Genomic DNA, 57671 nt, shown 5'->3' with positions numbered 1-57671 from the left:
AGGCGCCCCCTGTCAAGGAGCGGCGCCGCCCGTCGCCCGCCGGCTCACCCCGATGGCCGTTCGCCGCGCCGTTCGACCGTTCACCGTCCGGCGGGGCCGCCCACCGGACGACCCGGGTGCTTGGGCGCATCGGCGGCGCAGGACGGTTCCGGGGCGGCTCCGCGCAGGTCAGGGTGAGTTCGTCGGACCCGAGCGGGCTCCCCAGCGGACGCCGGCGAACCTCGGAAGGAGCCACTCGTGCCAACCTCCCCCACCCTCCGGCGCACGGATCCCGAGGCGCTGGCCGAACTCCAGCGCGACCACGGGCGGGCTCTGTTCGGTTTCCTGCTCGGCCTCACCGCCGGGGACGCGCAACGTGCCGAGGACCTCGTGCAGGAGACCCTCGTACGGGTCTGGCAGCACCCCGAGGTACTGGCGAGCAGCCACGACTCCATGCGGCCCTGGCTCTTCACCGTCGCCCGGCGACTGGCGATCGACGCGCGCCGGGCCAGGCTGTCGCGGCCTCAGGAGGTGGAGCCGGACGGCCTGGAGCAGGCGCCGGCGCCCGTGGACGCGGTGGCCGGCTCGGTCACGGCGATCGACGTGCGGCGCGCTGTCGGCAGCCTGGGGCCGGAGCACCGCGAGGTCTTGATGCAGGTCTACTTCCAGGACCGGTCGGTGGCCGAGGCCGCGGCGGAACTCGGAATTCCGGCCGGCACCGTCAAATCCCGCACGTACTACGCCCTGCGCGCCCTGAGGAAGGGGCTCCAGGGGTACGGACTCGGCGCCTGAGCGACCCCGACCGGGTGGAGAGCCGTCCATGAACCCGCTCAACGAATGTCTCGAATGCGCATGGATCGGACATGAAGCACATCGAAATCGGCATCAGAGCGTTCAAGTTGAGTAAACATCCCCCGCTCCGCGAGTCGCTCGGTGAAGGCTCAGGGCTGACGACGGGACGCTCGACACGCGGGAGAGGGTGGAACGGTGCAGCCCGAGGGTTTGAACGGCACCAGTGGCGGTGGGCTGGCGGTGCCCATGGCATGGCTCTACGCGGAGTACATCGCGGACGAGCTGCTGCGCACGGGCCGGCTGATCCCGGCCGGAACACAGGAGTTCCGCGCGGGACGCGACACGCTCGCGCTGACCATCTACCTCTCGGACGCCGCCGGCGAACTCTCCGGGATCCGCGTGGTGTCCCAACTCGACGAGTGGATGTCACTGACGGCGTACGGACACCCTTGGCGTGACTGGGTGGAGACCCGCTTCCTGCAACTCGGCGAGGAGGACCGGGCGCACGACGGCGGCGCGAACGCCGACCTGGAGCTGGCCCACGCCGCATGGCGGTGGCTGGACCGCACCGAGCTGTTCGCAACCAACCTCGAACCCGACCGGAGCGAGCCCGAGGAGATGCCCCCGGGGTTGGACGAGAACGCCCGCATCTGGACCCCGGCCTGGCAACTGGGCCTGCCGTTGGGACACTTGGCGATGCACCTGTTCTGAGGTGCGACGGGGAGCGCGCGCCGCGGGGACTACCCCGGGCGGCGCCCCGGGGCCTCCGCGGGATCCGTGACCAGCCCGGTGAAGTCGGCCTCGTTCCGCTCGGCCCGCGTCACGTACCACCGGGCGATCAGCCACATCACCGGGTACACGAGCAGACCGAGCACCACCCAGACCAGCGGCCCCGAGCCCACGTGCGGCAGCAGGAACAGCAGCGGCAGCGTCGCCACCAGGAGCAGGAGAGCGGCCAACGCACCCAGCCCGGAGCGGAGTTGGCTGCGCATCAGGGCGCGTACGTAGGTGGCCCCGAGGGTGGTCTGCTCCGAGATCTCGGATCGCGCCGGCGTGTGTGGCGGCCTGCGGCGGGCGCCGCGCGGCACCCCCGTGACGGTCTCCCGCCGGGGCGGCGGCTGGTGCTCGGCCATGGTGGCGGATTCTACGCAGCCGGTCGCGGCGGGAGAAGGCTATTTCAGGAGCCGGGACAGCCTCCGGTCGGCGAGTGGCTTGCCGCCCGTCTGGCAGGTGGGGCAGTACTGGAGCGAGGAATCGGCGAAGGACACCGAGCGCACCGTGTCGCCGCACACCGGACAGGGCTCCCCCGTCCGGCCGTGCACGCGCAGGCCGCTCTTCTTCTCGGCCTTCAGCCGCCCGGCGGCCACCCCGTGGGCCCGGGCCACCGCCTCGCGCAAGGTGCTCTGGACGGCCTCGTACAGGGAGGTCACCTGCGGCTCGTCGAAGGAGGCGGCCAGTTTGAACGGCGAGACGCGGGCCGCGTGGAGGATCTCGTCGCTGTACGCGTTCCCGATGCCGGCGATGACGCCCTGGTCGCGCAGCACCCCCTTGATCTGCCGCCGCTCCCCCGCCAGCAGCGCGGCGAAGGCGTCCCGGTCGAAGCCCTCGGCCAGCGGGTCCGGCCCGAGCCGGGCGATGCCGGGAACCTCCTGCGGATCGCGGACCACGTACACCGCGAGCCGCTTCTGCGTGCCCGCCTCCGTGAGGTCGAAGCCGCCGCCGCCCTCCAGCAGGAGACGCAGGGCGAGCGGGCCCTTCCCGGGACGCGGCGGCTGCTCGGGCATGGCGTCCTGCCAGCGCAGCCATCCGGCCCGGGCCAGATGGGTGACGAGGTGGAGCTCGCCGACGCGCAGGGCCAGGAACTTCCCGTACCGCGCGGTGGGCCCGATCGAGTGGCCTTCGAGGGCGGTGAGCGGGGGGTCGTACGTCTTGAGCACGCTGACGGCGAGCGGCAGGACGCGTTCGACGACCCGTCCGTCGAGGTGCTCGTCGAGGAACTCCCGCAGAGCCTCGACCTCGGGCAGTTCTGGCATCCTCCCAGCCTGCCGCCGGCTCCCCGACGGCGCGACTCGGCATGCGCTCGGGACTCGGCATGCGCTCCGGACGCCTCGCCTACCCCATGACGAACTCGCACCACACGCACTTGCCGCTCCCCCGCGGCTCCACGCCCCACACGTCCGCGAGCCGGTCCACCAGCATCAGGCCTCGCCCCGACACCCCGGAGTCGCCCGCCTCGCGACGCCTCGGCAGCGCGCTGGAGCGGTCCTCGACCTCCACCCGCAGGCGTCGTTGCGAACCGGCCAGGATCCGCAGCGTCACGATGGCCGGTCCGTCCGTGTGCATCAGGGCGTTGACGATCAACTCGTCCGCGACCAGTTCGATCTCGTCGGACCGGCCCCGGGCCCCCCAGGCCCGAACCGCCGCGCCGATCATGTGGCGGGCGGCGACCAGCGCCTCGGGGTCGCCGGGGGCCACGTGCTGCTGGAGACGTCCGCCGACCTGTGGGGTCTCGTCCGGCTGGCGTCGCAGCAACAGGAGGGCCATGTCGTCGTTGCCACCCCGCTCGTCGACGACCTCGCAGAGCCGGTCGGCCAGCTCCCCCAGGTCGGCCGGTCCTTTGCGGATCAGGGTGGTGAGGAGTCGGATGCCGTCGTCGAGGTCGGCGCCGGGTTCCTCGACGAGCCCGTCGGTGCAGAGCAGAAGCGTTTCCCCGGGATCGAGTTCCACCGTGGTGACGCCGTACTCCAGCCTGCCGAACTCCGCCGACAGCCCGAGCGGCATCCCGCCCTCCACCGGCAGCCGCAGGCAGTCCCCGTCCCGGGTGCGCAGCAGGGGGTCGATGTGGCCGGCCCGGACCAGTTGGAGCACGCCCGTGGCCAGGTCGACCTCGGCGTACAGGCAGGTGGCGAACCGGTCGGTGTCCAGTTCGTGGAGGAAGACGGACGCCCGGGCCATCACCGTGGCCGGCGAGTGCCCCTCGGCCGCGTAGGCGCGCAGCACGATCCGCAGCTGTCCCATGACCGCCGCCGCGTGGGTGTCGTGGCCCTGCACGTCCCCGATGACCGCGCCCACCTTGCCGCCCGGCAGCGGGATGACGTCGTACCAGTCGCCGCCGATGTCCTGGCCCATCCGGGCGGAGCGGTAGCGGACCTCGATGTCGACGCCGGGGACGGACGGGATGCGGCGCGGCAGCATGGCCTGCTGAAGGCCCTCCGCCAGGTCGTGTTCCTGTTCCAGCAACATGGCCCGCTGGAGGCTCTGCGCGATGCTGCTGCCCAGGGCGACCAGCAGATTGCGTTCGTCCTGGGTGAAGCCGTCCTTGTCCTGGTAGAGGAGTCCGATGGCGCCGATCGGGCGGGCCTGGGCGATCAGCGGCAGATACGCGGCGGCCGAGATGTCCATGTACGAGATCTTGGCCCAGAGCTCCGGATAGCCCTCGGCGAATTCCTCCGCGGAGTCGAGGAAGCGCGGTTCGAGCGAGCGGACGACCTCGCTCATCGGGTACGCCTCGTCGATGCGGGTGTAACGGGTGCCCGGCACGAAACTGCCCACGGGCCCTTCGGCCACCAGGTGGATGCGGCCCGCCTCGACGAGGCCCATCACCATGCCCATCGAGCCGAGCCGCTCCAGGCCGTGGGCGTCACCGATGACGTCGATGACGTCCCGAACGGTGCGCGCGTGGGCGAGGGCGGCCGTGGTGCTCTCCACGACGGACGTCTGACGGCGGCGTTCCTCGTCCAGACCGAGGCGCTCGGCCGAGTGGCTGAGCTCCTCGGTCGCGTCGCGGACGATGCCGATGATCCGGTGCGGCCGCCCGTCCGCGCCGCGCATGACCCGGCCCTGCGTGTGCGTCCAGCGCAGCCGGCCGTCGCGGCAGCGGATGCGGAAGTAGGCGCCGTAACTGTCCACCCCGCTCTTGAGGGCACTGGACACGAGGGCGTCGAGCCGGGTCGCCTCCGCTGCCGGAACGCGCGGCGACAGGGACGCGGGGCGTCCGTCGTACGCGGCGGGGTCCGTGTCGAAGACGTCGAGGGCCGCTGCGTCCAGATGCATGAGCCCGGTGACCAGGTCCCAGTCGAAACTGCCCATGCGGTTCAGCGAGAGCGACCGGTCCGGGTGTGCGGGCCAGTCGTCCGGCAGCGATACGGTGGTCGGCACCGATCCACCATGACACACCGGCGGGTCAGGCGCTCTCCAGTTGCCCGCCCGGGTCCGAGGGCTGCTGCCCGACGTCGGGGACGGTGCCCGGGCCGTACGGATCCACCTGGTCCGGCGCCGCGTCCGGTCCGGTCGGCAACCCCGGGTCACCGTTCGGCGACCCCGGGTCGACGGGCATCGGCTCCGTGAAGGGGTCCGGGGGGATGTCCGACGGCTGACCGGGCGGTACGCCGGGCGGGACCTCGGAGGGCACCCCTGCCGCCGGGCCGGACGGTACCTCCTGCGGCTGCCCGCTCGGGACGCCCGGGGGAAGACCGTCGGGAACGTCCGCGGGCGGGCCGGAGGGGCCGTCGGACGGCGCCCCGGGGGGTGCCGACTCCCCGGGGGACGGCTCGGCGGAGGTGACGGGACCGTTCGGGATGCCGTCCGAAGGATCGTAGGGGGGCACCGCCTGCGGAGTCCTGTCCTGGGCTCCGTCGTCGCCGCTCGTCCGCTCGATCCAGGTGTTGTTGGCGATGTTGACAATGGTGAGTCTGCCCAGCACCTGGGCGGTGGGCTCGATGACGATCACCTGGTTCGCCTGGTAGCCGTTCCACGCGTCGCCCTTGAGCACCGGGCTCCCCTTGGGGGCGCGCGGCGCGCCCAGGGGATTGCCGCAGGCGCAGCGCACCCGGGGCATGCCGTGGTTGTCCACGAGGACGGCCGTCCCGGCCTGGAGCACGGACTGGAAGCTCTTCTCGCGGCCGTCGCGCAGGCCGTGGCTGGTCACGCGGGCGTCGGCGCGCAGCACCACCGGGGTGAGGCCGCGCAGGTACTCGGGGAGCCTCGCCTGTTCGATGCCGGAGGCGCGGGCGAAGGCACCGGCCTTGGCATCGTCCCCGGTGAGGAAGCCGACCTGCTGTTCGACGTCGCAGCTGCCGAGCCGCTGGGTTCCGCCGTACAGGCCCGGGGTGGCGGCGTTGACGGTGCGGATGCCCTGGCCGGACGCGTTGGGGAGCGGCGGCTGGACGGGGGCGGACTCGGCGGTGGCGGAGGAGTTGGTGAACGGGTCGGGGCCGGCCGTGCCGACCGGCTGGAGGTGGACCTCCTGGCTCTCGGGGCCGGCCGCCGCGGCCCGGGGCTCCTCGGTCGTGCCGCAGGCCGTGGCGAGCAGCCCGAGCAGGCCGACGAGCGCGAAGAGGGGCGCTCTGGCCGGTGTGTGACGGCGTGGTGTCTGACGGTGTGGATGGTGACGGTGTGTCGGTGCGTGCACGTCGGGCCCGTCGCTCACGTGTTTCTTCCTTTCGCCCCGGTTGCTCCTCCTTGTCTGCCGCATCTCTCCCGGGGCCGCATCTTGAACGCGTTCAAGGAACTCGTGTGGTCACAGCCTCTCCGAGCGCGCATACGCCTCCACTGACCGGCGCGGTCCGCCCCGGCGCCCGATACTGGAGGGGATGGACTGGTTCACGGCGCCCGACTACTGGCTGGGCCGGCTGGTCTTCCAGCGGGCCCTGGCCGGGGTGTACCTCCTCGCCTTCGTCGGGGCGGCCCTGCAGTTCCGGGCGCTGATCGGGGCGCACGGCATGCTGCCCGTGCCGCGACACGTGCGGCACGTGCCCTTCCGGCGCGCCCCGAGCCTGTTCCAACTGCGCTACTCCGACGGCCTGTTCGCCGGATGCGCGTGGACGGGGGCGGTGTTCGCGGCCGCGCTCGCCGCCGGCGTCGGGGACCTGGTGCCGCTGGGGGCGGCGATGGCCATGTGGGCCGTTCCCTGGTTGCTGTACCTGTCGATCGTGAACGTGGGACAGACCTGGTACGCCTTCGGCTGGGAGTCGCTGCTGCTGGAGGTGGGGTTCCTCGCGGTCTTTCTCGGCAACGCCCGGATCGGGCCACCGGTGCTCGTGCTGTGGCTGCTGAGGTGGGTCCTCTTCCGGGTGGAGTTCGGGGCCGGGCTGATCAAGATGCGGGGCGACCCCTGCTGGCGGAAGCTCACCTGTCTCTACCACCACCACGAGACCCAGCCGATGCCCGGGCCGCTGAGCTGGTTCTTCCACCACCTTCCGAAGCCGCTGCACCGCGTGGAGTGCGCGGCGAACCACGTGACCCAGCTCGTGGTCCCGGTACTGCTCTTCACTCCGCAGCCGGTGGCCTCGTACGCCGCCGCGATCGTCGTGGCCACCCAGGCGTGGTTGGTCCTGTCGGGCAATTTCGCGTGGCTGAACTGGATCACGATCACCATCGCGCTGTCGGCGATCGACTTCACGGGGCTCGCGGGCCCGCCGCCGGAGGCCGCCTCGCGCGGGGCGCCGCTCTGGTTCGTGGTGCTGGTGTGCGCGGTGAGCGCCCTGATGCTCTGGCTCAGCCGGCACCCGGTGGCCAACATGGCCTCCCGCCGCCAGGCGATGAACCGCTCCTTCGACTCCCTGCACCTGGTCAACACGTACGGGGCGTTCGGCACGGTGGGGCGCGTCCGGGACGAGGTGGTGGTGGAGGGGAGCGCGGACCGGGTGCCGCGTGAGGACGGCGACTGGCGCGCCTACGAGTTCAGGGGCAAGCCGGGCGCGCCGGGCCGGATGCCCCGCCAGTTCGCCCCGTACCACCTGCGCCTGGACTGGCTGATGTGGTTCGCGGCGCTCTCCCCCGGCTACGCGCGGGACTGGTTCGGGCCGTTCGTCGAGCGCCTGCTGGCCGGTGACCGGGACACGCTGCGGCTGCTGCGGCACAACCCCTTCCCGGACGCCCCTCCGGTGCATGTGCGGGCCAGGCTCTACCGCTACCGGTTCACGACCTGGCGGGAGCTCCGTGAGACGGGCGCGTGGTGGCACCGCACCTTGCTGCGCGAGTACCTGCCGCCCACCCGCCTCGCGGAGACCTCCCGGTCAGAGCCCGAGTAGCGTCGCCTCCTGCTCCGGGGAGATCCCCTTGGCCGAGCGGTCGGGGCGTAGCGGGGCGTCGCCTTCGAGGGATCGGAGCCAGGCCCAGGTGTCGGCGGCGGTCTCGGCGACGGGGCGGCACACGAGCCCCGCCTCCACCGCCTTGGTCACGTCGCCGCTCATGTACGCGTGCAGTTCGCCGCCCTCGGGAAGCCAGATCGGCAGTTCGGTCCACGGCTGGACGCCCGCCGCCTCGATCGCGGCCGGGTCGATCCAGCGCAGCTCGGCGTTCCCGCCGGTGGCGGCGAGGCACGCTTCCAGGAGCTCCTCCATCGTGGCGTGGCCGACCGGGGAGACCAGGTTGTAGGGGCCGCCGCGCCCGGCCTCGGCGGCGTCCAGGGTCCAGGCCGCGAGGTCGCGCACATCGATGTACTGGAGCCGGTGCCCACGTGGTCCGGGGGCCACCATCGGACCACCGCGGGCGGCGCGGTTGAGCCACCAGGGCAGTCGGCCGACGTTCTCGTACGGGCCGATGATCAGGCCGGCGCGCACCAGCAGGGCGCGGTCGCCGAAGGCGTCGAGGGCGGCGAGTTCGCCGCCGCGCTTGTCCTCGGCGTAGGCGATGGATTCGGCGTCGGCCGAGCCCTCGATCAGCGGGCCGTCCTCGTCGAGGCCGGCCGGGGCCGGGTAGGCGTACACCGAGCGGCTGGATATGTAGACGTACCGCCCGACGCGGTCGGCCAGCAGGCGGGCGACGTCGCGCACGGCGGTGGGCGCGCCGCTCCACGTGTCGACGACGAGGTCCCACTCACCGTCGGCGAGGCCGGCCAGGCCCTCGACGGAGGTGCGGTCCCCGTGCACGGCGCGGACCCCGGGCGGGGGTGCGTGGTGCCCGCGGTGGAAGACGGTCACCTCCCAGCCCCGGGCGAGGGCGTCCTCGGTGATCGCGCGTCCGACGAATTCGGTGCCACCCAGCATCAGTAGTTTCATGGAATGAGCCTGCCCGGCGGGTGGCCGGCGCGGAACCCGTGATCGCTCTCGGCGATGACGCCCAGGGCGTACGCGAATCGGGAACTCCGGTCGCACGGACCGGTGTCGGAGTCGCGGCGGGGCCCTGTCGGGGCCGAGGGGCGCATGCCTCGCCCCCGTCGCCGTGGTGTGGCGCGGGGGCGCAGGTCGGGGGCCCAGGAGGGGCCGGCGGCTCTAGTCGATGCCGGGGAGGATGTGCGGTTCGGCCAGGTCGTCCTCGTAACCCGCCAGCCGGATGGGGGCGGAACGCGCCCACACTTCGAGGCTTCCGAGTTCGTCGGACCGGGTCTTCCCCTTCACCGCTCGGACGGTTCGCTCCAGCGATGGGTCGGGCTTGGTCATTTCAGTCACCGCGAACTCCCTTGTGTCGCGTAACCCAGCGGGCTGATCGCGCGCCGGAGATAGGGAAATAAAGGTTTTCCGGACGCGGTGGCGCCTTGGTGGAGCGGGGCCCGGGTGAGGCCTCCATGCCGATCAGAGTACACATATGAGCGGGGTCCCGCTCGATGGAACGGTAAAATCCACTCCGGATCACTTGTTTTCGCCCCGAGTTCAGTACGTCGGACGCCGGCGGTTCACCGGAGTGGGCTGTACGACGTACGAGAAGGCGCGCAGTGGGGGTCGGTTGAGCCTGCCGGGGTGCCGGCGGCAATCCCGACCGTAACGGCGACCGGGTCCACCCGCGCGAGTTCCACCACCGACACGACGGCCGTGTCCCGACGGAGCGGGACGACCCGCGCGGGCCGCAGGGGGCAGGACGGGACGCGCCGGGGGCATGAGGGGCGGGGCGGGGCGTTGGGCCGAGCGGGTGACGGCCGAGCGGCGGCCCGCGTCATCGGGACGGACACGTACGAGGCAGCCGGCGGGAGGCACCACGCGCTCGCGGCCTCACCCGAAAGGAGGACGCGGGGACCCCGCGCCCGGCAGAGCCGCACGCGCGCCCCGGCACTCCGGGGCCGCGCCCCGGGGAGGAAACACCGCTCGCCCGGCCGGAGTCGGCACGGGCGAGCGGGTGAGGAGGGGAAGGCCTACCAGTTGGCGGGGGCGTAGTCCTTGAGGAAGACGCCGAACAGGTCCTCGCCCGCCTCGCCGCGCACGATCGGGTCGTACACGCGGGCCGCGCCGTCCACCAGGTCGAGCGGGGCGTGGAAGCCCTCCTCGGCGAGCCGGACCTTGTCCGGGTGGGGCCGCTCGTCGGTGATCCAGCCGGTGTCCACCGCGGTCATCAGGATCTGGTCCTTCTGGAACATCTCCTGCGCGCTGGTCCGCGTCAGCATGTTCAGCGCGGCCTTGGCCATGTTGGTGTGCGGGTGGCCGGCGCCCTTGTAGCCGCGGCTGAACACGCCCTCCATCGCGGAGACGTTGACGACGTACCTGCGGCCGGCCTCGGCGGCGGCCATCGCCGGCCGGAGCCTGCTGATCAGGATGAACGGCGCCGTGGAGTTGCACAGCTGCACTTCGAGCAGCTCGATCGGGTCCACCTCGGACACCGTCTGGATCCAGCTGTTGGTGTCGTGCAGGTCGGGGACCAGGCCACCGGCGTCGATGGCCGTGCCGGCGGCGATCCGCTCCAGGGAGGCGGAGCCGGAGACCAGCGCCAGCTCGGTGACGTCCTGCGCGCTGAGCTTCTCGCCCTTGCCGGTGGGCAGGGCGGCGACCCGGTCGACGGTGCCGCTGCCGAAGGTGCCGATGACCTCGGAGGTGGGCAGCTCGCCGGCCGGGAGCGGGGCGTTCTCGGCGGCGACGAGTTCGCTGTAGGCGCCCGGGGAGCGGCGCACGGTCTGCGCGGCGTTGTTGATCAGGATGTCGAGCGGGCCCTCGGCGGCGACCGAGTCGGCGAGCGCGACGACCTGGGCCGGGTCGCGCAGGTCGATGCCGACGATCTTCAGGCGGTGCAGCCACTCGGAGCTGTCGGGCATGGCCTTGAAGCGGCGGATCGCGTCGCTCGGGAAGCGGGTGGTGATGGTGGTGTGCGCGCCGTCGCGCAGCAGCCGCAGCGCGATGTACATGCCGATCTTGGCGCGGCCACCGGTGAGCAGGGCGCGGCGGCCGGTCAGGTCGGTGCGGGCGTCGCGGCGGGCGCGGTTGAAGGCGGCGCAGCCCTGGCAGAGCTGGTGGTAGAAGGCGTCGACCTCGACGTAGCGGGTCTTGCAGATGTAGCAGGAGCGCGGACGCTGGAGTATTCCGGCGATCGGACCCTTGGTGGCGGCGGTCAGGGCGTTGCCCTGGGTCTCGTCGTCGATGCGCTCGGCGGAGCCGGTCGCGGTCGCCTCGGTGACGGCCTTGTCGTTGGCGGTCTTGGCGGCGCGGCGGTCCTGGCGGCGACGCTGCTTGACCGTGCGGTAGAGGCCGGCGGTGGCACGGCGTACGGTGATGGCGTCGGGGTGGTCGACGTCGAGCTTGTCGAGCTCACCGAGCACGTTGAGGACGAGGGCCAGCCGCTCGGGGTCGATGCCCGGCCCGTATGCGTGGTTGTCTTCGGTCACCGTCATGGCCGCTGCCGTTCCTTGATCACTCGTCCGCGTCCGCCTGCTGCGGAGGTCCCAAAAGGGCCACTGTACGGAGGCGACGCGCCCGGGGACAAACCCGTGCCCGGGCACCTCACGCACCGCGAGTGGCCCGTCACGGTGGGGAGGGGTTCGACGTTGATCGACGGCGTGGCCGGAATCCGTCTGTCCGGCCGTCCCGTAGTACCACCGGAGTATGCCGAGAGGATGACTCGAAGCCCTCCGGAGGCTCCTCTGGGGGGAGGAATAGGGCACCCGGGTCGGGCATTGTGGAATTCATGAGTGCCTTCGCGGTGTCCGTTCTGCTCTGCCTGGTGTCCGCCGTCGCGTACGCGGGCGGCGCCATCGTCCAGGAGCAGGTGGCGGCGGGCTCGCCGAACCGGTCCTACGCGCCCCTGCGCCGGGCCGGTTGGTGGTTCGCGGTCGGGCTGAACGCGCTCGGCGCGCTGTTGCACGTGGTGGCGTTGGCGTACGGACCGCTCAGCCTGGTGCAGCCGCTCGGAGCCCTGACCATCGTCTTCGCGCTCCCGATGGCGGCCGTCCTCGTCCATCGCCGGGCGGGCGCGGCGGCGTGGCGCGGAGCGGTGCTCGCCACGGTCGGCCTGGCGGGGCTGTTGGCCCTGACCGGCGGCGAGGGCCGGGCGGAGCAGGCGTTGACGCACGGGGGTCGAACCCTGCTGCTGGCGGTCGCGGGTGCGTCCATGGCGGTGCTGTTCCTGACGGCGCGCCGCACGCGCCGGGCGGTGCGGCGCAGTGTGCTGCTGGCCGCGGCGGCCGGTACGGCCTTCGGCATGGCCTCGGTGTTCACGAAGTCGGTGGCGGAGGGCTTCTCCCTGGACGCACCGACCGCGATGTGGCCCGACCTGGCGGCCATCGCCACGCTGGCGGCGGGCGGGCTGCTGTTGTCGCAGGCCGCCTACCGGGGGGCGGGGCTGACGGCGCCGCTGGCGACGGTGACCGTGGTCAACCCGGTGGTCGCGGCGGCCGTGGGAATCTCGGTGTTCGACGAGGGCTTCCGCTACGGGTCGCCGGGCGCGCTGGCGGCGGCGGTGTGCGCCGCGGTGGCGGCGGCCGGCCTCGTCCTGCTCATGGCCGTGCCGCCGCACGTGCGCGGGTCAGATGCTGACGCCGTGCCCGCGGAGGTACCGCAGCGGGTCGATGTCGGAGCCGTAGCCGGGTCCGGTGCGCATCTCGAAGTGCAGGTGGGGACCGCTGCTGTTGCCGGTCGAGCCGGAGCGGCCGATCCGCTGGCCGCCGGAGACCTGCTGTCCGCCCCTGACCCCGAGTGCCGACAGGTGCGCGTACTGGGAGTACCGGCCGTCGGCGTGCCGGATCACGACCTCGTACCCGTAGGCCCCGGACCAGCCGGCCGAGACCACGGTGCCGGAACCGACCGCCTTGACGCTGGTACCGGTGGGCACCGGGAAGTCGACGCCCGTGTGGTAGCCGCTGGACCAGGAGGAGCCCGCGACGCGGTAGGCGGTGCCGAGTCCGGCGTCGACGGGCGCGAAGAAGCCGCCCGAGGAGGTCTGCTGCTTCGCTGAGGCCGCCTCGGTCTTCGGGGCGGGCTTGCTCTGCTCCGGCGTGGGCTTCGGCTTCGCCTTCGGGGCGGGCTTGCTCTGCTCGGGCTTCGGCGCGGCCGGGGCCACCGGCTTGACCGGCTTCGCGGTGCGCGGCGGCTTCTCCGGATTCCGCGCCGGCGGTGCGGCCGTGATCCGCAGGGTGAGGCGCTGGCCGGGCAGGATCAGGTTCGGGTCGGCTCCGACGGTGGCCCGGTTGGTCTCGTACAGCGCCTGCCAGCCGCCCTCGACGTGCTGGTCGGTGGCGATGGCCGACAGGGAGTCCCCGGGGGCGACGACGTACGGGTTCGGGAGCACGGAGGTGCCGGTCGGACGCGGCGCGGTCTTCGGCGTCGCGGCCCCGTCCTGCGGGAGCTTGGCGGTGACCTGCACCTTCACGGGCTGGGGCGCGGGGGTCCGGGCCTTCGCCGGCTGCGGCTTCGTGGACTGCGGGTGCGGGGTGACGGCGGGCGCCGGGCCGCTGCGGCTGAGTCCGGCGGCCGGTCCGCACGAGGGCCAGGCCTGCGGCCCCTGCCCCTTGAGGACCTTCTCCGCGACGGCGATCTGCTGGGCCTTGGTGGCCAGGTCGGCGCGGGGGGCGTAGGCGGTCCCGCCGAAGGCCCGCCAGGTGCTCTGGCTGAACTGGAGCCCGCCGTAGTACCCGTTGCCGGTGTTGATCTGCCAGTTGTTGGTCGATTCGCAGGTGGCGACCTTGTTCCAGGTCTCCACCGAGGCGGCATGGGCGGACCCGGCTCCGACGAGAGGGAGCGCGATCCCGGCGCCACCGGCGGTGACGACGAGCGAGGCCCGGTTGATGCTGCTCGGCTGGTACCGGCGGTGCCGGCCCCGTACGCCCATGGGAGCCCCCTTGGAGACATCAGGAAGGGCACAAGGTAGCGGCGACACGAGTCGCCCGGCAAGTATCACAACCAGCCTGCCTCAAGGTGAAGTTGAGAATCAGTGCACAACGGACGAGCTCTCACATCCCGGTCGATGTAGCGTCGGGGTTCCCCGCACATCGAGGCACGCAGGAGCGCACGCATGAGCAGCAGCACCGCCCAGATCGGTGTCACCGGGCTCGCGGTGATGGGCAGCAACCTGGCCCGGAACTTCGCCCGCAACGGATTCACCGTCGCCGTCCACAACCGCACCGCCGCGAAGACCCATGCCCTGGTGGAGGAGTTCGGGCACGAGGGCTCCTTCGTCGCGGCCGAGTCCGCGAAGGAGTTCGTCGACGCGCTGGAACGACCCCGCCGCCTGATCGTCATGGTGAAGGCCGGCGAGCCCACCGATGCCGTGATCCGCGAGTTCGCCGAGCTCCTGGAGGAGGGCGACGTGATCATCGACGGCGGCAACGCCCACTTCGAGGACACGCGCCGCCGCGAACGCGAGCTGCGCGAGCAGGGCATCCACTTCGTGGGCGCCGGCATCTCGGGCGGCGAGGAGGGCGCGCTGCTCGGCCCGAGCATCATGCCGGGCGGCCCGGCCGAGTCGTACACCTCCCTCGGCCCGCTGCTGGAGAAGATCTCGGCGAAGGCCGCCGACGGCACCCCCTGCGTCTCGCACATCGGCCCCGACGGCGCCGGGCACTTCGTGAAGATGGTGCACAACGGCATCGAGTACGCCGACATGCAGCTCATCGCCGAGGCCTACCACCTGCTGCGCGAGGTCGCCGGCTACTCCCCCGCGAAGATCGCGGAGACCTTCCGGACCTGGAACACGGGCCGGTTGGACTCGTACCTCATCGAGATCACGGCAGAGGTCCTCGCGCACACCGACGCCGCGACCGGACGGCCGTTCGTGGACGTCGTGGCCGACGCCGCCGAGCAGAAGGGCACGGGGCGCTGGACCGTACAGATCGCCCTCGACCTGGGCGTGCCGGTCTCGGGGATCGCCGAGGCGGTCTTCGCCCGCGCCGTGTCCGGTCACGGTGACCTGCGCAAGGCCTCGCGCGACCTGGCGGGCCCCTCGGCCACGCCGCTCTCCGGGGCCGCCGCCGACGCCTTCGCGGCCCAGGTCGAGCAGGCCCTGTACGCCTCGAAGATCGTCTCGTACACGCAGGGCTTCCACCAGATCCAGGCGGGCAGCGCCGAGTACGACTGGAACGTGGACCTGGGCGCGGTGGCCTCGCTGTGGCGCGGCGGCTGCATCATCCGGGCGGCGTTCCTGGACCGGATCCGTGCCGCGTACGACGCCGAGCCCGCGCTGCCGAGCCTGCTCGCGAACCCGGAGTTCGCCCAGGAGATCGGCGCGGCGCAGGACGACTGGCGGGAGGTGCTGGTCGCGGCGGTCCGCCAGGGCATCCCGGCGCCGGCGTTCGCGGCCTCGCTGGCGTACTACGACGCCCTGCGGGCGGAGCGGCTGCCCGCCGCCCTGACCCAGGGCCAGCGGGACTTCTTCGGGGCGCACACCTACCGGCGCACCGACCGGGAGGGCTCGTTCCACACCCTCTGGAGCGGCGACCGCTCCGAGGTCCGCACGGACTGACGCACCGCTGACGGGAGACCGTCCACCCCCCACTGCCGCACGGCGCGCGGGCCGACGCGCACCGGACCCCGAGCGGGCCCGAGGCGGCCCGGACCCCGGTCGAGCGGACCTCGACCGGGCCGGGTTCGGGTCTCAGGCCCCGATCGAGCCGAGCGGGCCGGGCTGCGGCACGGGGGCCGGTCCGGGCGGCGCCGGGATCGGGTCGGGCTCGGGCACCGGTCCGGGTACGGGCGGCGCCGGCCGCGGCGTGGGCGGCTCGGGGTCCGGGAAGGGGCGGGGCCCCGGCGTCGGATCGGGTCCCGGCACCGGGGGCTGCGGGTCGGGGCCGGGGACCGGAGGCTGGGTCTGCTCTTCGATTCGCACCATGTGTCCCACCTTCCCCGGAACCCCTGCGGTACGCCCCCCGGAGGACGGCCGACCGGCGGACGCACGTACCGACTGACGGCCGAGCGCGGCGGCCAGGCCCCGGGCGGGGCCCGTCAGGACCGGGATCAGGGTCGTGGCCGATGCCGCGGCGCCGGCCATCGAGCCCTGGGCGAGGAGGATGACGTCCGTGTCCGTGACGGCGTCGATCGCCTCGGCCACCAGGGCGAGGGAGCCGGCTTCGTCACCGGCCGCGAACCGGTCCCAGGCTCCGGCGACCACCCGTGTCCGAACCGACACCTCGCGCGTCCCCGCCTCCTCGGCCAGCAGCCCCGCGGTCGGAGCCAGCGTGGACTCCAACGAGGCCAGTACGGTGATCCGGCCGCCGATCCGGACCGCCTCGGCGGCCATCGGCCGGTCCACCCGGAACAACGCGACCCCCAGCGGCCCGGCCTGCGCCTCCACGACCGCACCGATCGTCGAACAGGTGACCAGCACGGGGCCGGAGCACCCGCCGAGCAGTTCCCGGACCGCCGGCGCCACCGCCTCCGGGCCCTCCGCGCGGGCCCGGTCCAGCAACTCCGGCACCACCAGGTGCCGTAGGACGGCGCCCGGGTGATCCCGATCGCGCAGCGCGTCGAAGACCGGGACGTGCGTCGCGGACGTGTGCAGCAGCGTCAAGGCCGCGTGGGCCGCCGCGGAGGCGTCCGTCACCACAGGTCGGAATCCGAGGCGAGCTGCGCCTCGGCCGCCGCCACGACCTCCGCCGGGGCCACGGGCGCCAGGTCGGGGTGTTTGGCGGCCCAACTCGCGGCATACGGGCAGAGCGGCACCACGGGCACCCCCTCGGCCGCGGCGATCGTGTGGAAGGTCTCCACCAGACGCCCCGCGATGCCCCGCCCTTCGTGCCCGGGCTCGACGATCGTGTGGACCGCCACCAGGGCGTGGGGTTCCTCCGCGAGGACGAAGTAGGCGATGAAGCCGACCGCGACCCCTTCCTCGACGGCGAGCAACCGCCCGGCCTCTCGGTCGTCCTCGAACACGATCGTCGGCTCGTCCGCCATGGTTCCCGACTCCCGACCTCGTCAGACGGCAACCGCGTGGGGGCTGCGCTCCTGATCCGTTCCCGGTACGGGCGCGGAGGGATCCGCACCCAGCTCGATGATGCGGTTGTCCGCGTCCACGTGCACGACGCGGGGCTTCAGCACCCGGGCCTCGGCGTCCTCGACCTGCGCGTAGCTGATGAGGATGACCAGGTCCCCGGGGTGCACGAGGTGGGCGGCGGCGCCGTTGATCCCGATGACACCGGACCCGCGCTCGCCCTCGATGACGTACGTCTCCAACCGCGCGCCGTTGGTGATGTCCACGATGTGGACCAACTCCCCGGGCAGCAGGTCGGCCGCGTCCAACAGGTCGGCGTCGACGGTGACGGACCCGACGTAGTGCAGGTCGGCCTGGGTCACGGTGGCCCGGTGGATCTTGGACTTGAACATGGTACGAAGCATGGAGAAACTCCCTGATTGTCTGCTCCCTGCCTGCTTCACGCAGGTCAAGGGCGGTCTCCGGAGAGTACAACGACTCGCGGATCCGGTCACCCGTGCCGGGTCCGATCACTCGGGGCTCGTGCCGACCGGTTGCCCGCTCTTCTGACGCGTCGTGAGGCGAACCGCGAGGGAGCCGGGTCGGCTCTCCCCGCGGCCGGGACGACGACGCCGGACCGGGTGAGGACCGTCGGCGGCCTCCACGGCCGGCGTCGCCGTGACGGGCCTACCCTTCAGCCGCGGTCCTGCCCGCCAGGGCATCGAGGAGCGCGACGGCCTCACGACGGCTCAACAGCTCGTGGAAACCCTGGTTGCGGAAGGTCCGCAGGCATGCGTGGCAGCTGCTCTCCGGTCCGCACTCACAGGCGCCGACTCGGGCGAGTGCGGCGGCGACGACCGGTTCGAGACGATCCCCGATACGGACCACGTTCCCCGCGCCGCCCGGTGTGGTGTCGAAGAGCAGCAGCGACGGCATGCCGTCGATCCCCGTGTGGACCGTGCCGTCGATGTCGTCACGGCTGATCTCCAGATGGGTGGCCGCGCCTTCCAACAGGGCGTAGACGCCGGAACGAAGGCGTTCCTGCGGTGCCGACAGGGCGGTGAGCGGGTCAAGGTGAATCTGGAGGAAATCGGTCTGGTAGCGGTGCGCGAGGGAGACGACCCGCAGCGGGCCGGTGCAGTCGGTGTCCTTCAGCAGATGCGGATGGCCCGCACGGCGGTTCCCCGCCCGAGCGTGCGGACGGCCCCAGCCGCACCAGTCGCAGATCTCGTAGCCTGCGCCGCCCGGCCCATCCGAGACGACGACCATCTCGCCCCGTGCTCCCGCCGACCAGGCCGTGGTGTGACCGGAGGTGAAGGCCGTCGTCCCGTCCCGCACGTCGGCGGTGTCGGTGCACATGTGGACGTCGCCGTGCCAGGACCGGCGCGGCGGGACCTGCCCTGGCCTGCGCTGAGCCCCGCGCGCGGCGACGAAACCGTAGACGGGTTCGATGTAGCGACGCGGTGCGGTGGTGGACGGCGCGCCGCAGGCGGTGCAGGTGGGGTCCAGGGGCTCGGTTGCGTCCGTGTAGCGCCCGCACGTGCCACACACGGCGTAGTGGCGGCTCACCAGTTCGCGGTCGGGCAGGCGGTAGACGCCGGCGGAGGACCACAACCGGCCGCCCGCCACGATCTCCGCACCTGGCGCGTACTCATGGACGGCGGCACTCAGATCACGGGTGAGTTCGAGCTGCCCGGCGACGGGACCGCCGTCCTGCGGGATGCGCAGTTCGACGGTGTCCACGGGGAATCCGTACTTGGGCAGCACGTTGCGGTTGGCGAGGACACCCAGCAGGTCGCGTTTCGTCAGGTTGTGGATGACCTTCTGATACATCTCCGCCTGCCGGTACTGGCGGGTGGCAACCGCTTGGTCGCGGCGTTCGCTGTAGGCGGTGACGTCCTGATCGAGGATCTGCTGCGCGGCCCGCAGGAGACGGTCCAGTTCGTCGACCCAGGCGTCCGATTCCACACCGATCTCGTCCTGGACGCTCTCGGGAAGAACCCGGCGCAGCGAAGCGGTGACGCCTTCCGGGGCGGGCGTCAGCCAGTCTCGTACCGCGTGGGCGGCGATCTCACCGGTGGTGTCGTCGGGCAGGAAGAACTCGCCTGCCGTACGCCAGATGCGGCCCCGTTCCTCCTTCATGGCGCGGAAGAAGCCGGCGAGGGCGATGGAGTGGGCGTGGCGGCGGTCGATCCGGACGTTGTCGACGGGGACGATCGGGGCTCGGACCTCCCCGGCGATCATTCGCTGGGGTTCCGCGTACCGCGCGAGGTCGTGGGGGCGGCGCTGGGCATAGGTGAGGACGAGGGCGGCGGAGTCCGCGCGCCGCCCGGCGCGTCCGGCCCGCTGCACGTAGTTGGCGGTGGACGGGGGCATGTTGCGCAGGACGACGGCCTGCAGGTCACCGACGTCGACGCCGAGTTCGAAAGTGGTCGAACAGGAAAGGGCGTTGATCTGTCCGCGGACGAACTCGCCCTGGATCTCGGCGGCCTTCTCGCCGGTCCACTGCGCGGTGTGTTCCTGGGCCCGCAGCGGGACGGGGTCGAAGGTGAGGTAAAGGCGGCGGAGGTGGCCGTCCGCCTCGGTGGTGGGCTTGTACTCGTCGAGACGGCCGGTGCAGCGCAGCGTGGGGCACACTCCCCGTACGGACACGGGGACGACGCGGCGGCAGCGGTCGCAGGCGTGGAGGGGGTCGCTTTCCGTGGTGACGGGCCGCAGTCGCAGCCATGCGTGGTCGAGCCGGCGGACCACGCCGATTCCGGCCTGACCCTCCCCCGGCAGCCAGTCGGCGAGATATCCGGTGGTGAGGTCGCTCCACAGGCGACTCAGTGTCTCCAGCGCCGCGCCGCGCCGGTCACCCGCGTGGCCGAGTGCGTCGAGCACCCGCTCCAGGTAGTCGACGCGGCGGTTGGAGACGCCGGCCGCGCTGGGCAACCAGCTGATCACCTTGCGCGTGGCGTCGGAGCCCTTGGAGCGGACCCAGACCGGCCCGCGGCGCGGGGCGAACGCCTCGTCGCCCGCGTCCACTTCCTCGGGCATGGTGAGGGCGCCCTGGTTGCGTACGGTGCGCAGCAGTTCCTGAACCAGCTGCCAGGCCTCGTCATCCGTCAGGCCGAGGGAGGTCAGGACCGAAGGGGGCTGCCAGAAGGGCTCGCGGTCGAGATCGACACGGAGCAGGCCGAGGCCTTCGAGTGACTGGCGGTCGTCGAGGCTGAGTACTTCTTGCATGACCCACAGGGCGACCTCGCGCTGTTTGGCCTGCCGGGAGTCGTTGCGGCGGAACACTCCGGCTCGGTCGGCGGCGCGGACCGCGTGTGCCACGAGATCGTCGATGTGCAGCGGCTCGTCGGGGCCGGGGCAGCCCTTCAGGGCTGCCTGCATCATCAGGCGCCGGTGCTGGATGCGGGTGTAGGAGTCCTCGAGGTAGGGGGCGAAGTACGCGGCGGCCTGCCGGCTGTCGCTGAAGAACAGGAGTTTGCGGCCTTGTCCCGGCAGCATGGCGGCGGGACCGTCGGGCGCCGGGGGCAGCGCCTGGTAGAGGGTGGTGCCGAGGACCGAGGCCGCGGCCTCGTTGCCCGTCTCGAAGAGGCGGATCATGCCGTGGCCGTGGGCGCCGCAGGCGAGGCAGGAGGCCGGGGTTCCCTCATGGGTGTCGAGTTGGTGGACGCGGCGGAGTTCGGTGCCCTGGCATCCGTGCGTCGTGCAGGCCGTCGTTCCGGCGGTGTGCACCGTCGCGCAGCGGGTGCACAGCCGGCGCTCGCTGAGACCGCCTTTGGCACCCTCGCCGAGGGTTTCGTCGTCCTCGTCGAAGCCCGCGCCCGATGCGTCCCCGTCCAGGAGCAGCCAGGTGTGGGGTTTGTCAGGGGACTTTCGGTGCACGAGACGAGGTCGTCCACCCGGCCCGTCAAGGGTGCCGTGCAGGTGTACGGCACCGCAGCGACGGCATGCGCCCAGTTCGAAGGAGGGGCGTGCGCAGTGCGGGCACCTCTCGTGGCGGGCCAGGTCGAGGTGGGGGCCGGCCGGGTCGAGGCAGGTGAAGGCGCCTTCGGTGGCGCGCGCGAAGAGGTGGTATCGGGCGGAGAGCACGGGGGCGCCGTCGGTGTCGGTCAGTCGGCCGGCGAGCCGGATGAGCGCGGTGACGGCGGCCGGCCCCGCCGGGTCGTCCGGGAAGACGGTGTGTGCGATCTCGCTCACGGGCCGGGGCCCATCGGCGAGGGCGCGGCGCAGGGCGGCTGTCCCGGCTTCGGCGGCGAGGGCTGCCGCCGGGGTGGTGGTGGCCAGTCCGTTCATGCGCGCGGCCGACACGATCTCGGGCCCGGGTATGGCCGTGGCGGCCAGGCGCAGGTACTCGGTGGTCGGCAGCGGCCCCCAGTGCGGGCCGTCGGGTGCGCCCACCTGGGTCGCCGTGACGAGGTCCTGTGCGGCCGGATCGTCGGCGTCCCAGTGGAAGGGAACGTCGAAGAGGGCCTGGGCGAAGGCGGTGACGGCGGCCGGGTTCTCCTCCGCGCCGACGGTGGCGCTGGTGGCGATGGCCTGGATGTCGTGGCCTCGGCCCACCCGGTCCTTCAGCCGGCGCAGCAGCATGGCCAGTTCGGCGCCGCGTGCCCCGTCGTAGACGTGGGCCTCGTCGACGACGATGAACCTCCAGCCGCCCGCGTGCTCCCCTTCGAAGAGGTCCATGTCCTGGGGACGGAGCAGCAGGTACTCGAGCATGGCGTAGTTGGTGAGCAGGATGTGGGGCGGCTTGGCGCGCATCTCGCGGCGGCTGAGCAGTTCGTTGGGCAGGCGCGGCTCGCCGGGGTTGAGCTGTTCGAAGGTGTCGGCGGCGCGGCGCGGGTCGTCCTTCGTGTCGCCGGTGTAGCGGCCGAACGTGATGTCGGGGACCGCGGCCAGCAGTCGGCGCAGACGTTTCATCTGGTCGTTGGCCAGTGCGTTCATCGGGTACAGCAGCAGGGCGCGGACGCCGGGGCCGAGGGCGCCGCGGGCGTGTTCGGCGACGAGGGTGTTGAGGATGGGGAGCAGGAAGCTTTCGGTCTTGCCCGAGCCCGTGCCGGTGGCGACGACCAGGTTGCGTCCGGCCACGGCCTTGCGCAGGGCCTGCTCCTGGTGGCGGTACAGGGGGCGGTCGGCGGGCAGGGCGGGTCCCGTCAACTGCCGGAACGCCGGATCCAGTACCCCCTCGCCGATGAGCTCGTCGAGGGTGGCGCCCGGGGCGTAGGCGGGGGTGGCCTCCAGCAGAGGCCCCTTGGTGAGCAGTGGGCTGGTGTCGATGGCGTGGGCGAGGGCCTCGGCGAGGCGGGGTTCACGCAGGGGCAGCAGGGAGCGCAGATAGCGACGGTAGGTGTCGCTGATCAGTGCGGACGTGGCAAGCGGGTCGAGGCTGTGCAACGGGCTGGCTCCAGGGCTGCGGCGGGCGGGAAGGGTGTGGTGGTGCGGCACGGCTGCCGCCGGCCGGTGCGGCTTGGTCCGCGCCGGCCGGGACGGCTGTCTCCGGCCGGGCTCAGCCGATGGCTCGCACGGCCTCCGCGGTGACCAGGCATTCCGCGAGGGCGAGGTCGACGGCGGTGAGCTCGGGCGCGTGGGCGGCGACGGACGTCCACAACGGCCTGAGTCCCCGCTCCAGTTTGGCGGCCCGCGCGTCTCCCGCGGCGGCCAGCCGTGCGATCAGGGCACACCCGAGGGAGAATTGGGGCACTCGCATCCAGGCCTCCTGGGGGCCGTGCAACGGGCCGGGTCCGCGGTCGCGGAACGTCCGCGCCAAGAGGTGGTGTCCGTCGTCGAGGAAGATCGCGACCGCGTCCAGCCAGTCGCCGCATTCCTCGCGCACGGCGTAGGACTGGAGGGTGCGCCGGTCGCGGAACGCCCGCCAGGCGGCGTCGGCTCGGGTGTCGGTGTCCAGGAGGCCGCGCGGCACGACACGTGCGGTGCGCCACACGGCCTGTTGCTGAATCTCGGGGAGCTCGTCCAGAGCGCGGGCGTGAGCGTCGAACCGGCCCACGGTACGGCTCGGATCCTCGTGGCCGGCCAGGAGCCGGGGACCACTGTCACCCAGGAACTGCCCGACCTCACTGAGGAGTTCCGCCTCATCCGGGTACAGTTCTCCCGCCTCGTACGCCGGGTCGTCGGACAGGTACGGCAGCAACGGTGCCGTGAGAAGCAGCGCGCACAGCGGAGCCCGCCGCCACACGGGACGTACGGCGGCCGGGTTCGTGACCTCCCGGATCCGCAGGGCGGCCAGGCCGCTGCCCACCAGGGCGGCGGCGAGCTCGCCGGAGCGCAGAGCGGAGTCGGCCGCCCCCACGAGAGCGTCGGGGCCGGCGTCCCCCAGGGCGTGCAGGCACTCGGCTTGTGCGGTCTCCTTCGCCCCGCACGCCCGCAGGTCCCGGCCGCGGGCGGCGACGATCCAGTGGTAGGGGATGGCGTCGGTGCCTCGGGGCAGCGTTTCCCGGCCGCCGAGGTACTCCGTCGTCGTGGCCGCGGCAGAGCCGTCCGTGACCGCGGACGGCCGGCGGAGACGGCGCAGCACAAGGGTGTCGCGGTCGCGCAGGCGGGGCCAGGTGGGTGCGACGCCGGACGTGCGGGTTCCCGCGCGCAGGGTCACCACGAGCGGGCCGACCGACTGCCAGGCGGCGGGCAGCGGGATGTGGCCGCTCTCGTCGACCCGAACGGTCAGCGGCTGCTGCCACGGGGCGAGGACCGGGTGGAGCCGGGCGGTCAGTTCCCCCGGGTGGCGCAGCCCCCTCAGCAGTAGGCCGGTGCCGTCCGGTACGACGTCTTCCGCGATGGACTGCGTGCGGACGGTTCCGACGTGGACGCTCTGTCCCGCGACCGCAAGCCGCAGCTCGGCCTTGCCACAGTCACGGATGGTGTCCGTCAACGCGGCGAGGGCATAGCGCAGGTCGCCCTTGCGGGTCCGGGTGCGGCGTTCCGGCCGCAGAGTGTGCAGGGTCGCGCCCTCGACGACCAGCGTCAGTTCGGGAGTCACCGCCACGGCCTGCTCCGGCAGGCGTACGGTCAAGGCGCTGTCCCGTGCCAGGTCGACCGCGTCGATGTCGAGCGGCCTGACGGACCAGGAGAGCGGGCGGCCGTCGAGCTCCAGGCGGACTTCGGAGTGCGGGACGAGGGCTTGGACCTGGTACGCGCTTGCTCCGTCACTCAGTACGAGCCTTCTGGAGATCTCGTGCGGGGCCAACCGGACGGCGCTCTCGGAGGCGGTGACGGGTCGGTCGGTGCGGAGGTCGAGCCGCGCGGGCGCGAGTCCGCCGTGCGGGGCGAGCAGGCGCCATTCGGCGGAGGGCGTGACCTCGACGCCCTCGGCGAGGAAGGCGTTGAGCCGGCGCCGGCCGCGCCGGCGACCAGGGCTGTGGACGAGGAGTTCGTACGGGCCGAGCAGCGGGCCGGGCACGTTCTGCCAGGGGTCCACCAGGGTGCCGGGGGTGCCGGTGAGGGAGGCCAGGGGCTCCTGGTGACCAGGGCGGCGCACCTCGACCTGCCAGTGGTGCGCCTCGGGCTCGCCCGGCAGGCGTCGCAGTCGCAGCGCGGGCGGGCGGTGCCACACCGGCGCTCCGTCCTCGCTGGTGAGCCAGGTGAGTGTCGCGCCGCCCTCCCAACCGAGCGACCGTCCGACGGCCACGTCCAACCAGCCCTCCGGGGCGGCTTGGGAGGTACGCAGGCGCCTGACTCCCGATAAGCGGACCTTGCTCAGGGTCCAGCCGCTCCAGCCGTACGGGGTGGGCAGTTCCACGGCGGCGACCCGAGTTCCCTCCGATTCCAGGGTGCCCACGTGCAGCAGGTGGACATCGGCCGCGGGCAGTGGCTCGTCCAGGGGAATCAGGTGGCCGTCGGCAGCGAAAGCGAGCAGGGCGGTGTGTGGGTCGACGACGACCGACACGTGGGCGGCTCCCGCCGGGTCGGTGGCCTCGATGCGCCGGACCGGGCCGGGCAGAACCCAGTGGGGCGGGGACGCGGTGAACGACTCGCCGTCCGCGGCCAGTTGCCAGGCGCACGCCTCCTGGTTGCCGGGCAGGGTCAGCAGGACGCTGCCCGTGTCGAGCCCGAGGCGGAGTTCCGGCGCGGCTGTCGCGGCCCAGGGTTCGGGATCGCCCGCGGAAGTGGCGGGAGTGTGCGTCGGATCCGCGGCGGTCCACGGGTGCCAGGTCCAGCCCAGTGAGCGTGCCGCCTCCTGCGCGGCCTCGATCCAACGTGCGTCGTGCGTCGGTGCGCTCGGGACGCCGCGAGGACGGTCGAGTGCGGGACGAGCCGCGATCACGCGCTCCCGCGCGTCGGACAGCAACCGTGCGAGACCGGGCGAATGCCCCTGCTCGCCGAGTGCGACGGCGTGGACCGTGCAGGCGGGCCAGCGTGCGAACACGAGGTCCGGCGGCAGATCCGACTGGTCGGCGAGCAGCGCGTGGGCCACCAGCGCTTCAACGACGAGAGCGATCCGCCGGACGACCGGGTCCGTCTCGCCGACGGCCGTCGGCTCTCCCGCCTCGCGCCACGCCCGTTCGCAGTCGTCCAGCAACCGCGCGGGATCCACCAGCATGTTCCCCTCCCCCACCGGTATGTACTTCCTTGCAGTACATACCGGTTGATGTTTACCTTTCTACCATTCCTTGATGCCGGGACCACAGGGAATGCGCGACCGCGGTGGAACGCGACCGACGGATGTGACGCGTTGTCAGTGGCGGGTGGTTGCATGGGAGCGAGCTGGTTTCCGCACTGCTGTTCAGCACATCGGGGGGCACGACCATGACGACGGATGTCGAGACCGGAAGCCCGTCCGCGTTGCACGCGGACCTTCTGGCGGCAGCGGGTCCGGAGCGCGTACTGACTCTGATGGCGCTGCGGCGACTGCTGGTCGGCACGGACAAGGCCGTGCTCGTCGAGGCGTTGAGCCGGGTCACACGGGAAGGCGTCACGCTTCCGGCCAACGTGGCAGCCGCGTTCGGCGTGCCGGCCGGCGGGCCTGTGGCGTCTCCCGACCCCGACCGCCCGGCGGCTCGGCGGACTGCGCACGAGACGCCGCCCGCCACCCGACTCCCCGGCATACCCACCCAGAAGGCGCCAGGCCCTCGCTTCACCATCGAGTTGGGTCCGGACAGCCGGCTGGACCTGACCGCGCTGACGACACGATCGTTGGACCCGGACTGGCCTCCCTCCGCATCGGCGCCGGAGCCCCCGCCGCGGGCCGCCTCCGACGCCGCCGAATCGGCCTTCGAGGACTCCACCGCGGGCCGACCCGTATTCAACTCGCTGACGTACTACCGCAAGGTGATCGGCAAGTACCCGCTGCTCTCCCGGCCGCAGGAGGTGGAACTGGCCCGGGCCATCGAGGCGGGACTTCTGGCGCGCGAGCGGCTGGACACCACCGGCGGGACGATCTCCCCGAAGTCGCGACGCGAGCTTGAACAGGTCGCCCTGCTCGGCGAGCAGGCGTTCGGCGCGTTCGCCGACGCGAACCTGCGACTGGTGGTGAGCATCGCCGTCAGATACAGCGGGCGCGGGCTGGACCTCATGGACCTGATCCAGGAGGGCAACGTCGGCATGGTTCACGCGATCGAGATGTTCGACCATGGCAAGGGCTTCAAATTCTCGACCTACGCCGTGCAGTGGATCCAGCAGGCGATCCGGCGGGCCATCGCCGACCAGAGTCGCACGGTCAGGCTTCCGGTGTACGCGCACGACATGGTGGTCGCTCTCCACAAGGCCGCGCGAGAGCTGGGACACCAGGCTCCGGTCGACGCCCTCCCCGCGGTGGCCGCGCGTGCGGGGATATCACCGGACAAGGCGGCCGAACTCCTGTCACACCTGCGCCACACCGTCCCGCTCGAGGAGCTGACCGAGGCGATCGGTGACGACGCCCTGCACGCGGAGGCGGACCGAAGCATCCGCGGGCCGCACTGGGCCGAACCCGAAGCCGACTACCGGAACCTGTCTCCGGAGGAGGTCCGTGTTCTCCTCGACTGTCTCAGCGAACGAGAGCGGCGGTTGATGACCCTGCGCCACGGGCTGGACGGAGGGGTCGAATTGACCCTCGACGCCATAGGCCGGACTCTCGGAGTCACGAGAGAACGCGTGCGCCAGCTCGAATCCAGGGCCGTGGCAAAGCTGCTTGGGCGCATCGGGGAGCACCTTCCTCCTCCGGCCGTCGTCCCACCGCCCCCGGTGGTCGAGTCGAGCACCGCCTCCGCGGATGCACCCGCGGACCTCGCCGACGGACTTCACGTGACCCGGAAGGTCCACACCGGCGGCCAGATCATGGTGAACCGGCAGACGATCCACGTGGGCATGCAGTACTGCGGCGTGACCGTCACGGTACTGCTGGAGGACGAATGGTTCCGGGTCCTCTTCGAAGGGCGCCCGATCGCGGCGGCCCTCCGAAGCGACGATGCCCGACCCCGGAAGGTCCACGACGTGGCCGACTGAACCGCGGACCGCGCCTGCCTCCCGGTGTGGCGCCGGATGACGATGGCGTGGACGACGTGAACCTGGAGGATCCGTGTGGCGTGAGTTCGTGGAGCGGTACGAGGGCGCCGAGCTGAATGCCCCTGCCTCCGAGCGGGAACTACGTGATCTGGAAGCTGCGTTGGGGCAGTCGCTTCCGAGAGCGCTGCGTGAACTGCTCCTCGTGTCCGACGGTGTCGTGGATGCGGACGGGACGGATGTCGTCTGGAGCGCGGAGCACATCGGCCTGACCAACGCGGAGTTCCGGGGCAGCGCGGACTTCCGGATGCTGTACATGCCGTTCGACGCGCTCGTGTTCTTCGGGGACAACGGCGGCGGAGACCAGTTCGCCGCGGTGCGCACCCCCGAGCGCGATGACGTGTTCGTCTGGGACCACGAGAACGACAGCCGCACCTGGGTGGCGGCGCGTCTGGAGACGTACCTCCGTGGCGCGCTGTCCCGCCCCGGTGAGGACTGGTACCGCTGACGCCCCCGATCGGGGGGCGGGCGCCCCGCGTCGGGCCGAGGGGGCGGTCGGGTGGGTCAGCCGGTCGGGGGGACGAACTCGGGCTGGTCCAGGAGGCGGAGCCAGCTGCCGTCCGGTTGGCGGCGGACGACCTGCGCGCGGGCGCCCGCCCCGTCCTTCGGCGGGGTGGAGGTGAGGGCGATGTCCGCGCTGATCAGCGTCGGCAGCGGCTGCTCCGGTTCGAAGCGGGGGCCGCCGGCCAGCACCTTCTCCCACAGTGCGCGGATCGCCTCCCGGCCCACGGTCCGGGAGCCCGGCGGATAGGCCATCACCGCGTCCTCCTCGTAGAGAGCGGCGACCCCGGCCGCGTCACCGGCGTTGGATCGTTCGACGAACAGACGGGTGATGTCCTCGGGGCGCATGGCCTTCTCGTACTCCGGCGTGTGCTTCGACATGACGTCCTCACTCCTCGATGCCTGATGCGCTCGACGAGGGTGCTCGACTGGGGCGCTCGACGGTCAAGCGCTCGGTGTCGAACCTCGACACCTTCCAGCCTGGCCGAAGCCGATCCAGTAGTCCAACAGCTGGTTCTACTAAGAGCTAGAATTGACAGTCATGGAACTGAGGCAGTTGGAATACTTCGTCGCGGTCGCCGATGAGCGGAACTTCACCCGGGCGGCCGAGCGGGTGCACATCAGCCAGTCGGGCGTCAGCGCGCAGATCCGCCGGCTGGAGCGCGAGCTCGGCGCCGAACTGTTCGACCGGTCGGCCCGCACGACCACCCTCACGGACGCGGGCAGGGCCGCTCTCGATCACGCCCGGGCCGCGCTGTCCGCCGCGGCGGCCGTCAGCCAGGCGGTGGGCGAGGTGACCGAGCTGATCCGGGGCCGGCTCACCGTCGGGATGGTCATCGGCTGCACCGTCACACCCCTGTTCGACGCGCTCGCCGCGTTCCACCGGGCGCATCCCGGGGTGGAGATCTCCCTGCGGGAGGAGAACTCCGACCGGCTGATCGACGGGGTGCGCGACGGCACTCTCGACATGGCTCTCGTCGGGTCGTCCACCGCCACCCACGACGGGCTGGACACCTTCACCATCATCAGCGAGCGGCTCGTGGCGGCCGTGCCCTTCGATCACCCCCTGGCCCGGCGGGACCGGGTCACCTTGCGCGACCTGGGTGCTCATCCGATCGTGTGCATGCCCCGGGGCACGGGTCTGCGCACGGTGTTCGACCAGGCGTGCGCCGCGCGGGACGTCCGGATCGGGATCGCGTTGCAGGCCGGGGCCGCCGACGCCATCGTCGACCTCGCCGTCCGCGGCCTCGGCGTCGCCATCCTCAGCGAGTCGATGGCCGCCGGCCACGCCGACCGGCTCACCGCCCGCACGATCGACGACGTCACATCGCCCGCCCTGCTCGCGCTGGCCTGGAAGACCCCGCACGGCCCCGCGACCCGCGAACTGCTCGCGCACGCCCGCCGCGCGTTCCTTCGGTCCGACGCCGGCCGGGAACCACCCGGCGGGGACCCCGTCCGGTGATCGCCGCCGGGAGGCCAAGTCGATCGACGACGCCCTGGACCTGTTCGAGATCCTGACGGCCGCCAGGCCGGCAGCCGCGACGGTCTGCTCCCCCCGCGGCCCCGAGGCCACCACGGCATGGTTGTGGCCGTTGGCGGGAGGCATGCCTCGGGGCGTACGAGGGGCGCATCGTCACGTCCTACTCATTCGGGTCCCAGGCGCTGAGTTGGTCGAAGAGGCCTCGGTCGCCGTCGAGCTCGACGGAGTTGAACGGGATACGGTTGTGCAGGATGAGGACCAGCTCGTTGGCCGTGCCCCGGGCGGAAACGTCGGCCGCGTCCGGGTCCTGGCCAGCAGCGGTGGCCGGTACGGTGCCGGGCCCGGGGAGGCGGGTGGTCCGTGCGCCGTCGGCGGAGAGCGAGAGGCGCCAGGAGCGGCCCTCGGAGGCGTGGAAGTCGATGGCAGCGGGCTTGTGCGGCCAGGGACTTGTCGTCGCGACGCAGGTGGACAGGAACTCGTCGACACCGTCGAGCGCCACCTCGGTCGGCAGCGGCTGCGGGGCACCCACGGTGATCTGGGCGTCGTACGTGTGCACCGCCATCTGCTGGAGCTGGTGCCGAGCCACGGCACCGGAGGTGTGCGGCGACTGCAACGTCTCCCACCACGACCAGCAACCGCGATCCGGGCCGGCCTTCCGCAACGCGTCCACCAGTTGCTCCGTGGACTCCGCCAACCAGGCCAGCAGGGCCTCGCGCTCCCGAGGCGCGGCCGGGGCGCCCTCCGCTGCGGACTTGGCCGGAGCAGGACCAGCGGCGACGGTGGCGGCCCAGTCGCGGCGCCCCTCGCCGATGTGCTGCGCCAGATCGAACAGCGTCCACTCGGGGCAGGTCGGCACCTGTACGTCGAGGCTGGGCGCGGAGGCGACCGCGGCGCGGAAGGCGGTCGATCGTTCGTCGATCAGTCGCAGCAGAACGGGGAACTCGAGTGTCTTTGTCACCCCGAATCTCTATCACTGTGTTCCGACAATCGGACAGTGATTTTTTTTACAGCCGCCCTCGCGGGCGGGCCCTCACCACCACGGAGAACTGATGGAGGACCTCACCGCCGCCGACCGTGCGTCACCCACGGTCGTCCTCACGGATGTTCATCTGTGGCCGCACTCGACCGATCCAACAGCAGTGCGCCGCAGTCTTGTTGGGGACAACGGGAGGTCCGAGGGGTGCTCGGCGCGCTGGTACTGTACCGGACACACGGTCGGTTTCCCCGCGGGTGACGGGTGAGGCCCCGCGGACGCCGACGAGCCGTGCACACAGGAGGCGTGAAGTGGCCAGGCAGGAGCGCGCGATCCAGACGCGCAGGATCATCGTCGAGGCCGCGGCCGAGATGTTCAACGAACTCGGATACGACGCGACGACGATCGGCGGCCTCATCGATCGCATTCCGCTCACCCGCGGCGGGCTCTACTTCCATTTCACCTCGAAGGAGGAACTGGCGCGGGCGGTCCTCGACGAGGCCGTGACCCGGGAGGGGTTGACCCCGCAGACCCACAAGCTCCAGGAGTGGGTGGACCTGGGGTTGCTCCTGGCGCATCGGCTGCCCAAGGAGCCCGTGCTGAGCGCCTCGGTGCGGCTGTCGGTGGACGTCAAGGCCCGCGGCCTGTTCGGAACGCGGTGGCCCGACTGGATCACGGTGGGCGAGGAACTGCTCGAAGAGGCCCGGGCGCGCGGCGAGTTGCTGGCACACGCCGTACCGTGCGAGATCTCGCGGCTGCTCGTCGGGGCCTGGACCGGGGTGCTGCTGATCACCGAGGAGATCCCGGGCGCCGATCTGTCCAGGGAGATCTCCAACCTCTTCGATCTGCTCCTGCCCGGCATCGCCGCGCCCGGGGTGCTCGCGGAGCTGGACACGTCCCCGTACCGCGCCGAACGCCTCCTCGGCACGGCCGCTCCGGTGCAGCCGGCCCGATCCGCCTGATCCGGCCGATTCGCCCGATCCGCCTGATCCGGCCGGCCCGCGTGCCGCCGGGCCGTGAAGTGGGCCGGCCCGTGGGGTGCGCCGGAGGTCAGTGGGCCACCACCGCGTACGCGGGGGCACCGACCCCCTTCGTGTGGACCGAACTGTTCAGCACGACATCGGCCCGCAGGTGCGGTCGGTGGGTGGCCAGGTAGCGGTCCTCTGCCGGCATCCAGTCGTCCTCCCACAGGTGGCGCGCCGACTCCCCGTCCCGTGCCAGGCCACGGCTCAGCCGCACCTCGCGGCGGGCGTCGCAGAACACCCGGTAGGTGTACACGTGGCGCAGCCGCAGGTGGAGCGCGTGGACGCCCTCCACGATCAGCGGTGTGCCGGGCGGGAGTTCGGTCCACTCCGCGAGGCGGTCCAGGTCCCAGTCGTAGCGTCGGTACCGGACGGTGCCCCCGGTGGCCGCCGGTCGCAGCACCTGCGTTTCGAGTCGGGCGAGGTCGACGTCGGCGGCGATGGCGCCGGAGTCGCGGGGGCGCTCCGCGGAGGGGAGGTGGAAGTCGTCGACGTGGATGACGGCCGCGGTCTCCAGCCGCTCGGCCAACAGGGCGGCGAGCGTGCTCTTGCCGGACGCACCCGGTCCGTCGATGCCCAGCAGGATCGGCCGGTCCCGCAGGGCGGCGGCCCGGGTGGCGTCCTCGGCCAGTGCGTCGATGTCGCAGATGTGCTCGCTCACGGTGCCTCCTGCTGCTGGTCGGGGGATCGGCCGTCTCGGGGGGCGAACGCGTCGAGGGCTTCGGTGTCGGTCGCGCGGGCGTGGAGGAAGTAGTCGGCCCAGTCGGCGGCTTCGGGGTAGCCGGAGTCCCGGGTGATGCCGGCGATGGCGGACTCGATGTCGAAGTGGGTGGTGCGCAGTTCGACTCCGGGTCCGAGCAACGCCCAATGGGCGCCCGAGCGCCCGTAGGGCATTCCGACGCTGCCCGGGTTGACGACGAGCCGGCCGTGGGCGAGGCGGACGAAAGGCATGTGGGTGTGTCCGCGGACCACGGTGCGAACGGTGGGGTCGAGGCCGGTGAACACCTCGCGCCAACGGTCGGGCGAGGAGTCGACCAGCACCACCTCCTCGTCGTCCCGCGGGGTGGCGTGGCAGAACAGGGTGTTCCCCAGGCCGCGCAGGGAGAGGGAGAGGGTGCGCGGGAGGCGGGCGAGCAGATCGAGGTGGTCCGGCCCCAGTTGCTCCGCGGCCCATTGCGCGACGGGGTCGCGGAGGGCGTCGCGGTCGCCGCGACGGTATTCGAGGAGTTCCCGGTCGGCGTTGCCGCCGACCCGGGCGACACGTTCGCCGAGGCCGCCGAGGAGGTCGAGCACCCGGGTGGGTTGTGGCCCCGCCGCGATGTCCCCGGTGAGTACGACGAGGTCCGCGGCCCGCACGTCCGGTTCGGCGAGGACCGCTTCCAGGGCGGGCAGGACTCCGTGGATGTCCGAGAGGACGGCGACGCGGGTACCGATGTCGTCGGCCATGGCCGTCCTCCCCGAGTTCACGTGCGTGTGACGCCGATCCCGCCGATCGCTCCCGACGATAGATCAACAGGAGTCGCGGGAGAAGCGGTCGGCGCATCGTGAACCCGTGCGGCGGGACGGAGCGCCGCGGGCCCGGCACGATCCGGGGAGGTCGGCCGGGGCCTCGCGGGACGCGTCCGGCCCCGCTCGGCGGAGCGGCCGCCGGGTTCCGGCCCCCCTGGGGGCGACGGATCCCGGCGGTCGCCCGGGAAGGCGGGGCCTCAGGAACCCGCGCCGCTCATGGCCTCGTGGCCCGGGGGGTGTTCCGCGCCCTGCGAGGGGCCCTGTGAGGCGTCGTGCTCCGTGCCGTGCGAGGCGCCGTGACCGGAGCCGGTCTCGACGGTGCCGCCGAGGCGTTCCCGGAGGGGTGCCAGGGCCTCGGCGGAGGCCGCGGTCACGACCCAACGTTCTCCGACCAGGTACACGCCTCCGTACACCCGGGATTCGTCGAGCCACGCCCGCTGACCCTGGTCCGCGGCGAAGGTGGCCATCCGGAATCCCTCCTTGCCCGTCCCGCACGCTCCTTCCTTCAGTTCCTCCGCGTCGACGGTGATCTCGGGTCGGCAGTCGAGGGCGGCGGCGATCTGGTCGAGGGAGGCGGGGCGGGCGGTGGACGACGGGGCCGGCGTGGCCGGGGTCGCCGAGGGCGGGGCGGCCGGGGTGGACGACTCGGCCGCGGTGGCGGCGCCGGCCGGGTGGGCGTCGGTGCCTGCCCGCGCCTTCCCTTGTCCCGCGCAGCCGCCACACATCATCGAGGCGATCAGCACGGCGACACAGGGCACCAGGTGGCGGGCGGTGATCCGGGGTGAAGCTGACACGTCTCCCTCACAGGGGGGTCGGGGCGGGCACGGGGACGGGGCGCGGACGCCGGTTCCGGCTCCGGATCGGGTCAGCCGGTGGTCGTCGTGACCTTCTTGCCGGCGTCGTTGACCGCGAACCAGAGGCCCTGCTTGCCCTGTCCGTTGGTGTCGCCGGGCTCCTTGTCACCGGTGAACAGGTAGACCGGCCAGCAGTCGATCGTCAACTGCTCGCTCCCGTCGGGACGCTTTACCTTGCCGATCAGCCCGGCGGGAATTCCGGCGGCCTTGGCCTTGTCCACGGGAGGGGCCGGCTTCCATGTGTTCACACAGGCGTCGAGGCAGCCAATTTTCATAGGCCACGCACTGTCCTTGTTGAATCGGTAGAGCGTACGGCCCTGGGCATCGACGAGAATCTTTCCGAGCTTCTCGTTGGCGGCCACCGCGAGTTCGATTTTCTCATTGGAATTCATGTCCCCCATTCCACCGTTGCCGCCGGTCTTGGGGGGCTCGACATCCTTCTTCGGCGGCTCGGCGTCCTTCTTGTCGATCGCCTTCTTGCCGTCCGCGGCCAGCGCGTGCCAGGTGCCGCCGACGCCCTCGCCCTTGGCCTCGCCGGCCTTGCCCTCCTTCGAGTACCGGTACACGGGCCAGCCGCCGAGGGTCAGCTGCTTGGTGCCGTCGGCCCGTTCGACCGACCCGAGCATGCTCGGGTCGATGCCGGCGGAGGCCTTGGCGTCGTCGGCCGACACCACGGGCCAGGTGGCCGCACAGCCGCCCTCGCAGTTGGATTTGGGGGGCTTGGGCGTGTCCTTGTCGAAGCGGTAGAGGGTGGCTCCGGCGCTGTCGGTGACCACCTTGCCCACCTCCGGGATGTCCCGCAGGGCCAGTTGTCCCGCCGGGGCGGCCTTGGCCGCGGCCGCCGGCTCGTCGCCGTACCCGGATCCCGCGCCGGCCGCCGGATTCGCGCCCGTTCCGGGCGCTCCGTATCCGGCTCCCGATCCCGATCCGGCTCCCGAGTCATATCCCTTGCCGATGGCCTGACCGGCGCCCGCCGGCTGTACGGAATCCACCGCGCGGTCGGAATCCCCGCCGCTGCAGCCCGCCGCCAGCATCAGTACCGCCATCACCGATCCGGCGGCTGCCGTCCCACGATGCCTGTTGTTCACGATCACTCCTTCGGGTCCAGCCCGGCGTTTTCGCTTACAGGCTTATTCATAAGGCCTGTGGGGCCAACTGAATTCAGAATCAAAGGATTTTGTCAGATCGCGCCAAACGTTGAACTCGATTTCCGGGTGGTTGTCTACCGCCTGCTCATTCCTGAATGCGGAGGGCGAGCGCGGGGCAGCGGCGTACGGCGCGGAGCGCCTTCGGGCGCAGCCGTGAGGGCACCGGCATCACCGCCATCGCGGGGAACCCGTCCTCGTCCAGGCGGACGACGTCGGGCAGCAGGTCCACGCAGAGGCCGTGGCCCCTGCACAGCGTCCAGTCCACGACGAGGCGTTCGGGGCTCTCGTCCTCGGGCAGGGGCAACGCCCCGAGGACGCGGCGCCCGCAGCCGCTGCCGAGCGCGTGGTCCCGGAACTCGTCGGGGAAGACCGCGAGCGCGGAGGCGACGAATCCGGCGGTTCCGTCGGGGTGGCTGCACGCGCCGCGGCGGCGTACGCCGCGCATCCGGGCCTGTACGGCGTCGAGGGCGGCCCCGCCTCCGCCGGCCACGAGGGCGTCCACGGCGTCGGCCAGCGACGGCAGGCCTCTGGCGCAGGGGCCGCACTGGCCCGCGGACTCGCCGGCCATCCAGCGCGTCACCCGGGCCACTTCGCCGGCGGGGCAGGTGTCCTCGGGCAGCGGAAGGACCGCGCCGGCCCCGAGCACCCCGTCGTACGAGGTCAGGGACTCTCGGGAGAGGGCGGCCAGGCGCGCCGACGCCGGCGGGAGCCATCGGCCGTGGTAGCCGCCGATCAGGACACCCTGGCCGGGGGCGGTGCCGCACAGTTCCAGGACGTACGCGAGCGAGGTGCCGAGCGGGACCTCGACGGCGGTGGCGCCGGCGACGGTGAGCATGACGGTGCCCGGCTCCTTCTCGGTGCCGACCGAGCGGTAGTCGTCGACGCCCAGTCGGGCGGCGACGGCGATCTGGGCGTACGTCTCGGTGTTGGACAGCAGGGTGGGCATGCCGCTCAACCCGCGTTCACTGGTCCGTACCTTCTGCCCGTTGGGCAGTGCGGGGCCGCCGTCGATGCCGTTGATGAGGGAGGTGCCCTCGCCCGTGACGAAGCGCTCGGGCAGTCGGGACACGCGCACCCGCCGACCGGCCGGGCCCCGTTCGGCGACGGCCTCGCGCAAGGACTGCTCGACGTCGTCGCGCGTCACTCCGATGACCACCTCCTCCGCGCCGAGCGCGCCGGCGGCCAGCAGGGCCCCGTCCAGCACCAGGTGCGGCACGTGCAGCAGCACCGCGGTGTCCTTGAGGCAACTCGGCTCGCCCTCACTGGCGTTGACGACGACGGCGCAGCGCCCGTCGCCCGCGCGGGCGGACCGGGCGACGGCGCGGAGCTTGCGGGAGAACGGGAACCCCGCCCCGCCGCGGCCCCGCAGGTCGATGCCCTCGGCGAGCTGCACGAGGTCGTCGAGCCCGTATCGGGGCAGGTCTCCGTGTACGGAGAGGTGGGCGGCGCGGTCGAGCCGCGCCATGACGTCGAGTCCCGCCAGCAGCCTGGGCATGCCCACACAGCCGAGTGCCGGGCGCGGCAGATCGGTCACTGCCGCCCCCGGCTACCGTCGAAGGACCCGCCGGGCCTCTCGGTGGTGACTTGCGCCTGAGTGGGGATGAACACGGTTCCGTACTGCGGATACTCGGGCTCGGGTGGGGATTCCGGCCGGGCCGCCGTCACCGGGCCGGCCATCCCTCGCTGGATCAGGAGGGTGTCCGGCACCGGGCCCGTGCGTGGGACGGCTCCCTGGCCGGCGTACGAGCGCCGGCCGTACGACTCGGCGTACGGCTCGGCGTACGGCGGGGGGTAGGACGGCTGCTGGGCGTACGGCGGCGCATACGGCTGCGCGGGCGCCGGTTCGGCGCCGCGCGGTGCGGGTTCCTGGTCCCAGTCGGGACGGGCCTCGGACTCCGGGAGTTCGTCCGACTGTCGGGCCAGGCGGGCGGTCAGTCGGGACGCGGCCCACTCCGCGGGGCGGCTCACGAAGGGCCGCGGGTTCCGCGGCGGCGCCTGCTCGGGGGCTTTGGGGCCTTTGGCGCCTTTGGGGCTCGGGGGAGTTCCGCCCGGCGGCCGGGCGGGGAGGGAGCGCAGTCGCCGACGGAGCCTGATGACGAGTACGGCGGCGACGCCGAGCAGGCACAGGCCGTACGCCACGGTCACCCAGCCGCTCGCGGGGCGGCCGGCTTTGAGTCCGTGCACCAGTGAGGCTCCCCACGCCGGGTACGCGCCCATGTGCAGGGCCCGCCACCAGATGGAGCGGCCCTTGGTCGCGAAGGCGCTGCGGACCGCGCCGGAGACCGCCACGGCGATGAAGAGGTATCCGGCGAGGGTGCCGAGCCCGACGCGCAGGGGCTGGACCGGGTCCGCGAAGGGGACGACCGCGGAGGCGGCCACCGTCTGCGACTTGGCGATCTTGACCCAGATGTGCAGGCCGAGGAAGCCGAGTCCCGCCACGGCGAGGCCGCGGTGCACGCCCTGGGCGACGAGCCGGTGCCCGGACGAGAACAGTGTCCGGTCGGTGGCCGCAAGGCCCCACAGCACGGTGGAACTCAGCGAGACGAGCGAGAGCACGCCCGCACCGAAGTCCAGGAAGTTCCAGAAGTCGTTCAGGGCACCGGCCTGCACCATCACGACGATGGCGGCCAGGGCCGCCAGCGCCGCGAGGGTGATGGCACCGGGGTGCGGGCCGCCTGCGGCGGACAGCAGGGGCGGTCGCCGCAGGGCACGCTTCCCGGCGGCCGCGGCGGCGACCATGCCGGCGTGCCGTCTGGTGCTGCGTGCCCGGTGTGAGCTCGGCGTACGAGGCGTGGACAAGGGCATGTAGTTCTCCCATACGCCCGGGCTCCGAGCACTCCACCTCGCGCTCGGCGCCCGGGGACTGTCGTCGGAACTGCTCCGCGGCAGGCGGGAGATGGTGCCTCGCCGGCCGGGAGCGGGGGCCGGAGTGCAGAAGCATCGTGGACCTTCGCAGCACCTCCACGGGATTTATCGAAACGTGATAATTTCTGGCCCCCGCGCAGTCATCGACTCAAACATCCCCGGAAGATTCCCTTCCAGTGGTGCGGCGGCAACGAGGTTCACGCCTTGTCCGCCGCCACACCTCCCCGTTGGCAAAATCTAGGCAAGGTCGCGGGACTGCAAGTGGTTGGCATGCTCCTGGAGGGAGTACGAGGCGCTCAACTCCCCCGTCGGCACTGACGTCGACGGGGAGGAGGACAGCCCCTACAGGCTTGTCACCCTCCCACGGGGCAGGCCATACCCCGGCATGAACGAGGTAACAATGTGCGAACTTCTGAACCGCATCTGGTCCCGCCCACGCGGCGAATGGACCCGGGTCCTGCGAAAGGAACTACCCGCGCTGGCCGCGGGGATCGTGGAGGAACTGCGGAGCGACATCCCCGGTTTCTCCACTCTCATCGAGGACATCGACGACGAGATCGTCAGAGAGCACGTGGAGTCGGCCCTGCTCACGGTCCTCGGTTACCGCGAACCGTCGGTAACACCGCAGGATGAGGCAGCAGATCAGATTCAGCCGGCCCGGCAGGCAGAGCCGGCCCGAAACCCTCGGCAGCAGGACGCGGACGCGCTCTTCCCTCAGGACGTGCACGGCGGCGGCTCGTTGCCCACGCTCAAGGCGGTCCCCTCCCAGGGATTCAGCACAGGGCCCGAACGTGCTCGGCGAGAGCTCGGGCCCGAACGTGCTCGGCGAGAGCTCTTCGCCGTTCTCACATCTGACATGCCCATGTCCGAAATAGCCCTGGCCGAACTGGCCGGCGCGGCCCGCTGGCCGCTGCCCTCCTCCGTCCGGGCCATCGCCCTGGTCTCCCCCGGCGAAACCCAGCAACTCGCGGCCGTCCTCGACGACGCCCTGGCCGGACTGGTCAACGGCCAACCCTGCCTCCTGGTCCCCGCCCCCGACCCGGACACCCGCACCACACTCGAGAGCTCCCTGCGCGGCCGATTCGCCGCCGTCGGACACCCCGTCCCACCCCGCGACACCGCCTCCTCCCTCCGCTGGGCCGTACGCCTGCTCAACCTCACCCCCACCCGCTCCGGCCCCGAAGCACGCGCCGTGTTCGTCGACGACCACCTCTCCACCCTCATGCTCCTCCAGGACGAACCCCTCGCCCACGCACTCGCCACCCGCTGGCTGCGCCCCCTCGCCGACCTCACCCCCCGCCAGAGCGAACGACTCGAAGTCACACTCCTCGCCTGGCTCGAAGGAGGCGGCGCACCCGAAGCCGCGAAAGCCCTCAGCGTCCACCCCCAGACCGTCCGCTACCGCATGCGCCAACTCGAGAAACTCTTCGGCCCCGGACTCCGCGACCCCCGCACCCGCTTCGAACTCGAAATGGCCCTCCGCAGCAGGCGCCTCATGGCCCAGGTCAGACGCCAACACTCCCGAGTGACCCGCAGGGCCCGCGTCGTCACCGCCGACTTCCGCCCACCACTGGGCGCCGGACGCATGGCCCGAGTCAACGGCCTCTAACCCCCCGAACAGCACCCCCGACGAAAGGAGCCGGCCCTCCCCCCGCAGATGCGGGGGGAGGGCCGGCTTCTTTCGTGTCGGTTCCTTTGGTGTCGGTTCCTTTCGCGTCGGTTCCTTTCGCGATGGTTTCTTTCGCGTCCAGCACCGGGTCACAGGCGTGCGGCCACCCCCGGAGCGCCGGGGCGCAGGGCGGTGTTGAGGTCGCTCAGCTCCCGGTAGGCCCGGGCGCAGGAGCGGCAGACCGAGAGGTGGCGGGCGAGCCGGCGGGAAACCCCGCGCCGCCTGACCGCGGCGCCGAGCAGGCTGACGAAGTGGCGGCAGCGCGCGTCGTCGGCCGGGTCCACGTGGGCGCCCAGGTACGCCTCGCGCAGCCCCTCGCGGGCGCGAAAGGCCAGCGAGGTCACGGCGCTCTGGGTGATGCCCAGCAGTACGGGAACCTGGTGCGGGCAGTCGTCCTCGACGAGGGTGTGCCACAGGACGGCTTTCCAGCGCTCGGGCAGGTTGCGGAAGGAACGTGCGGCGAGCCGGCGGTTCTCGCCGTCCACCAGCCGGCGTTGCGGATCGCCCCCCGAGGGGCCGGGGCGGCACCAGGACTCGACATCCGGCGTGAGGATGACGCGTTCGTCCCCGGCCCGCCACTCGACTGCCGTGTGCCGGACGACGGTGAGCAGGTACGGGCGCCAGTGGTCCCTGGGGCCGGAGCCGGAGCGAACGGCCTGGAGGGTGCGCAGGAAAGCCTCGGAGACGAGGTCCTCGGCATCCTGCGGGGCCCGGCTACAGGCTCGGGCACAGGCGAGGGCCGCGGGGCGGTGGCGTCGGTAAAGGAGCTCGAAGGCCTCGGTGTCCAGGGCCTCGCGGGAACAGGACCGTCTGATCCGCCGGATGAGTTCCCGATCGGACTCGCCGACGCGGCCGGACGTGCCGATCCGGCCGGGCGCGCGGGACCGGCCGGATGTGTCTGAGGGGCCGGACATGTCGCTCCTCACGTGCTCCGGGGCCCGCGGGCCCCGTTCGGGACGGCAAAAAGGGCGGTGCCGGTCCGAAGTCGGCTTCGGACCGGCACCGCTCTCGGGGCGACGCGGGGGAGGGTGGGAGGAGGGCGACGCCCCGAGAGTCTCAGCGGCAGGCGCGCCCGCCGTTGATGCACTGGACGGCCTTGTTCATCAGGTTGTTGTTCATGACGTTGATGAAGTCGCCGTGGTCGGTGACCGGCTTGTGCAACTGCTCGGGGAAGCTGTCCACGGCGAACTTCGCGCCGGGCGCCACTCCGTACACGATCCGCTGGACCAGCTGCGGGATGGCCTTCATTCCGGCCGGGCAGGCGCCGTTGGCGGCGGCGAAGGCCACGTGGGTGCGGTGGTTGGCGCTGTCGGTGTTCTTGCCGTCCCAGCAGCTCTGGAACTTGAAGGTGCGCACCACGTCACTGCCCTTGGGGCAGATCGGGTACTTGTCCTTCAGCTGGCGGTTCTCGAAGCCCGTGCAGCTCCACGACGCGTTCGCGTTGGCGTTGCCGTTGGTGAAGGCCTTGGCGTCACCGGTGATGATGCGCATGAAGCGCGGCATGGCGGTGACCTTGGCGACGGGGCTGCCCTTGAAGTCGATGGTCACCTGCTTCGGCTGGAGGATGGTGCCGATGTTGGCGTCCTGGCCGCCGCCGGGGGCGTTGGCGTCCTTCTCGGCGCGTCCGTCGCGAAGGCGCAGGACCGGCCAGTAGTAGGTGGACTGGTCGCCGTTGGTGCATGTGGTGCCGGAGGCGGCCAGGCTGTTGTTGGTGGAGAAGGCGTCCGTGGTCCTGTTGCCGACGTAGTCGTGCATGTGGTGGGCGCCGTTGCTCACGCCGGGGGCGACGATGACGTTGTCGGGGTTGAAGTGCTTCTCCTGGTTGCGTCCGCACTGCACGGACAGCTGGCCCCGGGAGCCGCCGGCCTTCGCGCCGGGGTTGGCCACGTTCGGCCGCACCGTGTTGATGGCGACGAAGTCGCTGCGCGCCGGCCCGCCGCCGTTGGCACCCTTGGCGGCCTGGTTCTGGGGAGCTGCCGCCTGGGCGCCGACCTGGGCTCCGGGCGCGTCCGGGATGTCGGCGGCCGCGGCCTGCTTCATCTCGCAGCCGCCGAGGGCCTGCAACTGCCCGGCGTTGCCACCGGACTGGCCGATCGCCTTCGACATGTCGGCGATGGTCTTGTCGCGCTTCTGCTTCAGCTCGCCGAGGAGTGCGCCGCCCTTGGCCTTGCCGGTGGCGAGGCGTTTGTAGGAGTCGGCGATCTGCGTGTCCAACTGCGCCAGTTTGGCGTCGACTTCGGGCTTGGCCTGGTCGGGCACCGCGCGAAGTTTGTCGCCCACGTCGGGACAGTCGATGGTGGCCGTCACCGGCGCCGTCCGCGCGGAGTCCTGCCCGGCGGATGCCCCCTGCGCGACGATCACGACCCCGCCGCCGCCCAGGACCAGGGCGGACACGATGGCGAGGGCCTTGTGCGTCGGCCGCAAGCGGCGTTTGTGGCCCTTTTGACTCATGCGATCACTTCACTTCGTCGGGGGTCGGGAAACAGTGGAGGGGGTGGGAGTGGCGTCCACCAGGCCGTCGAAGTCGACCAGCCCGGTGGCTTCGAGGACCGAAATGTGGTCCAGGACTGTGGTGTTGGCGTCATTGGCCAACTCGCGGACCATGGAGTTGCGGGTCTGGGCCCGGATCTGGGCGACCAGCGCGAACACCTTGCCGTGGGCCCGACGCAGCAGCTGGACGAACACGCGTTCGTACTCGTCACCCTGGGCCGCGGTCATCTGGTTGAGCCAGCCCTGCTGCTGATCACTCGGCCGGTCCGGCAGTTGGACGCCGAGGGCGCCTCCCACCTCTATGACGCGGCGGTCGAGTTCGGTGTGGCCTTCGATGAGGTGCTCCCCGGCGGTCCGCACCGTGGGGCGCGCACCGCGTTCCTGGGCCTGACGCCCGGCGGGCAGCTCCCAGAGTCCGGCGAGGCGCACCTTGCGGATGAAGTCTCGGTCCTGGGGGGTCAGTGGACCGAAGGCGGTACTCAGCACCCCGGCGCCGTCGTCGTCGCCCGCCGGGGCCGAGGCGGCCGCGGAGGCTCTGCCACCGAAGCTCTGCACGGGAATCAGCAGCGCGATCAACGTGAAGGCGAGGGCTCCGATGACCATGCCCGTTCCCATCACGTGTCTCGACGCGACCGACATGCTGCCGATGGAAGACCGGCGGATTGACGGCACTGTGCCTCCTTGCTGCGTGGACCGGGAGGGACTCAAAGTCGGAGGGGCCGCGGGCGGCGTCTGACACGCCGCCCAGGACCTCAACCGTCCGAACTCCCGGGTGGCTAGGGACGCTAGCGCCAGTTGTGGTGTTCTTTTGGAAGGGCCATCACGAATGGACAAACATCCGGGCAACGCCTCGAAAGGCTGGTACGGTTCGGGCGCCCGGGGCACGAGTGACTGCCGCCCTCGCCTCCGCCTGGCCGAACGCCGCCTGAGTTTCGGCCAGTTGTCCGGAATTGCAGTCATTCGCGAGGAGCATGGAAGCCGCCCTTCGGGATGATTCGCCCGCGGCGCGGTGTGCCACATGGTGAGCGGGAACCGTCCCTCACCGAAAGGAACGGCACTTCGTGCACATGAAGCGATTCGCACCCCTGCTCGCCGTCGGTCTCCTCGCCTCCGGCGTCCCGCTGTTGTCCGCGACCGGGGCGTCCGCCGCTCCCGCGGACCTCGACTCGGCACGCGGGCCCGCCTGGCACCGGTGCAACCCGGACCAGCCGGCCTCGTACGAGTGCGCGACCATCAAGGTTCCGCTCGACTACCAGCGCCCCCGCGGGCGCACGATCGACCTCGCCATATCCCGCGTCAAGAGCGAGAACCCGGCCAAACGGCACGGGGTCATGCTGTTGAACCCCGGTGGGCCGGGCGGCAGCGGCCTCGACCTGCCGTTGATGATGAAGGAGTCGATGCCCGAGGAGGTTCGCGAGAAGTACGACCTCATCGGCTTCGATCCGCGCGGTGTCGGCTCCAGCAGTCCCATCACCTGCGGCCTGAACGACGCCGAGCAGAGCATCGACCGGCCGTACCGGCCGGGGACCTTCCCCTCGGACGTGGCGTGGGCGCGCACCGTCGCGGACAAGTGCCGGCAGAAGGCCGGTGCGGTCCTCCCCCACATCAGCACCCGCAACACCGCTCGTGACATGGACGCGATCCGCGCCGCCCTGGGCGAGCGCAGGATCTCGTACGTGGGCTACTCGTACGGCACGTATCTGGGCGCCGTGTACACGCAGATGTTCCCGCAGCGGACGGACCGCTTCGTCCTGGACAGTGGCGTCGACCCGCAGCGGATCTGGCGGGGCATGTTCCAGGTCTGGGCATCAGAGGCCGAGCCCGCGTTCAAGCGGTGGACCGAGTGGACCGCCGAGCGCGCGGGCGAGTTCCGGCTCGGGAACACCCCGAAGGCGGTGTCCGACACGTTCTGGGCGCTGGTGGCGCGGGCCGACGCGGACCCGATCGTCCTCGAAGGGCAGAAGATCACGGGAGACGACATCCGCGCCGCGCGCGGACTGTTCTTCTACCCGGCGCAGGCGGCACCGCTCGTCAGGGAGCTCAAGGACGCGGCCGAGGGTCGGCCGGCGGCTCCCGGCGCCGCGAACCGTTGGCGGTCCGTACGGTCAGGCGCGGAGGAGCCGGCGTCGGACAACGGCAGCGCCGTCTTCTGGTCCGTGGTGTGCGCGGACACGGACAACTGGCCGCGCGATCCGGAGCGTTACCGGCGGGACGCGGCCAGGGACAAGGTGGCGTACCCGCTGTACGGGGACATGGCGTCCAACATCAAGCCCTGCGCGTTCTGGCAGCGACCGTTGGAGGCGCCCACCCCGATGCGGACCCGCGCGAACGTGCTGACCGTGCAGAACGAGTGGGACTCCCAGACCCCCCTCGTCAGCGGTCAGGGCCTGCACCGCGCGCTGAAGGGCTCCCGGATGGTGCTGGTGGCGGGCGGCGAGGGGCACGGCGTGTACCTGGCCGACCCGACCTCCTGCGCGAACGCGCCGGTCAACGCCTACCTGGCCACGGGCCGGCTGCCCGCCGGGGACGTGACGTGCCGGACCGCGCCTGGTGACGGCGACCGCCGCGGGGCGTCGCCGCGGCGCGGCCCGCTGCCGTTCCCGATCGGACCGCAGAGGTTCTGACGCGCGGCCCTGATCGTGAGGGGGGGCCGACGTACCGGCCCGCCCCTCACCCGGGGCCCGTCCGTCACCGGGGGGAGGACGCCTCCACGGCCGCCTTGATCCGGCGGCCGAAGTCGGGGGCGTCCTTGCGGGCCGCGCCCAGGGCGAGCCCGACGAGCAGCTTGCCGACGCCGTGCCCTTCGAGGGTGTTGAAGATCCGCACCCGAGTACGACCTCCGGGCAGGGGTTCGAAGTCGTAGCCGCCGTTGGCCGTGACCAGGTTGCGGCTCAGCTCGGTCCAGCGGATCGACCGGGGCGGGTCGAAGCCGTCGATCCGGAACTCCCGCCCCGTCTTCATGCCCGCGTCCTTGACGGTGCTGCGGAAGACCGTGCCGACGGCCGTGGGGCCCTCGGGACTGCGGGTGATCTCCTGGACGCGCGGGCTGAACTGCGGGTCGTTGCGGCCGTCGGCCAGGTAGGCGAATACCACCTCGACGGGGCGGTCGATCTCGACGCTCGCCTCGAACTCTCCGGACATGCGCACTCCTCGGTGGACGATCCCCGGGACATGATCGCAGGCAGACCGCCCTCGCGCGCGGCGGCGACCGCCCGAGGTTCAGCGGCGTCGGTCCGGCCGTGCGCGTCTTGACAGGCTTCGGGCCGGTCCGCGCCCGGGTGATCCGGCGAGGGGCTCCTTCGGGCGGCCGGTCCCCGCGGCGCGCAGCGGGGTGAACACTCCGGCCCCGACCAGCAGCAGGCAGAAGGCTCCGGCGGCCAGGCTGATCGCCGGGACCCCGTGCGTCTGGGCCAGTCGGGTGAGGACGGCCGCCCCCACCGGGCCCGAGGCGTTGTGCACGGTCCAGAACACGGAGGTGACCCGGCCCAGCAGCGGGTCCGGTGTCACCTCCTGGCGCAGGGTCATGGAGCAGACCCCGGCGACGGTGAGCCCGAACATGAACACGGCGGCCAGTGCGGCGATGGTCGGCACGTCGCGGCTCACGCCGATGCCCGCGACGGAGAGACCGATCAGGGCGACGGAGCCCAGCCAGCAGACGCCGAACCCGAGGAGGCGACGCAGCCTCCCGGCGCAGAGAGCGCCGACGAGCGTGCCGAGACCGCTGACCGCGACGATGTAGCCGAGGGTGGCGGTGCTCTGCCGAAGGTCGTTCTCGACCCGGAAGATCAGCAGGTCGGTGGCGCCGACGGTGACGAAGGTCAACAGGGTGAGGAGCACCGTCAGCGGGCGCAGGAGCGCGTGGGCCCACAGGAAGCGGAAGCCGACGAGGAACATCTCGCGGGTCCTCCCGGCCCCGCCGCCGGGCGGGCGCTCCTCCGCCGTCCCGTCCGGGGTGGGGCGCGGGGTGAGCCGCACCCACCGCAGGGTCGCGGCGGACACCAGGAAGGTGGCGCCGTCCACCCCCAGGGCCCAGTCCTTTCCGACCCACGTGGCGATGGCCGCGGCGGCAATCGGCCCGACCAGGGTGCCCACGGCGAAGGTGCCCATGAGCCGCCCGTTGGCGGAGGTGAGGTCCTCGGCGGGAACCAGGTTGGGGACGGCCGTCACGTACGCCACGTCGAACAGCGTCTTCAGCACGCCGACCACGGCGGTCATCAGGTACAGCAGCCAGATCCGGGGGCCCGCGAGCCACAGGAACGGCACCGCGCCCAGCAGTACGGCGCGCGCCAGATCACAGACGATCATCAGCCGGCGGCGGTCCACCCGGTCGACCACGTGGCCCGCGAACAGTCCCGTGCCGACCGCGGAGACCGCCCCGACGGCGGTGATCAGGCCCATCTGGGCGAGGGACCCCGTGGCTTCCAACACCAGCAGGGGCAGTGCGAAGAGCGAGATCGACCCGCCGATCACGGACAGCGCCTGGCCGAGCCAGAAGACGTTGAAGTCCTTGTTGCGGGAGAGGCGGGAGAGGCGGGAGAGGCGGGAGAGGCGTGAGGGGTTCGACGGCCGGGCGGGCCCGGGTGCTCCCCCGCTCACCCGAGCAGCGCGTAGACGGTGGAGGCCTTGGCGGCCGGCTCCGCGGAGCCGTCCGGCGTCATGGTGATGTCCGCGAACGCCATGCGCTTGCCGAGTTTGGTGATCCGTACGTCGATCAGCACATCGGCCCCGACCACGGGACGTTGGAAGCTGGTCGACTGTTGGACGGTGGTCATGGGTCCGTACGCGCCGCGCGCGGCGGAGATCGCGATGACGGTGGCCGTGTCGGCGGCGGCCATCAGGGCCTGTCCGCTGAGCCCGCCGCCGTCCCGGGCCAGGTCGTCGGACCACGGCAGCCGCAGGACGGCGTGCCGCTCCCCCGTCTCCCGGACGGTGAGGCCGAGGGCGAGCACCCAGGGGGCGAAGTTGTCGGCGAGGATCTTGTCGGCGTCTGCGGGTGTCAGCGTCACCCGAGGAATTGTGGCGGCCCGGCCGGGCCGCCACAACACCTTTGATCCGCGCGGGATCCCGCGTCGTCAGAGGGCCGTCGTCACAGGCTCGCGGCCAGCTCCGTGCCCTGGCGGATGGCCCGCTTGGCGTCCAGTTCGGCGGCCACGTCGGCGCCGCCGATCAGGTGCGCGTCGACGCCGGCCGCGCGCAGCGCCTCGTACAGGTCGCGGCGCGGCTCCTGTCCTGTGCACAGGACGACCGTGTCGGCGGGGACCAGGCGCTCTTCGCCCTCGACGGTGATGTGCAGGCCCTCGTCGTCGATCCGGTCGTACGTCGCGCCGGCCACCGAGACGACGCCCCGGTGCTTGAGTTCCGCGCGGTGGATCCAGCCGGTGGTGGTGCCGAGGTTCGCGCCGACCTTGGTGGCCTTGCGCTGGAGCAGGTGCACGCGGCGCGGGGACGCGGGGCGCTCGGCGGGGGTGAGACCGCCCGGGCCGGTGTAGGCGGTGTCGACGCCCCAGTGACGGAAGTACACCTCGGGGTCCTGGGAGGCGCCCTCGCCGCTGTCGGTGAGGAACTCCGCGACGTCGAAGCCGATGCCTCCGGCGCCGACCACGGCCACCCGCTCGCCGACGGGGGCGCCGTCGCGCAGGACGTCGAGGTAGTTCACGACGTTGGGGTGGTCCACGCCCTCGATGGCGGGGGTCCGGGGGGTCACGCCGGTGGCGACGACCACCTCGTCGTAGCCCTGGAGGGTGTCCACGTCGGCGCGGGTGTTGAGGCGCACGTCGACCTCGCGGGCGGCGAGCTGTGTGCCGAAGTAGCGGATGGTCTCCTCGAACTCCTCCTTGCCCGGGATCCGGCGGGCGACGTCGAGCTGACCGCCGATGTGCCCGGAGGCCTCGTAGAGGGTGACGGCGTGGCCGCGCTCGGCGGCCGAGACGGCGCAGGCCAGTCCGGCCGGCCCGGCGCCGACGATGGCGACGCTCTTCTTCAACTGGGTGGGTGACAGCACGAGTTCGGTCTCGTGGCAGGCACGCGGGTTGACCAGGCAGCTGGTTATCTTGCCGCTGAAGGTGTGGTCGAGGCAGGCCTGGTTGCAGCCGATGCAGGTGTTGATGGTCTCGGGGGCGCCGGCGCGGGCCTTGTTCACGAACTCCGCGTCCGCCAGGAAGGGTCGGGCCAGCGACACCAGGTCGGCGCGGCCGTCGGCCAGCAACTCCTCGGCGATCTCCGGGGTGTTGATCCGGTTGCTGGTGACGAGCGGGACGGAGACCGCGCCCATGAGGCGCTTGGTGACCCAGGTGTAGGCGCCGCGCGGGACGGAGGTCGCGATGGTGGGGATGCGGGCCTCGTGCCAGCCGATGCCGGTGTTGATGATGGTGGCGCCGGCCGCCTCGATCTCCTTCGCGAGGTGGACGACCTCGTCGAGGGTGGAGCCGCCGGGGATCAGGTCCAGCATGGAGAGCCGGTAGATGAGGATGAAGTCCTCGCCGACGGCCGCGCGGGTGCGGCGGACGATCTCCAGCGGGAACCGCACCCGGTTCTCGTACGCGCCGCCCCAGCGGTCGGTGCGCCGGTTGGTGGCGGCGGCGATGAACTCGTTGACCAGGTATCCCTCGGAGCCCATGATCTCGACGCCGTCGTAGCCCGCGAGCTTGGCGAGCCGGGCGGCGCGGACGAAGTCCTCGATGGTCCGCTCGACCTCGATGTCCGTCAGCTCGTTCGGGACGAAGGGGCTGATGGGGGCCTGGAGCGGGCTGGGGGCGACCAGGTCCTTGTGGTAGGCGTAGCGGCCGAAGTGGAGGATCTGCATCGCGATCTTCCCGCCCTCGGCGTGCACGGCCTCGGTGATCACCCGGTGCTCGGCGGCCTCGTCCTCGGTGGTGAGGCGGGAGCCGCCCTCGAAGGGGCGGCCGGCGTCGTTGGGGGCGATGCCGCCCGTGACGATCAGGCCGGCGCCGCCGCGGGCGCGCTCGGCGTAGAAGGCGGCGAGGCGTTCGAAGCCGCCGGCGTGCTCTTCGAGGCCGGTGTGCATCGAGCCCATGATCACGCGGTTCGGCAGGGTGGTGAAGCCGAGGTCCAGGGGGCTCAGCAGGTGCGGGTACCGGCTGTGGGAACTCTGCGGACTCATCGGGGTGTGCCTCCTCGCGCGGGGGTGATGAACCTGTTCTAGCGAGGCGCGAGGGCTTTTGCAACTAGGTGCATAACCGATACCGGGGCGGTTCCGGGCGTTTCGGCCGGGGATTCACGTGCCGCACGGCCTGTGCGGTCTCGGGCTGTGGCACAGCTCACGAGGCCGGGGCCCCGGCCCGGGGTCGCACCGGGCCGGGGCCGGGGGTCAGGCCCGGCGCAGGCGGATCGTGACGATCTGGAACGGGCGCAGGGTCAGCCGCACCGTGCCGTCCGCCGCCGGGGCGCCGACGGCCACGCCCTCCAGCGGCCGTTCCAGCAGGTCGCTCTCGACGGCGGCCGAGATCGGGAAGCCCGCCGTCAGCCGGGCGACGGCCCGCCCGCCCCGGGACTCGTAGAGACGGACGACCACGTCCCCGCCGCGGTCCTCGGCGAGCTTGACCGCCTCGACGACCACCGCGTCGTCGTCCACGGCGACCAGGGGGGCGACCGGGCCGGCGCCGGTGACGACCCGTTCCGGCAGGTTCAGCGCGTGTCCCTCCCGTACAGCGTCCCCGAGGCTCGCGCCGGGCGCGAGGGAATGGCGCAGGGTGTGGGCTCCCTGGTCCGTCTCCGGGTCGGGGTAGCGCGGAGCCCTCAACAGGGACAGTCGGACCGTGGTGGTCTGGCCGCCGTCGGGCCGCACGTCACGGGTCACGTCGTGCCCGTAGGTGGACTCGTTGAGCAGCGCGACCCCCCAGCCGGGTTCCTCCACGTGGATCCACCGGTGGGCACAGATCTCGAACTTGGCGGCCTCCCATGAGGTGTTGGTGTGGGTGGGCCGGTGGACGTGTCCGAACTGGGTCTCCGAGGCCGAGCGTTCGGCCTTCACGTCGAGCGGGAAAGCGGCCTTGAGGAACCTCTCCGTCTCGTGCCAGTCCACCTCGGTGACCAGGTCCACCGTCCTGGACTCCGATCGCAGGGTGATCGACTGCGTCGTCCGGGAGGAGCCGAAGGAGCGGGTGACCCGCACCGTCGCCGCCTCCGGGCCGCTCTCCGTGACCTCCAGGGCGTCCCATTCCACGAGGTCGGTGACCCGGTGGCGGTAGAAGGCCTCGATGTCCCAGGCGTCCCACATGTTGGGGAAGTCGGGGTGGATCTGGAGCAGGTTGGCCGCGCCTCCCGGCGCGAGCGACTCCCGGTCCGCCTCCAGGTCGTACGCCGACACGATCAGGCCCCGGCCGTCGATCTCCACGCGCAGCCGTCCGTTGACGAGGACGTGCCCACCGCCCGCCCGCTCCCCCACCGTCACCGACCGACCGGCCGGCGCGGGCGGAGCCGCGCCGCCCGCGGGGACGCCGCGTCGGGCGTGCGGGGCGCAGTTGAAGACCAGCCGCTCCGCTCCCTCCCCCGCCAGCGCGAGCTGCGCGGCGCGGGTGATCGCCGTGAGCTCCTCCCGGACCCTCGCGTACGTCTCGCGCGCCTCGCGGTGCACCCAGGCGATGGAGGATCCGGGCAGGATGTCGTGGAACTGGTGCAGCAGCACGGTCTTCCAGATCCGCTCCAGGTCCTCGTACGGGTAGGCCTGCCCCGGCACCCGCACCGCCGCGGTCGCGGCCCACAACTCGGCTTCGCGCAGGAGGGATTCGCTGTGCCGGTTGCCCTGTTTGGTCTTGGCCTGGGAGGTGTAGGTGCCGCGGTGGAGCTCCAGGTACAGCTCGCCGGCCCAGACGGGGGCGTCCTCGTACTCGGCGTGGGCCTTCTCGAAGAAGGCGTCGGGCCGTTCGATCTCGACGCGCGGTGATCCCTCCAGGTTCCGCTGTCGGCGGGCGCGGGCCAGGTGTTCGCGGGTGGGTCCGCCGCCGCCGTCACCCCAGCCGAAGGGGACGAGGGAACGTGAACCGCGCCCCTTCTCGCGGTAGTTGCGCGCCGCGTGCGCGAGCTGCGCCCCGCCGAGGTCGCTGTTGTAGGTGTCGACGGGCGGGAAGTGGGTGAAGACGCGGCTGCCGTCGATGCCCTCCCACCAGAAGGTGTGGTGCGGGAACGCGTTGACCTGGGACCAGCAGATCTTCTGGGTGAGGAACCAGCGGGCGCCGGACAGTTTGACGATCTGGGGCATGGCGGCGGTGTAGCCGAAGGAGTCGGGCAGCCAGACGTTGTGGGTCTCGATGCCGAACTCGTCGAGGAAGAACTTCTTGCCGTAGAGGAACTGGCGGGCCATGGCCTCGCCGCCGACCATGTTGGTGTCGGACTCGACCCACATGCCGCCCACCGGCACGAACTGTCCGTCCGCGATCTTCTTCTTGATCCGCTCGAAGAGTTCGGGACGGTGGGTCTTGATCCAGTCGAACTGTTGGGCCTGGGACATGGCGAAGACGAACTCGGGGTGCTCGTCCATCAGGTTGACCATGTTGGAGGTGGTGCGGGACACCTTTCGGACCGTCTCGCGCAGCGGCCACAGCCAGGCCGAGTCGATGTGGGCGTGGCCGACCGCGCTGATCCGGTGCGCGGAGGCGTGGGCGGGCGCGGCGAGGACGGCGGCGAGCCGCGCGCGGGCCTCGCCGGCGGTGCCGGGGATGTCGCCGAGGTCCACCGCGTCCAGCGACGCGTCGACGGCGCGCAGGATCTCGTACCGTCTGGCGTCGTCCGCGCCGAGCTGCGCCATGAGGTCGTGGAGGACGTCGAGGTCCTGGACGAGTTCCCACACCTCGGTCTCGAAGACGACCAGGTCCATCCGGGCGAGCCGATAGAGGGGTTGGTGTCCGCTGGTCAGTCGGTCGCCCTCGTGGGTGGCCCGGTGATCGACGAGCACGGGGTTGGCGGCGGCCTCCACGTACCACTCGATCCGCTCGCCGCCCTCGGCGAGGTCGGTGACGCGGACCCAGTCGTTGTAGGGGTTGAGTGCCTTGATCTCGGTGCCGTCGGCGCGGTGGACCAGGCCTTCGCACTGGAAGCCGGGCATCATCCGGTCGAAGCCGAGGTCGAGGACGGCTTCGACGACGCGGCCCGCGTGGTCGGCAGGGACGACCCCGGTGACCTTGAACCAGGTGGTGCCCCAGGCCGGGCCCCACGGTTCGCCGACGGCGCAGGGCTCGTACGGCGCGGCGAGGCCTTCGGCCACGGGGACGGGCTCGCCCGGGGCGTCCCAGCGCTCGACGGTGAGCGGGACCGGGCGGGAGCGTACGGCGGGTTTGATCCGCTCCGTGAGGACCCGGCGGAGGCGGAGTTCGGTGACGCTGCGGTCGTCGTGCATGACGGCTGCTCCAGGAGGGAGAGGTCGTGTGGTGGGTGGGGGCGGCGCTCAGGTCTTGACGGCTCCGTCGCCCACGCCCTTGAAGAAGAAGCGCTGGAGGGCGAGGAAGAGGAGCAGCATGGGCAGGAGCGCCGCCATCGCACCGGCGGCGATGAGCCGCTGGTCGTTGACGGTGGTGGCCCCGGCCAGGGTCTTCAGGCCGAGTTGCAGGGTGTAGTGGTCGCTGTCGGTGAGGACGAGCAGGGGCCACAGGAAGTCGTCCCAGGCGCCCATGAAGCTGGTGATGCACACGACGGCCAGGGCGCCCTTGGCGGTGGGCAGGAACACCCGGGTGAAGCGCGCCCATTCGTCTGCTCCGTCCAGCACCGCGGCTTCCTCCACCTCCCGGGGCACGGCGAGGAAGGCCGCACGCATGACCATGATGTTGAGGACGGAGACGGCGCCGGGCAGCCACACGCCGACGAGGGTGTCGACCAGGCCCATGTCGCGGATCGTCAGGAACATCGAGATCATCACGGATTCGAAGGGGAACATCAGGGTCGCCACGAGCACCGTGAAGACGGTTCGGCGGCCCTTCCAGCCGGCGCGGGAGAGCGCGTAGCCGCCCATCGCGGAGAAGGCGGTGTTCGAGGTGATCGCGAGGACCGCCACGACGAGGGTGTTGCCGACGTACTGGAGCAGGGGAAACGATTCGGCGACCCGGAGGTAGTTGTCCAGGGTGGGTTGTGCGGGCAACACCCCGTCGTACACGTTCTCGGTGCGACCGCGGATCGAGGTGAGGAACTGCCAGACGATCGGCCCGAGCATGACCACGAGCACGGCGATCAGCGTCGCGTACCGGCCGGCCAGGCCGAGCAGTCGGCGCCCGCGACCGCTCCAGGCCCTCCGGGACGGCTCCGCGGCGAGGGAGACCCGTGTGCTCAACTCTCGTCTCCCTTGGAGAGGCGGCGGCCCAGCAGGCTGAACACCAGCGTCAGCAGGAACAGCAGGATGGAGATGGCCGAGGCGTAGCCGGTCTCGCCCGAGAAGCCCAGGCCGACCTGCCGGATGAGGAACGGCAGGGTGCGGGCGCCGCCGCCGGGTCCCCCGCTCTCGCCGCCGAGGATGTAGATCTCGGTGAACACGCGCAGCGCGGAGATGGCGGAGAGGGTGCCGACCAACAGCATCATCGGTTTCACCTGCGGGACGGTGATGCTGAAGAAGCGCCGGACCGTGCCCGCGCCGTCCAGGGCCGCCGCCTCGTGCAGGGCGGCGGGGACGTTCCCGAGGGAGGCCAGGTAGAAGACCATGTAGTAGCCGAGGCCCTTCCACACGGTCACGATCATCGCGGAGACCAGCAGCATGGTGCTGTCGGTGAGGAACGGGATCGGTTCGGAGACGATGCTCAGCTTCCGGAAGACCGTGTTGACGAGCCCGTCACTGCGCAGCACCCACTGCCAGATCAGGCCGACGACGACGGCTGAGGCGATCACCGGTGTGTAGAAGGCGGACCGGAAGAAGCCGATGCCGGGAACCCTGGTCTGGACGAGGACGGCGAGGGCCAGCGGCAGGAAGACCAGGCACGGCACGACGACGAGCAGGTACACCACGCTGTTGCCCGTCGCGACCCAGAAGTCGGGGTCGGCCAGGGCGCGCCGGTAGTTGTCGAGGCCGACGAACCCGCCGCCGCGCAGGATCCGGGCGTCGGTGAAGGAGAGCAGGACGGTGTTGACGAACGGCCAGAGGCTGAACAAGGTCACCATCAGCAGTCCGGGGGCCAGGAAGAGGTAGGGCGTCCACCAGGTGCGGTGGAGGAGTCCCGTCTCCGCCTCGGCGTGACCCCTCACCGGTTCGCCGCGTCGGCGAGCAGCTTGTTCGCCTCCTCCTGTGCCTTCCTCACCGCCGCCTTGGGGTCCAGCTCGCCCTGGATGGCCCGCTGCATCTCGCGGACCACCGCGTCACCGACCTGGTTGGTCCACTGCACGGGGGTGTTGGCGTCGAGGTCCGCGGTCCTCAGCTGCTCGGCGCCGATCGCGCGGGCCACGGTCTCGGCGTCCTTGCCGTCTCCCCGGTCCGCGAAGTACGGGTCGGTCAGTCCCCGGGCGTTGGAGGGGTAGATGGTGGCCTTCTTGGCGAACTCGACCTGGTTGGGTCCGTTGGTCACCCACTTGGCCAACTCGGCCGCCGCGTCCGGGTGTTCGGTGTCCTTCCGGATGCCGAGCGACTGTGCGTAGATGCCGATGTGGCCGAGCGTTCCGGTGACGGCGCCCGCGACCCGGGTGTGGGCGTAGACCTGTGGGGCGTTGCGCTTGATGTCCTTGACGAAGCCCGGGGAGCCCGGCCCGAAGACCAGTTTCCCGCCGCCGTACAACTGGTTGATGTCGTCCGCCTTGAGGAGCGACTCCTTGGGCATCGCGCCCTTGGCGTACAGGTCCTTCATGCGTTCGACCCACTCGACGGCCTTGTCGGTGTCGAAGGTGAACGCGCTCCCGCTCGCGTCGAGGATCGGGACGCCCATCTTCTGCCAGTCGCCGGGCAGTCGCCCCTTGGGGTCCGCCATGAACGCGGCGTAGCGGCCGCCGGAGCGGGCGGCTATCCGTTCGGCACAGTCGAAGAACTGCTCGACGGTGGTGGGCGGTCGGGCCGGGTCCAGGCCTGCCCGCTCGAAGAGTTCCTCGTTGTAGGTGAGGATCTCGGGGGTCACGTACCAGGGATAGGCGAACACGCCGTCGCCCTTGCCGGGAAGTTTGAACTGCTCCCAGGAGCCCGGGACGTAGTCCTCGGCGACCTCCGCGTCGAGCGCGGCCACATCGGCGAGCATGCCCCGGTCGCCGAGGAGCTGGAAGGAGTCGGTGGAGAGGTTGACCACGTCCGGGAGAGCCCCGGCCCGGGCGTCGGCGACGAGCTTCTCGTTGTAACCGTCGCCCGGCACGTCCTCCCATCTCACCTTCACCTCGGGGTACTTCGCCTCGAAGGCGTCGATGACCCCCTGGACGTAGGAGGTGTACGCGGGTTTCAGCTGGAGGGTGCGGAAGGTGATCGCGCCCGCCACGCGGCCGGTCCTCCTCGCCTCCCTCACGTCGTCCGGGGCGGCGTTCATGCCGCATGCCGCGGTGGACAGGAGTGCTCCGGCCACGAGTGTGGTGATGGCCGTGCGGAGCGCGGGGGAACGGGTCATCGTCGCCGCCTTCGGAGGGGTTCCGGCGGTTCCGGCCTCGCTGCCGGAGCGCGGCGCCCACGCTGGCTCGAAGGGCCGGGCCCGTCAACGTGCCCGAGGTCCCGCCGGCCGGGTATCCCCGCATCCCGCACCGCGCCGGCGGGCCCGCACGCAGACCCGGGCGCCCCGGTCAACACCGCCGCCACCTGGACTGATGCGCTTTACCTCGGGCGCCGCGAAGGATCGCACGCCGGTGCGGCCCCGGGCGTCGATGGCCGGGATGGTGCCGGGCCCGACGGCGGGAACGTCCACCGGGTGGCGGTCGGGGCCCCGCTACTTCATCCGGTACTCGACCTTCTCCGCGAGCTTTCCGTCCTTGAAGCAGAAGCGGAACACGTCGTTGCCGTCGGAGTCCGCCGCGGAGACGTACCAGGAGCAGACGCTGCCCGCCGGTTCGGCCGGACCGCCCTCCTTGAGGACCCCCTTCACGAAGGTTTCGCCCGAGGGCAGCTTGGCGCGGACCGCGTCCTCGGCGTCCCCGACCTTCACCGAGCGGTAGACCTCGGGTTCCACGAAGGTCTTCCCGGCCGCGTCCACGAACTTGCCGACGCCGAGGAAGAGTGCCACGAGGGCGCCGATGCCCAGCACGAGCACCACCCCGCAGCCGATCAGACAACCCTTGCGCTGTGCCACGTCCGTTCCTCCATGCCTCGCCGCACCGCGTCGATCGTGGTGACGATCGGACTGTCGCAGGGCGGTGGGGCGGGGGGCTGTCCTCCAAAGTCTTCGACCGCGGCAACCATCGTCGTTCGAGGTCGACACCCCCTCCCCGTGTATACAGGGAGGGAACGCGAATACGGACGAACCGAGAGGAACCCACCGTGAGTGAGACCGCCGAGCCCCTGATCGTCGTCGGCGTGGACGGTTCGAACCACTCCAAGGAAGCGCTGCGCTGGGCCGTCGCCCAGGCCAAGGCCATCGGCGGCCGGGTACACGCCGTGATGAGTTGGGACTGGAACACCAACCCCTTCGCGGTGGGCCCGACATCGCAGGAGGACCTGGTCGGCGTCGAGGAGGCGGCCCGCCTCAAGCTCGCCGACACCGTCGCCGAGGCCGTCGGCACCTCACCGGGCGTCCCGGTCTTCCGACGCGTCGAAAAGGGCGCGCCCGCGAAGGTGTTGGTCGAGGCGTCACGGGAGGCCGAGCTGACGGTGGTCGGCACGCGGGGGTACGGCGGCTTCAGGGGCGCCCTGTTGGGCTCGGTGAGCCAGCAGGTGGTCCAGTACGCACGGAGCACCGTGGTCGTGGTCCGGGACGAGAACGAGGACTGACGCGGGGGCCCGCCTCCTACCGCACCGGCTGCCGGCCGGGCGCCGGCGCCGCCAGGTCCGAGGGGTCCGTGTTGGCCCCGCACAGGATCACCGCGACCCGCTCCCCCAGCGGCTCCGGGGCCCCGCGGAGGGCGGCGAGAGCGGTGGCGGCGGCCGCCTCGACCACGATCCGGTGGTCTTCCCAGAGTCCCCGGCGGGCGGCGACGATGGCCTCGTCGGGGACGAGCACCGACACCACGTCGCCCTGTCGCGCCGCGGCCAGGGCGTCGACGGAGACGCGGGTGGCGCCGAGCGAGTCGGCGGCGACGGAATCCACCGGGACGTCCACCGGTCGACCGGCCTCCAGGGCGGCGTTCAGTGCGCGGCAGTTCTCGGGTTCGGCCGCCACGACCCGTACGCCGTGCTCGCGCGCGGCGGTGGCCACACCGGCGAACAGTCCGCCGCCGCCCACCGCGACGACCACCGTGTCCAGGCCCGGAAGCCCCGCCCGGATCTCGTCGAGCAGGGTGCCGGCGCCCGCGGCGATCAGCGGGTGGTCGTACGCGTGGCTGCTCAGGGCGCCGCTCGCGTCGGCGAACTCCCGGCAGGCGGACAGCGCTTCGGCGTAGCGGTCGCCGACGAGCCGCACGTCGGCCCCGTACCCGCGCAGCCGCTCGACCTTCACACGGGGCGCGTTCACGGGCAGGAACACGGTCGCGGCCACCCCCTGCGCGCGGGCCGCCCAGGCGCAGGCGAGACCCGCGTTGCCGCCGGAGGCTATCGTCACCCCGGCGGCGGGGAGGGTGCCCGCCTCGCGGTGCGCGACGAGGAAGTTCCGGGCTCCGCGCGCCTTGAAGGAGCCGGTGTGCTGGAGGTGTTCCAGGGCATACCAGACGCCCCGTTCGGCGGGCACCACGGCGACGGGACGGATCGCGTCGGCCATCCGACCGGCGGCGGCGCGCACGGCCGCGTAGTCGAGCTGCTGCTCCATGAACGGTCTCCTCTGGGGACGGGGGGGTTCTGATGGCGGCGGGTTCGGGCGGTGGTGGGGCGGGGCGGGGGGGGTTCAGGC

At 72.0% G+C, this 57671-nt stretch carries 45 protein-coding genes and 1 pseudogene; 12 read left to right on the top strand and 34 right to left on the bottom strand.

Features of this window, described 5'->3' with window-relative positions; genetic code table 11:
• Nucleotides 1-237 precede the first annotated feature (237 nt).
• Nucleotides 238-771, top strand: coding sequence for a sigma-70 family RNA polymerase sigma factor (locus ADK55_RS27090; RefSeq protein ID WP_053682433.1), 534 nt, complete (start codon nucleotides 238-240; stop codon nucleotides 769-771).
• A gap of 246 nt (nucleotides 772-1017) precedes the next feature.
• Complete coding sequence (locus ADK55_RS27085) at nucleotides 1018-1482, top strand: hypothetical protein (protein WP_053682444.1); 465 nt, start codon at nucleotides 1018-1020, stop codon at nucleotides 1480-1482.
• A gap of 29 nt (nucleotides 1483-1511) precedes the next feature.
• Here ADK55_RS27085 and ADK55_RS27080 read toward each other — a convergent pair whose 3' ends face one another.
• From ADK55_RS27080 to ADK55_RS40550, 4 genes are all read right to left on the bottom strand, one after another.
• Nucleotides 1512-1904 (bottom strand): hypothetical protein, encoded by a 393-nt coding sequence (locus ADK55_RS27080; protein ID WP_053682432.1) that lies wholly within the window; start codon nucleotides 1902-1904, stop codon nucleotides 1512-1514.
• Nucleotides 1905-1943: 39 nt separating this feature from the next.
• Complete coding sequence (locus tag ADK55_RS27075; protein WP_053682431.1) at nucleotides 1944-2804, bottom strand: Fpg/Nei family DNA glycosylase; 861 nt, start codon at nucleotides 2802-2804, stop codon at nucleotides 1944-1946.
• A gap of 79 nt (nucleotides 2805-2883) precedes the next feature.
• Nucleotides 2884-4947, bottom strand: coding sequence for a SpoIIE family protein phosphatase (locus ADK55_RS27070; RefSeq protein ID WP_053682430.1), 2064 nt, complete (start codon nucleotides 4945-4947; stop codon nucleotides 2884-2886).
• Between the two features lie 7 nt (nucleotides 4948-4954).
• On the bottom strand, nucleotides 4955-6199 hold the full coding sequence (locus ADK55_RS40550; RefSeq protein ID WP_053682429.1) for a DUF6777 domain-containing protein: 1245 nt from the start codon (nucleotides 6197-6199) through the stop codon (nucleotides 4955-4957).
• Between the two features lie 163 nt (nucleotides 6200-6362).
• Here ADK55_RS40550 and ADK55_RS27060 point away from each other — a divergent pair, with 163 nt between their 5' ends.
• Nucleotides 6363-7802 carry a lipase maturation factor family protein gene (locus tag ADK55_RS27060; RefSeq protein WP_053682428.1) on the top strand — a complete coding sequence of 480 codons (1440 nt, stop codon included), beginning with the start codon at nucleotides 6363-6365 and terminating at the stop codon, nucleotides 7800-7802.
• Here ADK55_RS27060 and ADK55_RS27055 read toward each other — a convergent pair.
• From ADK55_RS27055 to ADK55_RS27050, 3 genes are all read right to left on the bottom strand, one after another.
• Nucleotides 7788-8771 (bottom strand): NAD-dependent epimerase/dehydratase family protein, encoded by a 984-nt coding sequence (locus tag ADK55_RS27055; RefSeq protein ID WP_053682427.1) that lies wholly within the window; start codon nucleotides 8769-8771, stop codon nucleotides 7788-7790. The two genes, ADK55_RS27060 and ADK55_RS27055, sit on opposite strands and share 15 nt — an antisense overlap.
• A 213-nt stretch (nucleotides 8772-8984) precedes the next feature.
• Entirely contained in the window at nucleotides 8985-9161 is a 177-nt protein-coding gene (locus ADK55_RS38800; RefSeq protein ID WP_159041562.1) for a hypothetical protein, read from the bottom strand.
• Between the two features lie 677 nt (nucleotides 9162-9838).
• Entirely contained in the window at nucleotides 9839-11302 is a 1464-nt protein-coding gene (locus ADK55_RS27050) for an SDR family oxidoreductase (RefSeq protein ID WP_053682426.1), read from the bottom strand.
• Between the two features lie 293 nt (nucleotides 11303-11595).
• On the opposite strand from ADK55_RS27050, the pseudogene ADK55_RS39295 reads away from it, so the two are divergent.
• Nucleotides 11596-12405, top strand: a pseudogene (locus ADK55_RS39295) (DMT family transporter); the annotation flags it as partial.
• A 27-nt stretch (nucleotides 12406-12432) separates the two neighbouring features.
• On the opposite strand, the gene ADK55_RS27040 reads toward ADK55_RS39295, so the two are convergent.
• Nucleotides 12433-13734, bottom strand: coding sequence for a transglycosylase family protein (locus ADK55_RS27040; RefSeq protein WP_053682424.1), 1302 nt, complete (start codon nucleotides 13732-13734; stop codon nucleotides 12433-12435).
• A gap of 183 nt (nucleotides 13735-13917) precedes the next feature.
• Between ADK55_RS27040 and gndA the strand changes: the two genes are divergently transcribed.
• The gene (gndA, locus tag ADK55_RS27035; protein ID WP_053682423.1) at nucleotides 13918-15363 is read left to right on the top strand and encodes an NADP-dependent phosphogluconate dehydrogenase; all 1446 of its coding nucleotides are present in this window, start codon (nucleotides 13918-13920) and stop codon (nucleotides 15361-15363) included.
• A 132-nt stretch (nucleotides 15364-15495) separates the two neighbouring features.
• On the opposite strand, the gene ADK55_RS40775 is transcribed toward gndA, so the two are convergent.
• The 5 genes from ADK55_RS40775 to ADK55_RS27010 all read right to left on the bottom strand — a co-directional run bounded on the left by ADK55_RS40775 (nucleotide 15496) and on the right by ADK55_RS27010 (nucleotide 25351).
• Nucleotides 15496-16440: an arylsulfatase gene (locus ADK55_RS40775; RefSeq protein WP_323178925.1), complete on the bottom strand. Its 945-nt coding sequence runs from the start codon at nucleotides 16438-16440 to the stop codon at nucleotides 15496-15498.
• A complete protein-coding gene (locus ADK55_RS27025; protein ID WP_053682422.1) occupies nucleotides 16437-16790 on the bottom strand; it encodes a GNAT family N-acetyltransferase in 354 nt (117 codons plus the stop codon). The genes ADK55_RS40775 and ADK55_RS27025 overlap by 4 nt, the downstream gene beginning before the upstream one ends.
• 21 nt (nucleotides 16791-16811) lie before the next feature.
• Nucleotides 16812-17231 carry an aspartate 1-decarboxylase gene (panD, locus tag ADK55_RS27020; protein ID WP_030870250.1) on the bottom strand — a complete coding sequence of 140 codons (420 nt, stop codon included), beginning with the start codon at nucleotides 17229-17231 and terminating at the stop codon, nucleotides 16812-16814.
• A 262-nt stretch (nucleotides 17232-17493) separates the two neighbouring features.
• Nucleotides 17494-22194: a DEAD/DEAH box helicase gene (locus tag ADK55_RS27015; protein ID WP_053682421.1), complete on the bottom strand. Its 4701-nt coding sequence runs from the start codon at nucleotides 22192-22194 to the stop codon at nucleotides 17494-17496.
• 112 nt (nucleotides 22195-22306) lie between these two features.
• On the bottom strand, nucleotides 22307-25351 hold the full coding sequence (locus tag ADK55_RS27010) for a hypothetical protein (protein ID WP_159041561.1): 3045 nt from the start codon (nucleotides 25349-25351) through the stop codon (nucleotides 22307-22309).
• A gap of 206 nt (nucleotides 25352-25557) precedes the next feature.
• Between ADK55_RS27010 and ADK55_RS27005 the strand changes: the two genes are divergently transcribed.
• Both ADK55_RS27005 and ADK55_RS27000 read left to right on the top strand, forming a co-directional pair.
• Nucleotides 25558-27234, top strand: a complete 1677-nt coding sequence (locus tag ADK55_RS27005; protein WP_053682419.1) for a sigma-70 family RNA polymerase sigma factor — start codon at nucleotides 25558-25560, stop codon at nucleotides 27232-27234.
• A 73-nt stretch (nucleotides 27235-27307) separates the two neighbouring features.
• Nucleotides 27308-27739, top strand: coding sequence for an SMI1/KNR4 family protein (locus tag ADK55_RS27000; protein ID WP_053682418.1), 432 nt, complete (start codon nucleotides 27308-27310; stop codon nucleotides 27737-27739).
• A gap of 56 nt (nucleotides 27740-27795) precedes the next feature.
• On the opposite strand, the gene ADK55_RS26995 is transcribed toward ADK55_RS27000, so the two are convergent.
• The gene (locus ADK55_RS26995) at nucleotides 27796-28173 is read right to left on the bottom strand and encodes a YybH family protein (RefSeq protein WP_053682417.1); all 378 of its coding nucleotides are present in this window, start codon (nucleotides 28171-28173) and stop codon (nucleotides 27796-27798) included.
• A 160-nt stretch (nucleotides 28174-28333) separates the two neighbouring features.
• Here ADK55_RS26995 and ADK55_RS26990 point away from each other — a divergent pair, with 160 nt between their 5' ends.
• Nucleotides 28334-29254, top strand: coding sequence for a LysR family transcriptional regulator (locus tag ADK55_RS26990; protein WP_053682416.1), 921 nt, complete (start codon nucleotides 28334-28336; stop codon nucleotides 29252-29254).
• A 178-nt stretch (nucleotides 29255-29432) separates the two neighbouring features.
• Here the strand turns inward: ADK55_RS26990 and ADK55_RS26985 are convergent, their stop codons facing one another.
• On the bottom strand, nucleotides 29433-30230 hold the full coding sequence (locus tag ADK55_RS26985; protein WP_053682415.1) for a maleylpyruvate isomerase family mycothiol-dependent enzyme: 798 nt from the start codon (nucleotides 30228-30230) through the stop codon (nucleotides 29433-29435).
• A 326-nt stretch (nucleotides 30231-30556) separates the two neighbouring features.
• Between ADK55_RS26985 and ADK55_RS26980 the strand changes: the two genes are divergently transcribed.
• Nucleotides 30557-31207, top strand: a complete 651-nt coding sequence (locus ADK55_RS26980) for a ScbR family autoregulator-binding transcription factor (protein ID WP_053682414.1) — start codon at nucleotides 30557-30559, stop codon at nucleotides 31205-31207.
• Nucleotides 31208-31295: 88 nt separating this feature from the next.
• Here ADK55_RS26980 and ADK55_RS26975 read toward each other — a convergent pair whose 3' ends face one another.
• The 6 genes from ADK55_RS26975 to ADK55_RS37980 form a co-directional block, all read right to left on the bottom strand.
• Nucleotides 31296-31928 carry a uridine kinase family protein gene (locus tag ADK55_RS26975; RefSeq protein ID WP_053682413.1) on the bottom strand — a complete coding sequence of 211 codons (633 nt, stop codon included), beginning with the start codon at nucleotides 31926-31928 and terminating at the stop codon, nucleotides 31296-31298.
• Nucleotides 31925-32713, bottom strand: a complete 789-nt coding sequence (locus tag ADK55_RS26970; protein WP_053682412.1) for a metallophosphoesterase family protein — start codon at nucleotides 32711-32713, stop codon at nucleotides 31925-31927. Before ADK55_RS26970 ends, ADK55_RS26975 begins: the two co-directional genes overlap by 4 nt.
• A 260-nt stretch (nucleotides 32714-32973) precedes the next feature.
• The gene (locus tag ADK55_RS26965) at nucleotides 32974-33570 is read right to left on the bottom strand and encodes a hypothetical protein (protein WP_159041560.1); all 597 of its coding nucleotides are present in this window, start codon (nucleotides 33568-33570) and stop codon (nucleotides 32974-32976) included.
• Nucleotides 33571-33641: 71 nt separating this feature from the next.
• Nucleotides 33642-34718: an SCO0930 family lipoprotein gene (locus tag ADK55_RS26960; RefSeq protein WP_234350265.1), complete on the bottom strand. Its 1077-nt coding sequence runs from the start codon at nucleotides 34716-34718 to the stop codon at nucleotides 33642-33644.
• A 145-nt stretch (nucleotides 34719-34863) separates the two neighbouring features.
• On the bottom strand, nucleotides 34864-36312 hold the full coding sequence (locus tag ADK55_RS26955) for an NADH-quinone oxidoreductase subunit NuoF family protein (RefSeq protein ID WP_078999463.1): 1449 nt from the start codon (nucleotides 36310-36312) through the stop codon (nucleotides 34864-34866).
• On the bottom strand, nucleotides 36309-37583 hold the full coding sequence (locus tag ADK55_RS37980; RefSeq protein WP_159041559.1) for a hypothetical protein: 1275 nt from the start codon (nucleotides 37581-37583) through the stop codon (nucleotides 36309-36311). Before ADK55_RS37980 ends, ADK55_RS26955 begins: the two co-directional genes overlap by 4 nt.
• Nucleotides 37584-38028: 445 nt before the next feature.
• On the opposite strand from ADK55_RS37980, the gene ADK55_RS26945 reads away from it, so the two are divergent.
• Nucleotides 38029-39252, top strand: a complete 1224-nt coding sequence (locus tag ADK55_RS26945) for a PucR family transcriptional regulator (protein ID WP_234350264.1) — start codon at nucleotides 38029-38031, stop codon at nucleotides 39250-39252.
• Between the two features lie 149 nt (nucleotides 39253-39401).
• Here the strand turns inward: ADK55_RS26945 and ADK55_RS26940 are convergent, their stop codons facing one another.
• From ADK55_RS26940 to ADK55_RS26930, 3 genes are all read right to left on the bottom strand, one after another.
• Nucleotides 39402-40226 (bottom strand): RNA polymerase sigma factor, encoded by an 825-nt coding sequence (locus ADK55_RS26940; RefSeq protein WP_053682409.1) that lies wholly within the window; start codon nucleotides 40224-40226, stop codon nucleotides 39402-39404.
• Nucleotides 40227-40368: 142 nt separating this feature from the next.
• Nucleotides 40369-41763 carry a DUF1996 domain-containing protein gene (locus tag ADK55_RS26935; protein WP_053682408.1) on the bottom strand — a complete coding sequence of 465 codons (1395 nt, stop codon included), beginning with the start codon at nucleotides 41761-41763 and terminating at the stop codon, nucleotides 40369-40371.
• 9 nt (nucleotides 41764-41772) lie between these two features.
• Nucleotides 41773-42441, bottom strand: a complete 669-nt coding sequence (locus ADK55_RS26930; protein WP_053682441.1) for a DUF4142 domain-containing protein — start codon at nucleotides 42439-42441, stop codon at nucleotides 41773-41775.
• A gap of 428 nt (nucleotides 42442-42869) precedes the next feature.
• Between ADK55_RS26930 and ADK55_RS26925 the strand changes: the two genes are divergently transcribed.
• Nucleotides 42870-44426, top strand: a complete 1557-nt coding sequence (locus ADK55_RS26925; protein WP_053682440.1) for an alpha/beta hydrolase — start codon at nucleotides 42870-42872, stop codon at nucleotides 44424-44426.
• Nucleotides 44427-44490: 64 nt separating this feature from the next.
• On the opposite strand, the gene ADK55_RS26920 is transcribed toward ADK55_RS26925, so the two are convergent.
• From ADK55_RS26920 to ADK55_RS26880, 9 genes are all read right to left on the bottom strand, one after another.
• Nucleotides 44491-44943: an SRPBCC family protein gene (locus ADK55_RS26920; protein ID WP_053682407.1), complete on the bottom strand. Its 453-nt coding sequence runs from the start codon at nucleotides 44941-44943 to the stop codon at nucleotides 44491-44493.
• 78 nt (nucleotides 44944-45021) lie between these two features.
• Entirely contained in the window at nucleotides 45022-46398 is a 1377-nt protein-coding gene (locus tag ADK55_RS26915; RefSeq protein ID WP_078999460.1) for an MFS transporter, read from the bottom strand.
• Nucleotides 46395-46808 carry a PaaI family thioesterase gene (locus tag ADK55_RS26910; protein WP_053682406.1) on the bottom strand — a complete coding sequence of 138 codons (414 nt, stop codon included), beginning with the start codon at nucleotides 46806-46808 and terminating at the stop codon, nucleotides 46395-46397. The genes ADK55_RS26915 and ADK55_RS26910 overlap by 4 nt, the downstream gene beginning before the upstream one ends.
• Nucleotides 46809-46888: 80 nt before the next feature.
• Entirely contained in the window at nucleotides 46889-48922 is a 2034-nt protein-coding gene (locus ADK55_RS26905) for an NADPH-dependent 2,4-dienoyl-CoA reductase (protein WP_053682405.1), read from the bottom strand.
• A 207-nt stretch (nucleotides 48923-49129) separates the two neighbouring features.
• Nucleotides 49130-52153 (bottom strand): alpha-mannosidase, encoded by a 3024-nt coding sequence (locus ADK55_RS26900; RefSeq protein WP_053682404.1) that lies wholly within the window; start codon nucleotides 52151-52153, stop codon nucleotides 49130-49132.
• Nucleotides 52154-52201: 48 nt separating this feature from the next.
• Nucleotides 52202-53077: a carbohydrate ABC transporter permease gene (locus ADK55_RS26895; RefSeq protein WP_053682403.1), complete on the bottom strand. Its 876-nt coding sequence runs from the start codon at nucleotides 53075-53077 to the stop codon at nucleotides 52202-52204.
• Nucleotides 53074-53979 (bottom strand): carbohydrate ABC transporter permease, encoded by a 906-nt coding sequence (locus ADK55_RS26890; RefSeq protein ID WP_053682402.1) that lies wholly within the window; start codon nucleotides 53977-53979, stop codon nucleotides 53074-53076. Before ADK55_RS26890 ends, ADK55_RS26895 begins: the two co-directional genes overlap by 4 nt.
• A complete protein-coding gene (locus tag ADK55_RS26885; RefSeq protein ID WP_234350263.1) occupies nucleotides 53976-55310 on the bottom strand; it encodes an ABC transporter substrate-binding protein in 1335 nt (444 codons plus the stop codon). Before ADK55_RS26885 ends, ADK55_RS26890 begins: the two co-directional genes overlap by 4 nt.
• 312 nt (nucleotides 55311-55622) lie before the next feature.
• Entirely contained in the window at nucleotides 55623-55982 is a 360-nt protein-coding gene (locus tag ADK55_RS26880) for a hypothetical protein (protein WP_053682401.1), read from the bottom strand.
• Nucleotides 55983-56170: 188 nt separating this feature from the next.
• On the opposite strand from ADK55_RS26880, the gene ADK55_RS26875 reads away from it, so the two are divergent.
• The gene (locus ADK55_RS26875; protein WP_053682400.1) at nucleotides 56171-56620 is read left to right on the top strand and encodes a universal stress protein; all 450 of its coding nucleotides are present in this window, start codon (nucleotides 56171-56173) and stop codon (nucleotides 56618-56620) included.
• 16 nt (nucleotides 56621-56636) lie between these two features.
• Here the strand turns inward: ADK55_RS26875 and ADK55_RS26870 are convergent, their stop codons facing one another.
• Entirely contained in the window at nucleotides 56637-57590 is a 954-nt protein-coding gene (locus ADK55_RS26870; protein ID WP_053682399.1) for a serine/threonine dehydratase, read from the bottom strand.
• Between the last annotated feature and the right edge of the window lie 81 nt (nucleotides 57591-57671).

The sequence above is a fragment of the Streptomyces sp. WM4235 genome, from assembly GCF_001279725.1.
Taxonomy (GTDB): Bacteria; Actinomycetota; Actinomycetes; order Streptomycetales; family Streptomycetaceae; genus Streptomyces.
This window is presented reverse-complemented; position numbering and strand designations above follow the sequence as displayed.

Coding starts and splice junctions, on each gene's coding strand:
- ADK55_RS27085 (WP_053682444.1), top strand. CDS start 1,018: ATGGCATGGCTCTACGCGGAGTACATCGCGGACGAGCTGCTGCGCACG.
- ADK55_RS27080 (WP_053682432.1), bottom strand. CDS start 1,904: ATGGCCGAGCACCAGCCGCCGCCCCGGCGGGAGACCGTCACGGGGGTG.
- ADK55_RS27075 (WP_053682431.1), bottom strand. CDS start 2,804: ATGCCAGAACTGCCCGAGGTCGAGGCTCTGCGGGAGTTCCTCGACGAG.
- ADK55_RS27060 (WP_053682428.1), top strand. CDS start 6,363: ATGGACTGGTTCACGGCGCCCGACTACTGGCTGGGCCGGCTGGTCTTC.
- ADK55_RS27055 (WP_053682427.1), bottom strand. CDS start 8,771: ATGAAACTACTGATGCTGGGTGGCACCGAATTCGTCGGACGCGCGATC.
- ADK55_RS27050 (WP_053682426.1), bottom strand. CDS start 11,302: ATGACGGTGACCGAAGACAACCACGCATACGGGCCGGGCATCGACCCC.
- ADK55_RS27040 (WP_053682424.1), bottom strand. CDS start 13,734: ATGGGCGTACGGGGCCGGCACCGCCGGTACCAGCCGAGCAGCATCAAC.
- gndA (WP_053682423.1), top strand. CDS start 13,918: ATGAGCAGCAGCACCGCCCAGATCGGTGTCACCGGGCTCGCGGTGATG.
- ADK55_RS27025 (WP_053682422.1), bottom strand. CDS start 16,790: ATGGCGGACGAGCCGACGATCGTGTTCGAGGACGACCGAGAGGCCGGG.
- panD (WP_030870250.1), bottom strand. CDS start 17,231: ATGCTTCGTACCATGTTCAAGTCCAAGATCCACCGGGCCACCGTGACC.
- ADK55_RS27010 (WP_159041561.1), bottom strand. CDS start 25,351: ATGCTGGTGGATCCCGCGCGGTTGCTGGACGACTGCGAACGGGCGTGG.
- ADK55_RS27005 (WP_053682419.1), top strand. CDS start 25,558: ATGACGACGGATGTCGAGACCGGAAGCCCGTCCGCGTTGCACGCGGAC.
- ADK55_RS26995 (WP_053682417.1), bottom strand. CDS start 28,173: ATGTCGAAGCACACGCCGGAGTACGAGAAGGCCATGCGCCCCGAGGAC.
- ADK55_RS26990 (WP_053682416.1), top strand. CDS start 28,334: ATGGAACTGAGGCAGTTGGAATACTTCGTCGCGGTCGCCGATGAGCGG.
- ADK55_RS26970 (WP_053682412.1), bottom strand. CDS start 32,713: ATGGCCGACGACATCGGTACCCGCGTCGCCGTCCTCTCGGACATCCAC.
- ADK55_RS37980 (WP_159041559.1), bottom strand. CDS start 37,583: ATGCCCTTGTCCACGCCTCGTACGCCGAGCTCACACCGGGCACGCAGC.
- ADK55_RS26945 (WP_234350264.1), top strand. CDS start 38,029: ATGAACGAGGTAACAATGTGCGAACTTCTGAACCGCATCTGGTCCCGC.
- ADK55_RS26940 (WP_053682409.1), bottom strand. CDS start 40,226: ATGTCCGGCCCCTCAGACACATCCGGCCGGTCCCGCGCGCCCGGCCGG.
- ADK55_RS26935 (WP_053682408.1), bottom strand. CDS start 41,763: ATGAGTCAAAAGGGCCACAAACGCCGCTTGCGGCCGACGCACAAGGCC.
- ADK55_RS26930 (WP_053682441.1), bottom strand. CDS start 42,441: ATGTCGGTCGCGTCGAGACACGTGATGGGAACGGGCATGGTCATCGGA.
- ADK55_RS26925 (WP_053682440.1), top strand. CDS start 42,870: ATGAAGCGATTCGCACCCCTGCTCGCCGTCGGTCTCCTCGCCTCCGGC.
- ADK55_RS26920 (WP_053682407.1), bottom strand. CDS start 44,943: ATGTCCGGAGAGTTCGAGGCGAGCGTCGAGATCGACCGCCCCGTCGAG.
- ADK55_RS26905 (WP_053682405.1), bottom strand. CDS start 48,922: ATGAGTCCGCAGAGTTCCCACAGCCGGTACCCGCACCTGCTGAGCCCC.
- ADK55_RS26900 (WP_053682404.1), bottom strand. CDS start 52,153: ATGCACGACGACCGCAGCGTCACCGAACTCCGCCTCCGCCGGGTCCTC.
- ADK55_RS26885 (WP_234350263.1), bottom strand. CDS start 55,310: ATGACCCGTTCCCCCGCGCTCCGCACGGCCATCACCACACTCGTGGCC.
- ADK55_RS26870 (WP_053682399.1), bottom strand. CDS start 57,590: ATGGAGCAGCAGCTCGACTACGCGGCCGTGCGCGCCGCCGCCGGTCGG.